Origin of the sequence: Plantibacter flavus, from assembly GCF_900177615.1 — a bacterium.
Classification (GTDB): Bacteria; Actinomycetota; Actinomycetes; order Actinomycetales; family Microbacteriaceae; genus Plantibacter; species Plantibacter flavus.
On the sequence record NZ_FXAP01000008.1, the window covers coordinates 57672 to 112515 of the forward strand.

Consider the following 54844-nt stretch of genomic DNA (forward strand, 5'->3'; position numbering starts at 1 on the left):
TCCACCCGACGATCCGAGCGGCGACGAACAGCGGCGTGAACGTGGCCGTGTCGAACCCGATCAGGTTGTACGCCGGGCCCGAGGGGTAGTCGAGGTTCGGCTTGATGTCCTTCCGCGCGACCATGTCCGCTTCGAGCGTCGTGTACAGCTCGAGGATCTCAGGCTTGCCGTAGTGCTCGGCGAGCCGCTCCAACGCCTTGAGCATCGTCGGCACGCGCGAGTCGCCGTTCTTGTAGACCCGATGTCCGAAGCCCATGATCTTGCGCTTCTCGGCGAGCGCCGCGTCGAGCCACGCGCTGGCCTGGTCAGCCGTCCCGATCTCGTCGAAGACGTGCATGACGGCCTCGTTCGCCCCACCGTGCAAGGCACCCTTGAGCGCGCCGATCGCGCCGGTGACCGCGGAGTAGAGGTCGCTGAGGGTCGAGGTGATGACCCGAGCGGTGAACGTCGACGCGTTGAACGAGTGCTCGGCGTAGAGGATCATCGAGACGTCGAACGCGTCGACGACGACCGGATCCGCCTCCTCGCCGAAGGTCATGAAGAGGAAGTTGGCGCTGTAGCCGAGGTCGTCGCGCGGCGGGACGAGCTCGAGGCCGTGGCGGCGGCGCTGGTCGTAGGCGACGATCGCGGGCAGCTTCGCGTACAGGCTCGCGGCCTTCACCGCGTTGGCCTCGGGGGTGTTCGTCTCGGCGGTCGAGTCGTTCGCGCCGATCACGCTGACGGCCGTCCGGAGGGCGTCCATCGGGTGGCTCGTGGTCGGGAGGAGGTCGATGGCGGCCTTGACGTTGTCGTCGAGCGCGCGCTGACTCCGCTCCGACGCCGTGAACTCCGCGAGTTCGGCGTCCGTGGGCAGTTCACCGTTCCAGAGCAGGTACGCGACCTGCTCGAAGCTGCAGTGCTCGGCGAGTTCCTGGACGGGATATCCGCGGTAGAGCAGCGAGTTCGTCTCCGGGTTCACCTTCGAGACGCTCGTCACGTCGACGACGACGCCGGCGAGACCCTTCTTGATGTCGCTGGTCGCTTCGGTCATGCGTTGCTCCTTTGCGGTGGCTCCGGTCACTGAGCCTGTCGAAGTGTCTTGGTCGAGCCTGGCACCCGCGACACCCCTCGACAAGCTCGGGGAGCGGAGACCCAGGTGGTGTTCACCGGTGCGGGGACGCCTACCGGTCGATGGTGAAGTTGAAGACCGAGGTGTCGAAGCGGTTGTAGCCCTCGTAGTCGATCAGTTCGTAGAGGTCGGCACGGTGCTGCATCTCACCGAGCTTGCGCGTGAGCGAGCCCTCGTCGTTCAGCGTGTCGAGCGCGCGACCCGCGGCGCCCATCGCGATACGGAGGAGCGACACCGGCCAGATGACGATGTTCACGCCCACATCGGCGAGCTGCTGACTCGTGAACAGCTCGCTCTTGCCGAACTCCGTCATGTTGGCGAGGATCGGCACGTCGACCGCGTCGCGGACGGCGGCGAACTCCTCGAGCGACCGCATCGCCTCGGGGAAGATCGCGTCGGCTCCGGCGTCGACGAGCTGCTTGGCCCGGTCGATCGCGGCGTCGAGCCCGTCGACGGCGGCGATGTCCGTGCGCGCCATGATGAGCAGGTTCGCATCGCGCCGGGCGTCGACGGCTGCACGGATCCGGCCGAGCGCGGTGGAGGTGTCGACGACCTGCTTGCCGTCGAGGTGGCCGCAGCGCTTCGGGTTGACCTGGTCCTCGATGTGGAGGCCGGCGAGCCCGGCGTCCTCGATCTCCTGGACGGTGCGCGCGACGTTCATCGGCTCCCCGAAGCCGGTGTCGGCGTCGACGATCGCGGGCAGCTCGGTCATCCGGGCGATCTGCTTGGCGCGACCGGCGACCTCGGTGAGGGTCGTCAGTCCGATGTCGGGCAGCCCGAGGTCGGCGGAGAGCACCGCGCCGGAGATGTAGACGCCGTCGAAGCCCTTCTGCTCGATGAGCCTCGCCGAGAGCGGGTTGAACGCGCCCGGGAAGCGCAGCAGCTCACCGGTGGCGAGTCGCTCGCGGAACAGCCGGCGCTTCTCGGCCGGCGTGGTCTCGCTGTACAGCATCAGCACAGTCCCTTCGGGAGGTCGGCCGGCATCAGAACAGGCCGGTCGGGTGGGGTGCCGAGGCGAGGACCCCGGAGGCGGCCTGGATGCTCAGCTGCTTGACCTCGTCGACGTCGAGTTCCGGGACGCGTTCGGCGAGCGCGAGGAACCGCTCGATCTCCGCCGCATCCAGGACGTCGGCGGCGAGCGTGCGGAACTTGTGGACGTAGTCGGCGCGCGCGAACGGCCGGGCGCCGAGCGGGTGCGCGTCGGCGACGGCGATCTCGTCGACGATGGTCGACCCGTCCGTGAGCGTGATCTCGATGCGCCCGCCGAACGCCTGTTCGGCCGGGTCCAGCGAGTGGTAGCGGCGCGTCCACTCCGCGTCCTCCGCCGTCGAGATCCGGTGCCACAGCTCGACGGTGTCGGCGCGGGTGGCGCGCTCGGGGCGGTAGGAGTCGACGTGGTGCCACGCGCCGTCCTGCAGCGCCACCGCGACGATGTAGGGGATGGAGTGGTCGAGCGTCTCGCGCGACGCCGTCGGGTCGTACTTCTGCGGGTCGTTCGCGCCGGAGCCGATGACGTAGTGCGTGTGGTGCGAGGTGTGGAGGACGATGCGGTCCACCTGCGGTCCCTGCCCTTCGACAAGCTCAGGATCCGCGTGTCGAAGGGCGAACAGGTCAGGGTGCTCGTGGTGCAGCTTGCGGGCGAGGTCGATCCACGCCTGCGCCTGGTACTCCGCCGAGTGCTCCTTCGTGAAGGAGTCGAGGATCGCGAGCTTCGGCTCACCCGCGCCGGGCAACGGGACGTCGTACGAGGCGTCGGGGCCGTCGAGCAGCCAGGCGACCACGCCGTCCTCGCCCTCGTAGATCGGCGACGGGCTGGTCTCGCCGCGCATCGCCCGGTCGACGGCCTCGACCGCCATCTTGCCGGCGAACGCGGGAGCGTGTGCCTTCCAGGTGGAGATCTCGCCCTTGCGCGACTGGCGGGTGGCCGTCGTGGTGTGGAGCGCCTGGCCGATCGCCTGGTGGATGGTGGCCTGATCGAGGCCGAGCATCGTGCCGATGCCGGCCGCGGCGCTCGGGCCGAGGTGTGCGACGTGGTCGATCTTGTGTCGGTGCAGGCTGATCGCCTTCGCGAGGTCGATCTGGATCTCGTACCCGGTCGCGATCCCGCGGACGAGGTCGGCGCCCGTGCAGCCGACGTGCTGCGCCACCGCGACGATGGGCGGGATGTTGTCGCCCGGGTGCGAGTACTCGGCGGCGAGGAAGGTGTCGTGGAAGTCGAGCTCGCGCACGGCGACGCCGTTGGCCCAGGCCGCCCATTCCGGGGAGACGCGGCGGGCGAGGTCGGGCCCGAACACCGTGGCACCGTCGCCGCCGGTGCTGACGGGGTGGCTGAGCGCCTGGGCGCGAGCCGAGGAGACGGGCCGGCGCGTGAGCGAGGCGGCTGCGACGGCGGCGTTGTCGATCACCCGGTTGATGATCACGTCGACGACCTCGGGCGTCACCTCCACCGGATCGGTCGCGACGCGGGCGAGCTGCCAGGCGAGCTGTCCTTCGCGGGCGAGGTTCTCGTCGCTGCGGTGGACGCGCAGGTGGTGCTGGATCACGGGTGTTCCTTTCGGGTGCGGCCCGTCCGAGTGTGCTGCGGGGCGTCGCATCCTCCAGCCTACGCCCGCGGGTCCGTCGCGCCGCAGCAGGAGAACCGCCCGGGAACAGGACATTTCGCGTGGAACGGTCCTGCTGTCGCGCCGTTCTCCTGGCGCCGTGGCATACCAGTCTCGTTCTCCGCATCCACCCAGCCCGCGTACAGCGCGCATACGGCGGCCATGGCCAGAGTGACACCCGTACCGAGGAACCGAAGGAGACGACCGTGCCGATGCACACCCCTGGGGCGCCACAGACCCTGCACCTGTTCGGCGACGTGGTCCGAGCCGAGGCGCTCCACTACACCGAACTGTTCGCGGAGAAGCCGTTCGTGCCGGCCCTGCTGCTGTACTGCTCGAACGGCGCGTACCGCATCCTGTCGCCGGGCGAGGACCACCCCGGCAGTTACGTCGCCGAGGGGCCGCTGTCCGCGGAGCGCCTACGCGTGAACTTCATCTCATGGCCGTCCGACGACTGGAACCGGAACGTCGCCTTCCACGTACTCGACTTCGACCGGACGACCGGAGGGTTCACCCAGCGGCTGCGGCTCCCGGGCGATCCCGAGCCGAAGCACCAGACCGGCCGCCACGCCGAGGTCACCGACCTCGGCGACTGGGACGCGGACACGACGTGGCAGACGGCCAAGCCGCTCCTCCACGAGACCTTCGAGGCACTCGCCCGCGGCTGACGGAGCGAGCGGTGGGCCGAGCGAGCGGTGGACCGAGCGAGCGGCTGGCCGTCACCGGACGGGACGAAGCACCGTGTCCGGACGACCGCCGACGGTCGGGGTCAGGCGGCGAGCAGCTGCGGGTCGGCCGTCGGGCGCAGCGGGGTGATCGTCGCGTCGGCGAGCGCGTCCTCGGCCAGCGGCAGCTCGACGACGATCCGAGCCGCCGCGGTCTCGAAGCGGTCCGCGATGTCGAACATCAGCGCGTCGAGGCGGGTGCGGAGCGCGTCGGCGATGGTCACCACCACTTCGGAGGAGGCGTCCTTCCGGCCGCGTTCGATCTCCGACAGGTAGGGCGTCGAGACGGCTGCAGCGGTCGCGACGTCCTGCAGGGTGCGCCCCTGTTCGAGTCGACGCGTGCGCAGGGCCGCGCCGAGGGCTTCGCGGTACAACATGGCGACTCCTTCCGGCTGCGGACGCGGGCTCCATGACCGCGTGCTCTCACTGTAGGTGCGGCTCGGCCAGGCTCGGGGAGCACACGTTCTGCCGTCAGCGGACAGCGCGGGCCCGCCGCTACAGGAAGATGTCGGGGTAGAGCTCCGACTCGTCGACGCCCGGTGAGTACTTCGCGAGGTCGGTGACCCCGGCCTCCGCGAGGACGTCCTCCACGATGAGCGACCGACCCGTGAACTCACGCGCCGACGCCGTCAGGACCTCGTAGGCCGCGTCGGCGTAGATCTCCGGGGTGCGACTCTTCGCCAGGAGGGCCTCGCCGCCGAGGATGTTGCCGACCGCCGCCGTCTTGATCGTCGTCTTCGGCCAGAGCGTGTTCGCGGCGATGCCGTCGCGTCCGAACTCGGCCGCGAGACCGAGCGTCACCATCGACATGCCGTACTTCGCGAGCGTGTAGCCGGTGTGCGCGCCGAGCCACTTCGGGTCGAGGTTGAGCGGCGGGGACAGCGACAGGATGTGCGGGTTCTCCGCGTCCTTCAGCATGGGGATGGCCGCCCGCGACAGCATGAACGTGCCACGCACGTTCACGTCCTGCATGAGGTCGTACCGTTTCGCGTCGAGGTCGAGGGTGCGCGCGAGGCTGATGACGCTCGCGTTGTTGACGACGATGTCGATGCCGCCGAACTCACCGGCGGTCTCGAACACGGCCCGCGTGATGTCGTCGTCGTTCCGGACGTCGCCGAGGATCGGGAGCGCCTGCCCACCGGCTTCGCGAATCGCGTCAGCTGCGGTGTGGATCGTCCCCTCGAGGCGGGGATCGGGGGTGTCGGTCTTGGCGAGGATCGCGACGTTCGCGCCGTCGCGGGCCGCACGCAGGGCGATCGCGAGGCCGATGCCGCGGCTCCCGCCCGACATGAGGATGGTCTTGCCGGCGAGGGTGGTCATGCGGTGGGCTCCTTCGGGGTGGTGGTGGTCGACGCGGCGGCGCGCTTCGCCGACGCGGCGGCGAACGCTGCGACGCGCGCGACCGACTCGGGCGTCTCGATCGCCGCGCCGATCGTGCGGGCTTCGTCGTCGAGGGCGTCCTGATAGCCGCGGCCGACGCTCTCGCGCAGCAGCCGCCGCGCCTGGCCGAACGCGGCCGTGGCTCCGGCCAACCAGAACGCGGCCACCTCGCGGGCGCGGGTGTCGAGCTGCTCGGCGGGGACCACCTCGGTCACGAGCCCCCAGTCGAGCGCCTCCTCGGCGCTCAGCATCCGCGGGCCGAGGGTGAGCTCGAGCGCCCGACGCATGCCGACCGCCTCGGGCAGCAGCGTGCTCACGCCGCAGTCCGGCGTGAGGCCGATGTCGGCGTACTTGCTCACGAACTTCGCCCGGTCGGACGCGATGATCACGTCGGCGACGAGCATGAACCCCAGTCCGCCGCCGGCGACGGCGCCCTGGACGGCGGCGACGATCGGCTTCGCGACCGACTGCAGCGTCCGGTGGCCCTCGTGGATGATGTCGGCGAGTTCGGTGACGAAGGCGCCCGTCGATCCCGCGCTGCCGTCACCCATCCGCGACATCGCGAGGACGTCGCCGCCCGCGCAGAACGCGGGACCGTTGGCGTCGAACAGGACCGCCCGGACGTCGTCGCGCTCCGCGATCTCGAGGGCGAGGTCGCGCCAGCGTCTGGCCGCGCGGTCGTCGATCGCGTTGAGGCTCGTGGGCCGGTTGAGCGTGAGGTGCGCGAGGCCGTCGCTCACCTCGAAGAGGATGGTGTCGTCGCTGGTCACGGAGTGGCTCCCTGGTCGGTGGTGGTTCGGCGCGGGCACGTGCCCGCTCTCGTGGCACTGCTTGCAAGGCGTGGCCGGCGCGCCGGCACGTGCCGCAGCCGCCCGGTTCCGGTCATTTCGGCGCCATCCGGATCGCCCCGTCGAGGCGGATCGTCTCACCGTTGAGGTAGCCGTTCTCGACGATGTGCAGGGCGAGCGCGGCGTACTCGTCGGGACGGCCCAGGCGGGCCGGGTACGGCACCTGGTGCCCGAGCGACTCCTGCGCCGCCTCGGGCAGCCCGGCGAGCATGGGCGTCTCCATGATGCCGGGCGCGATCGTCACGACCCGGATCCCGAAACGCGCCAACTCGCGGGCGATCGGCAGCGTCATCGAGTGCACCGCGCCCTTGGATGCGGCGTAGGCGGGCTGGCCGATCTGTCCGTCGAAGGCGGCGACGGACGCGGTGTTGATGATGACGCCGCGGTCCCCGGCGCCGTCGACGGGATCACCGTCCGGATCGTTGTGCTGCATCGCGTCGGCGGTCAGCCGGATGACGTTGAAGGTGCCGAGGACGTTGACGCGCAGGACGCGTTCGAAGGCGCCGAGGTCCGCCGGACCGTCGCGGCCGAGCACCTTCGCCGGTGGCGCGATACCGGCGCAGTTCAGGACGACCCGCAGCGGGCCACGCGACACCGCCGCTTCGACCGCCGCCTGCACCTGCTCGCCGTCGGTGACGTCGGCGGGCACGAAGGTGGCGAACCCGCCGAGCTCCTCGGCCCGCTCCGCCCCGGGTGAACCGGGGAGGTCGACGAGCACGACGCGCGCGCCGGCGCCGGCCAGCCGCGTCGCGGTCGCGAATCCGAGTCCCGAGGCGCCGCCGGTGACGATCGCCGAACTCCCGGTCACATCCATGTCGTGGTTCCCTTCACCTGGTGGGCGCGCCCATCAGAGGCGCTCGATGATCGTCGCGTTGGCCATACCGCCGCCCTCGCACATCGTCTGCAGACCGTAGCGGCCGCCGGTCGCCTCGAGCTGGCCGAGGAGGGTGGCGAGGAGCTTCGTCCCGGAGGCGCCGAGCGGGTGCCCGAGGGCGATCGCCCCGCCACGCGGGTTGAGCCGGTCGTCGTCCACCCCGAACTCGCGTTGCCACGCGAGCGGAACGGACGCGAACGCCTCGTTGACCTCGAACGCGTCGATGTCGTCGACACGGAGCCCGCTGCGCTCGAGGATGCGGCGGGTGGCGGGGAGGATGCCGGTGAGCATCTCGATCGGGTCGCTCCCGACCGCGGCGAAGGAGACGAAGCGCGCACGCGGCGTCAGGCCCAGCTCGAGCGCCCGGACCTCGCTCATGATGAGCGCAGCGGAGGCGCCGTCGGTGAGCGGTGAGGCGTTCCCCGGGGTGATCCGCCAGGCGATCTCGGGGAACCGGGCCGCGAGCCGGTCGTCGCGGAAGACGGCGGGTAGTCCGGCGAGCGCCTCGGGGGTCGTCCCGGCACGGACCGTCTCATCGGTCGTGACGACGGAGCCGTCGGGGAGGGTGACGGCGACGACCTCGCCGTCGAACCCGCCGGACGCCCAGGTCGCGGCGGCGCGCTCGTGGGAGCGGGCGGCGAAGGCGTCGAGCTCGTCGCGGCTGAGGTTCCAGCGGGCGGCGATGAGTTCGGCGGAGACACCCTGGCCGACGAGGCCATCGGGGAAGCGGGCTCGGAGGGCGGAGCCGAAGGGGTCCGCCCCCTGCACGTTGGACCCCATCGGCGCTCGACTCATCGACTCGACACCGCAGGCGATGACGACGTCGTTGCCGGCCGACATGACGCTCTGCGCGGCGAAGGTGGTGGCCTGCTGGCTGGAGCCGCACTGCCGGTCGATGGTGGTGCCGGGCGTCTCCTGCGGGAGGCCTGCGGCGAGCGCCGCATTCCGCGCGATGTTCTGCCCCTGCTCTCCGGACTGGGTGACGCAGCCGGCGTAGACGTCCTCGACGACCGCGGGATCGATGCCGGTCCGCTCCACGAGCGCACGGATCGTGCCGGCCAGTAGGTCGGTCGGGTGCACGGCGTTCAGCGCACCGCCCGGTTTGCCCCGGCCGGACGGAGTCCGGATCGCGTCGACGATCACTGCAGTACGCATAGCCATCTCCTTCGAGGTCTGCGTCCACCCTAGGCCTGGCGCCTGCGCGGACGGCGGCGGTTGTGGCCCTTCGACAAGCGAGGGACCGGAACGTCCGTGTCCGCTGGACCGGCCCGACGATCCGCGGTCGGCGCCACGTACGATTGAGCGGTGGCCGACCCGAAGATCCTCCTGTACTACGCGTTCGCTCCCCTGGCGGACCCGGAGGCGATCCGGCTGTGGCAGCGCGACCTCTGCGAGTCACTCGGTCTCCGTGGTCGCATCCTCATCTCGAAGGACGGCATCAACGGCACCGTCGGTGGCGAGCTCGACGCCTGCAAGCTCTACGTCCGGAAGACGAAGGAGCACCCCGCGTTCCGCGACCTCGACGTGAAGTGGAGCGACGGCTCGGGCTTCGACGAGGACGACCCCGTGCGAACGGCCAGGCACCGACCCGCGCCCTGGCGTCGGAGCAGCGACTTCCCGAAGCTCAGCGTGAAGGTGCGCGAGGAGATCGTGTCCTTCGGCGCCCCCGGTGAGCTCGTGGTCGACGAACGCGGCGTCACCGGCGGCGGGGTGCACCTGCAGCCGACGGAACTGCACGAGCTCGTCGCGGAGCGTGGCGACGACGTCGTGTTCTTCGACGGTCGGAACGCGTTCGAGGCCGAGATCGGGCGGTTCGCCGGCGCGGTCGTCCCCGACGTCGCGACCACCCGGGACTTCGTCGCCGAACTCGACAGCGGCAAGTACGATCACCTCAAGGACAAGCCGGTCGTCACCTACTGCACGGGCGGCATCCGCTGTGAGGTGCTCTCGGGACTCATGCGATCGCGAGGGTTCGGCGAGGTGTACCAGCTCGACGGCGGCATCGTCCGGTACGGCGAGCAGTTCGGCGACGACGGCCTGTGGGAGGGGTCCCTGTACGTGTTCGACAAGCGGGGCTCGCTCGAGTTCAGTGATCACGCGTCCGTCATCGGGCACTGCGTCGTCTGCGACGCGTCGACGAAGCACCTGCAGAACTGCGCCGACCCCTCCTGCAAGACGCAGCTGGTCGTGTGCGAGGCGCACGCGGACGGGCCAGACGGCGGCCCGCGATGCGCCGTGCACACCGGGGCCGACGCCTCCACCGATGCTCGCACCGGCCAGCCCGCCTGAGTCGCCACCGTCATGACCGCCCACTTCCGCCTCCGCACCGAGCTCGCCGGGACGATGCAGCAGGCCTTCGACCTCTCGCGGTCGATCGACGCCCACCTCGGTTCGATGGCGGACACCGGTGAACGGGCGGTCGGCGGCGTGACCTCCGGCCTCATCGGCCTCGGTGAGACCGTCACCTGGCGGGCGAGGCACTTCGGTGTGCCGTGGACGATGACGAGTCGGATCACCGCGTTCGAGGAACCCCACCGGTTCACCGACGAGCAGGTGTCCGGTCCGTTCCGGGCGTTCCGCCACGTCCACCTCTTCGAACCGCTCGAGCGCCCGATGGGGACGGCGCGGACCATCATGCTCGACGACGTCACGTTCTCGGCGCCGTTCGGTCCGCTCGGCGTCGTGGCCGAACACGTCGCGCTCACCCGGCACCTGCGACGGCTCATCGAGTCGCGGAACCGGTGGTTGGCTGTGGCACTTCGACAGGCTCAGTGACCGACGCACCCATCCGGTCCCTGAGCCTGTCGAAGGGCGGCGGTCCGGTCCCTGAGCCTGTCGAAGGGCGGATACCTCGACATCGAGACAACCCGACACTCGTCGTGCCGTGCCCTGACCGCGCACATCCGCCCCTGCCAAGATGGAGCCATGGGTGCTCGCACGAAGTCGAAACTGGCCATCATCGGGGCGGGGAGCGTCGGTTCGTCCCTCGCCTACGCCTCGCTCATCCGCGGCAGCGCCCGGAGGGTGGCGCTCTACGACATCGACGGCAAGCGGGCCTCGGCCGAGGTCCTCGACCTCGCTCACGGGACGCAGTTCACCGGGTCCAGCAGCATCACGGGCGGTGACGACATCTCGGTCGTCGCCGATGCGGACGTCGTCGTGATCACGGCCGGCGCGAAGCAGGAGCCCGGCCAGACCCGACTCGACCTCGCGGGCACGAACATCCGCATCCTCGAGCAGCTGCTCCCGAAACTCGTCGAGCAGGCGCCGGACGCCGTCTACATGCTCGTCACGAACCCGTGCGACGTCCTCACCGTCGCCGCCCAGCAGATCACGGGGCTGCCGCGCGAACGCGTCTTCTCCTCCGGCACCGTCCTCGACACCTCCCGGCTGCGCTGGTTGCTGGCTGAGCGTGCCGGTGTCGCGACCTCGGCGGTGCACGCGCTCATCGTCGGCGAGCACGGTGACAGCGAACTGCCGCTGTGGTCGCAGGCGACCATCGGCCCCGTCCCGATCCTCGACTGGGAACTGCCCGACGGCTCGCGGTTCACGGAGCAGCAGCTCGACGAGATCGCGACCGACGTCCGGACGGCCGCCTATCGCGTCATCGAGGGCAAGGGCGCGACGAACTACGCGATCGGGCTCTCCGGTGCACGCATCGTCGAGGCCATCCTCGGCGACGAGCACGCGATCCTGCCGGTGAGCACCGTGCTCGACGGATACCACGGCGTCAGCGGGGTCGCCCTGTCGGTGCCGAGCATCGTCGACCGTTCGGGCGTCCGCTCGGTCGTCGAGGTCGCGATGTCGCCGCGTGAGGAGCAGCAGTTCGCCGACTCGGCCGCCGCCGTCCGGGCGTCGCTCGACTCGCTCGGGCTGTAGCGCAGGCCCTCCCCGACCCGTTCCCTCTCCTGCTTCCCCAACTCAGGAGCGCCCCGGCGTGTCGGAGTAACCGCCCGGCGTGTCACCGCGACACGCCATGCGCACTCCTGAGTTGGGTCGGTTCGGTACCGATGTCCGGAGTTGCCGGGATCTCCCCCGAGCGGCCGGTGCGCAACCGGTGTCGGCCCCGATAGCGTTGCAGGACGAGGCGCGGATCCGGCCGCGCCCCTGGGGAGGCACCGGATGACCGCTGGCGTGACGATCGAGTTCGACGGACTCTCGAAATCCTTCGGGGCGGTGCAGGCGGTCGACGACCTGACGTTCCACGTGGAACCGGGCAAGGTCACCGGCTTCCTCGGCCCGAACGGCGCCGGGAAGACGACGACCCTGCGCATGCTGCTCGGCCTCGTGCAACCGACGTCGGGGAGGGCGACCTTCGGCGGTGTCCCGTACTCCAAGCTGCCGGTCCCAGCAGCGACCGTCGGCGCGGCTCTCGAGGCGGCGAGCTTCGTCCCCGGCCGCACCGCCCGCAACCACCTGCGCGTGCACGCCTCGGCAGCGCGTCTGCCGGCGAGCCGGGTGGACGTCGTGCTCGCGCAGGTCGGGCTGCTCGAGGTCGCGGACCGACGCGTCGCCGGGTACTCGCTCGGCATGCGACAACGGCTCGGCCTCGCGACCGCGCTCCTCGGCGACCCCGGTGTGCTCGTCCTCGACGAACCGATCAACGGGCTCGACCCCGAGGGGATCAAGTGGATCCGCGGCTTCCTCACCGCGCTCGCGGCCGAGGGTCGGACCGTCCTCATCAGCTCGCACCTCCTCAGTGAGGTGCAGCAGTCCGTCGACGAGGTCGTGATCATCGCGAAGGGGCGGCTCGCCCACGTGGGCACGCTCGCGAGCCTCGACGCCGCCGACACCCTCCGCGTCGTCGTGAACTCCCCGGAGCACGAGCGGCTCGCCACGGCGCTGACCGCCGCGGGGTACACCTTCGACCAGGCCCGCGCCGGGCTCGTCGTGCACGATGTGGAGGCGATCGACATCGGCCGGGTCGCGCTCGCCGCCGGCATTCCGCTCAGCGCGTTGTCGCGGCATCGATCAGGGCTCGAGGATTCGTTCCTCGCGCTCGTCAGTGGTGGGGAGGACCGCGCATGACCTCACTTCTGGCAGCCATCCGCTCCGAGTTCCTCAAGGTGTTCACCACCCGCGTGTGGTGGGGACTCGCGCTCATCCTGTTCGTGTACGTCGGTTTCGCCGCCGCCGGGGCGGCGCTCCTCTTCGCCAACATCCCGGGCGCGGCCGAGTCCAGCGGGGCCGGGGCGCAGGCGACGAGCGAGATGCTCACCCAACCCGGTCTCATCTACGGCTTCGCGACGAGCATCGGGTACGTCTTCCCCGTCCTGCTCGGTGCCCTCGCCACGACCGGCGAGTTCCGGCATCAGAGCCTCACGCCGACGTTCCTCGCGAACCCGAACCGCGGCCACGTCCTCGTCGGCAAGGTCCTGGCGCTGACCGGGGTCGGCGCGCTGTACGGCGTGATCGCACTGGCGGCGTCCGTCGGTCTCGGCGGCGGCGCCCTGGCGATCAGCGGCATCGATCCGATGCTGGCCGACCCCGACACCTGGGCGCTCATCGGCCGGGCGGTGCTCGCGATGGCCCTGTGGGGTGCGATCGGCGTCGGTCTCGGGGCGGTGCTGCCGAGCCAGGTGGGCGCGATCATCGTCGTGCTGGCCTTCACGCAGTTCGTCGAGCCGCTGCTGCGCCTCGCCTCCTCGTTCTCGGAGGTCACCGCGTCCATCGGCCGATTCCTGCCGGGTGCTGCGACGGACGCCCTCGTCGGGCCGAGCTTCTACTCGTTGATGTCGGCCCAGCAGGACGCGCTGACCTGGTGGCAGGGCGGACTCGTCCTCCTCTGCATCGGGGTCGTCGTCGCGCTCATCGGCTACGCCACGACCTGGCGCCGCGACGTCACCTAGGCACGCTGCGCGCGATGGCTCAAGCCAGGCAGCCCCTCGGCGGGGAGGCGTAGGCTCGTCCGACAGCCACCGACCGGTCACCGCACCGGAGACAGGAGCACCATGGGCCGCGCATACCTCGTCGAGCAGGTCGAGCACGAGGGTGGCAAGCCCACCCGGACGGTCGACCTCCGCGACCTCCCCGACGCCTCGCTGCCCGACGCCGCCGTCATCGTCGACGTCGAGTACTCGAGCATCAACTACAAGGACGCCCTCGTCCTCACCGGGAAGCCGGGTGTCGTGCGGTCGTTCCCGATGATCGCGGGCATCGACCTCGTGGGCGTCGTCGCAGCGTCGAGTGATCCCGCGTGGACGGCCGGCGACCGCGTGGCCCTGTTCGGCGACGGCCTGAGCGAGACCCGGTACGGCGGGCTGTCCGAGCGTGCGAAGGTGCGGTCCGACGCGCTCGTCCGCGTCCCCGACCACGTCTCGAGCGCACAGGCCGCCGCGATCGGCACCGCCGGGTACACCGCGGCCCTCGCCGTGCTCGCGCTCGAGCACGGCAGCGCCACCTCCGGCGCAGTCCGCGTCGGCGGGCTCCCCGTGCTCGTCACGGGCGCCGGCGGAGGGGTCGGAAGCATCGCGATCGCACTGCTGGCCGCCGCCGGCTTCGAGGTCGCCGCCTCGACCGGGCGGGTCGACGGGCTGGGTGACGCCCTGCGGCGGCTCGGCGCGACGTCGATCGTCGACCGCGCCGAGTTCGCCGAGGCCGGGCGCCCACTCGGCAGCCAGCGCTGGGCGGGAGCCGTCGACTCCGTCGGCGGTCAGACGCTCGCGACGGTCCTGTCGCAGGTCGAGTACGGCGGGACGGTCGCCGCCTGTGGTCTCGCCGGCGGGTCCGATCTTCCGACGTCGGTCATGCCGTTCATCCTCCGCGGGGTCACGCTCGCGGGCGTGAACTCCGTCGAGGCACCGCTCCCCCTGCGGCAGGCCGCCTGGGAGCGCGTGACCACCGCGCTCGACCTCAGCGTCCTCGACACCCTGACCGAGACGGTCCCCCTCGCCGAGGCGACGGATGCGGCGGAACGGGTCCTCGCAGGCTCGGTCCACGGGCGCGTCGTCGTCGACGTCCGGGCCTGACGTCGCGTTTACAACTCAGGACGGACCCGGCGAGTCGCGCCACTGGTGACACCGCTCGCGGCCCACGCACTGGAACGCTCCTGAATTGCGAACGGCCGGACGTGAGTCGTCCCCATGTTCACAACTCAGGACGCACCCGGCATGTCGCGCCACTGGTCACACCGCTCGATGCCGACACATCGGCACGCTCCTGAGTTGTGAACGCAGGAACGCGACAGCGGCCGGTGCCCGAAGGCGACCGGCCGCTGCCGACGGGACTGCTGGGACTCAGTAGCCGGCGGTCGACATGACCGAGCCGAGCGCGACGGCGTAGAAGATGCCGCCGATGATGCCGAGCACGACGAGGATGATGCCGATGATGACACCGATCTTGGCGAGCTGGTTCGGGTAGCCGGCGTCCTTCGACTGCTTCTGCGCGACGAGGCTGATGATCAGGCCGACGAGCGGCACGACGATCGCGAGGATGAGGCCGACGAGGCCGAGCGTCTTGCCCGGGTAGTCGGCGGGCAGGGCGCCGCCCGGCTGCTGCGGAGCGTTGTACTGGGGTGCGTTGGTCATGATGGTTCCTCTCGAGGATGGTAGATGCGCCACGGGCGCGAGCCAACAGTAGTGGGTTAGGTACCCGACAGGCGATGGGGACAACTCCCCAATCGCCCGGATGTCGCGGTCTTACGGGCAGGTGATCGTGGTCGTGCCGTCGGTGTGGACACCGCTTCCGAGGGAGGCGCACGCCTCGTTGAACGCCGCAGCACCGATCGCGATACCCGCGATGATCGCGATGATCGCGATGACGATGAAGACGATCGACAGGATGAGGCCGACCTTCGCCAGCGTGTTCTTGACACCCGCGTTCTTCGACTGCACCAGCGCGACGATGCTGAGGATGAGGCCGATCGGCGGGGCGAGGAACGCGAGGATCAGGCCGACGATGCCGAGCGTCTTGCCGGCGGTCGCGTCGCCGGAGGGAGCTGCGCCGCCGGAGTACGCGGGAGCCGCGCCGTACTGGTCCTTCGGGGGCTGCGGCGCCTGGGGAGCCTGCGGCGGCTGGCCGGGGTATTCACCGGGAGGAGGAGTCGACATGGCTGTGGTCCTTTCGAACAGGCGGATCTACGGAGGTTCGAGCGGGCCCAGAATACCGGTCAGACGTCGTTTTGTGCCCTGTTCGAGGCAAATGATTGCGCACGGCCCTGATCAGCGCCAGGATGCCCGGCGCACCGCGTCCTCGCCCACGATCCTGATCCGGCCGAGACCACCGTGCGTCCGGCAGCTCGTCCTAGTGCAGGTCGAGGGCGGCGATGAGCTCGGCGCTGCGACGGGTCGTGATGATGAGCCGCGAGTACTCCGCGTCTTCGAGGTCGATGACGACCGACGGTTTGGTGCCCTTGATGACCAGGAAGTCCATGCCACCGTGGAACTTCCACTGGCCGATGGCGAGCGTCAACGGGATGGCAGTGCCGGGCGCACGGATGCCCCGGACCCAGATCCACGGGTCGTCGGTGATGGTGGCGGAACGGATGCTCGACCGTGGCACGACGACGTTGCTCCGACGCAGCGAGAGCGCCTTGTCGTACGCGGACAGCTCGATCTCCAGTCGGTCGGGGTGCAGACGCAAGGAGGCCATGCCTCTAGTCTGCCAACCCCCACCGACGTTCGCGTTGCCGGAAGTTCACAAAGCGGTAACGCATGCCCTGTGCAGCGTCCGACGTCGACTGCGGAGCGACCGTCCGACTCAGCGGATGGCCGCCGCAGCCGCACGGGCCGCCGCGGGCAGGGCGTCGATGATGCGCCCGATCGCCTCGTCGTCGTGCGCCGCGGAGACGAACCAGGCCTCGTACACGCTCGGTGGGAGCGACACCCCCGCGTCGAGCATGCGGTGGAAGAAGGCCGGGTAGCGGAAGGCGTCCTGCTGCAGGACCGCGGCGTAGTCGGTCGGTGCCGTCTCGCTGAAGGCGAAGGAGAACAGGTTCCCGGCACGTTGCACGGTGTGCGCGACCCCGGCCTCCGTGAGCGCGTTCGAGGTCGCCTCCGACACGATCGCGGCCGCAGCGTCGACCCGACGGTAGACGTCCTGGTCGGCGAGGCGCAGCGTCTCGATGCCGGCCACGAGAGCCACCGGGTTCCCCGAGAGCGTCCCGGCCTGGTAGACCGGGCCGGTCGGTGCGAGCAGGTCCATGAGCTCGGCGCGCCCACCCAGCGCGGCGAGGGGCATGCCACCGCCGATGACCTTGCCGAAGGTGAAGAGGTCGGGCTGGTACACGCCGACGGGGATGCTGATGGCGCCGGTCGAGTTCGCGACGGCGTGGTTGCCGGCCTCCCAGGCCTCTGCGCCCGGGACGGGCTCGGTGCCGGGTGCGACGGCGGCCAGTCCGCGGTTGTCGAGCCCCCACCAGCCGGCGGAGGAGACGCGGAACCCGGTGAGCACCTCGTCGATGATGACCAGCGCGCCGTACTCGTGCGCGAGCTTCACGACGCTCGCGTTGAACCCGGGAGCGGGCGGCACGACGCCCATGTTGGCGGAGGCCGCCTCCATGATGATCGCGGCGATGTCCTGGCCACGCTCGGCGAAGACCTCGCGGAGCGCCGCGCGGTCGTTGTAGGGGACGACGATCGTCTGGGCGGCCGTCTCGGCGGTGACCCCGGCGGACCCCGGCAGGGCGAGGGTCGCGACGCCGGATCCCGCTTCGGCGAGCAGGCCGTCGGAGTGACCGTGGTAGTGCCCGGCGAACTTCACGATGAGGCTGCGACCCGTGGCACCACGGGCGAGACGGATCGCCGTCATGGTCGCCTCGGTGCCGGTGGAGACCATGCGCAGCTTCTCGATCGGCGCGACACCGGACGCCTGGACGCGCTCCTTGACGAGCTCCGCGAGCTCGGTCTCGGCCGGGGTGGACGCGCCGAAGGAGAGGCCGCGGGCCGCAGCGGCCTGCACGGCCTCGACGACCTGCGGGTGCGCGTGTCCGAGGAGCGCGGGGCCCCACGCGCTCACGAGGTCGACGTACTGCACGCCCTCGGAGTCGGTGATGTAGGGGCCGGTCGCGGACACCATGAACCGCGGCGTGCCGCCGACGGAGCGGAAGGCACGGACGGGCGAGTTCACCCCTCCGGGGATGGACCGCTGGGCTCGGGCGAATGCTGCATCGTTCATCGGGTTCCTCCTGCACGCAGACCGCGCGCCTCATCCAACCAACCGGCGAGTTCGACGGCCCAGTAGCTCAGGACGACCTCGGCTCCGGCGCGCTTGATGGACAGCACCGACTCCTCGATCGCGCGTCGGCGGTCGATCCAGCCCTGCCGGGCGGCGGCCTCGATCATCGCGTACTCGCCGGACACCTGGTAGGCCCAGACCGGGATCGACACCGTGTCCGCCACGTCGGCCAGGACGTCGAGGAAGCTCCCTGCGGGCTTCACCATGACGATGTCGGCGCCCTCCGCCTCGTCGATGAGCGCCTCGCGCAGACCCTCACGACGGTTGGCGGGGTCGAGCTGGTAGGTGCGGCGATCGCCCTGCAGCTGCGAGTCGACGGCCTCGCGGAACGGCCCGTAGAGCGCGGAGGCGAACTTCGCCGAGTAGGCGAGGATGATCGTGTCGTCGAACCCGGCGGCGTCGAGCGTCTCGCGCACGGCGGCGACCTCGCCGTCCATCATGCCTGAGAGGCCGAGGAGGGCCGAGCCCGACTCGGCCTGGGCCAGCGCCATGTCGCGGTAGCGGTCGAGCGTGCGGTCGTTGTCGACGCGCCCGCGGTCGTCGAGGACACCGCAGTGTCCGTGATCGGTGAACTCGTCGAGGCAGAGGTCGGTCTGCACGACCAGGGCGTCGCCCACCTCGGCGACGAGCGCGCGGGTCGCGACGTTGAGGATGCCGTCGGGGTCGGTCGCGCCGGAACCCACGGCGTCGCGCTCGGCCGGGACACCGAAGAGCATGACCCCACCGATGCCGGCCGCTGCCGCCTCAGCCGCGGCCCGCTTGGCGCTGTCGACGGTGTGCTGCCGGACACCCGGCATCGAGGAGATCTCGACCGGCTCCGAGACACCCTCCCGCACGAACATGGGGAGCACCAGCTCCGCCGGGTCGAGTCGCGTCTCGCTGACGAGGCGACGGATGGCCGGCTGCTGCCGGAGACGACGGGGGCGGGTCTCGGGAATGCTCACCCGTCCAGCCTACGCGCCGCTGCCGACGCGCCCTCCCGGTTCGCGCAGGGCGTGAAGCCGGTCAGCGGATCCCGTCGCCGGCGTCCTCGTCGAGGTGCTGACTGAGCGCCACGGACACGATCGCCTCGATCAGCGACTCGACCGTCTGCTGCTCCGCCACGACGTCGACCCGGAGCCCGTAGCCTCGGGCGTCACGAGCCGTGCGGGGTCCGATCGCGGCGATGACGGTGCTCTCGGGGATCTCGGGGAACTGCGAGCGGACCTGCTCCGCCACGCTGCCCGAGGTGACGAGGATGGCACGCACCCGGCCGCTGGCGACGTCGGCGACGATCTTCTCGGCCACCGGGACACCGACCGTGCGGTAGGCCACGACGGACTGGACGTCGTGTCCGGCGGCGATCAGGCCCTCCGTGAGGAGCGGCTTGGCGATGGCCGAGCGGAGCGTGAGGATGCGCTTGGGGTGCGGTTCGAGGGCCGTGAGCTCCTGCACCATGCCCTTGGCGGAGTTGTCCTTCGCCGGCACGAGGTCGACGCTGTAGCCGACGGCGGTGAGCGCGGCAGCGGTCGTCTCGCCGACGGCGGCGACCCTCGTCGTCTCGGGGATCCGGATCCGCTGCGATGACAGCACGTCGACCGTGGTCGCGCTCGTCACGGTCAGCCAGTCGAACTCGCCCGCCTCGAGCGCCGCGAGGGCGGCCCCAAGGGTCTCCGGGTCGTCGGTGCTGGCGAAGTTGATCATCGGGGCGACGACGGGCGACCCGCCCTTGCCACGGACCGTCCCGGCGACCGAGTCGCCCCACGGACCGCCGCGCGGCACGAGGACGCGCCACCCGCCGAGCGGCTTGGTGGCGGTGGGAACGGTGTTCGACTTCGTCCAGTCCTTCACGCAGCGCCTCCCAGCGGGGCGAGGTCGGCCGCGCCGGCCTCGATGAGCTCGTCCGCGAGCGAGACACCGAGTGCGTCGGCCGCCTGGAGCAGCTCGCGCCCGTGTCCGTCGCCGGAGAAGCCCTCCGCGCGGCTCTCCAGATGGATCATCTCGGTGCCGTCGAGCGAGTAGACGGCGGCCTGCAGCACGAGGTCCTCGTCGTCGAGCCACGCTGCGGCGCCGACCGGGGCCGAGCAACCGGCCTCGAGCCGACGGAGCACGGCCCGTTCCGCCGTGGCCTGCCAGCGGCTCGGAGCGTGGTCGAGCAACGCGATGGAACCGGCGATGGACGACTCGTCGTCGTCGAGGCACTCGATCGCGAGCGCCCCCTGCCCCGGCGCGGTCGGCCAGGTGTCGAGGTCGAAGAGCCCGGTGACGGCGTCGAGCCGTCCGAGGCGCGTGAGACCGGCGGCCGCGAGGACGACGGCGTCGAGGTCGTCGTCGATGCGGCGCAGGCGGGTGTCGATGTTGCCGCGGATGTCGACGACCTCGAGGTCGGGCCGGATGCGCTTCAGCTGGGCGATCCGACGCGGTGAGCCGGTGCCGATCCTGGCACCCTGCGGCAGGTCGTCGAGCGAGCGGTCGTCCGAGGCGCACAGGGCGTCGCGGGGGTCCTCACGCATCGGCATGGCGGCGATCGTGAAGCCCTCTGCCGGAGCCGTCGGCAGGTCCTTCAAGGAGTGCACGACGAGATCGCACGCGCCGTCGAGCAGGGCGTCGCGGAGCGCGTTGACGAACACACCCGTCCCGCCGATGGTCGAGAGCGACTCGCGACTCGTGTCGCCCTGCGTCGTGACGGTGACGATCTCGACGTCCTCACCGGTGGCCGCCGTGAGGGCGTCGGCCACATGACCGGTCTGCGCCAGCGCCAGGGCGCTGCCGCGGGTTCCGATGCGAAGGGTCATGGGGCGATCCCCGAGAACGCCGGTTTGAAGCCCAGCCGGGCGTTCTCACAGCACCCGGGGCGGCAGACGTCGTACCAGGGGCCGAGGTCGGTCATGTGTGGTCGTTCCTCGACGGGCGTGCCGTCGCGGCGCTCGAGGACGAGGTCGACGAGTCCCTTGACGTAGGCGGCGGCGGTACCCGGCGTCGGGACGCGGACGGCGGCCAGGCCGTGCTCGCCGGCCGTCTCGATCGCCTCGTTGTCGAGGTCCCACATGACCTCCATGTGGTCGCTCACGAAGCCGAGCGGCACGATGACGATCGCCTTGCGGCCGGCGGCGGGCAGCGCGGCGATCGCGTCGTTGATGTCGGGCTCGAGCCACGGCATGCTGGGCGGGCCCGAACGGGACTGGTAGACGAGCTGCCACGGCACCGAGACACCGCTGCCGACCGCGCCACCGAGGACACCGGCCTCACGGAGCTGGTCGATGGCGTTCGCCATGACGACCTCGGCCACCGCGAGGTGCTGGGCCTCGTACGCGCCGTGGTCGCCGAAGCCGCGGAAGTCGGGGCCGGAGCGCGCGGCGTCGCCGGTGGGGATCGAGTGCGTCGCGAAGAGCACCTCGATCTCCGTCTCGGCGGAGAGCTCGGGCTGCTCGCGCAGGTACTCGGCGATCGCCTCGCGGACGCCGTCGATGAACGGGGTCACGAAGCCGGGATGGTCGAAGAACTGACGCACCTTGTCGATCTGGATCTCGCCCTGGAGGTTCGTCTCGTCGACGGCGATCGCGAAGTCCTCGCGGTACTGCCGACAGCTCGAGTACGAGGAGTAGGCGCTCGTGGCGATCGCGATGAGCTTCGTGAAGCCGCGCTCGTGCGCCTCGGTCAGCGCGTCGCGCAGGTAGGGGTCCCAGTTGCGGTTGCCCCAGAGGACCGGGAGGTCGATGCCGCGGGAGGCGAGCTCGAGCTCCAGGGCCGCCTTGAGCGCACGGTTCTGGTCGTTGATGGGGCTGACGCCGCCGAAGTGGCGGTAGTGGTGGGCCACCTCTTCGAGACGCTCCTCGGGGATCCCGCGCCCGCGCGTGACGTTGCGGAGGAACGGGATGACGTCGTCCTGGCCCTCTGGCCCGCCGAAGCCGGCGAGGAGGATGGCGTCGTAGTCCGTCGGCTCGGAGACGTGCTCAGGACCAGCGGCTGCGGCGTCGGTCGCGCCACGGACGATGCGCTCGGGGGCCTCGGCTCCGGTGCTCCCCAGGTTCATGGCTGCCATCAGCGCACCACCTCCAATGCCTCGGCGGGCGTGATACGGCGGCCCGTGAAGAACGGCACCTCTTCGCGCACGTGGCGGCGCGCTTCGGTGTTGCGCAGGTCGCGCATGAGGTCGACGAGTTCGACGACGTCGTCCGCCTCGAGCGGCAGCAGCCACTCGTAATCGCCGAGGGCGAAGGAGGCGACGGTGTTGGCGAGCACACCCGTGAACGCTGCACCCTGACGACCGTGCTCGGCGAGCATCTTGCGACGCTCCTCCTCCGGCAGGAGGTACCACTCGTAGCTGCGCACGAAGGGGTACAGGCAGAGCCAGCCCTTCGGCTCGATGCCGCGGAGGAACCCGGGGACGTGCTGCCGGTTGAACTCGGCGTCGCGGTGGACGCCCATGGCGTTCCAGGTGGGTGCCAGCGAAGCGAGGATGGCGGTGCGGCGCAGCTCGCGGAGGCCGGCCTGCAGGCCCTCGGCGGTGTCGCCGTGGAGCCACAGCATGAGGTCGGCGTCGGCGCGGAGGCCGGAGACGTCGTAGATGCCGCGCAGGGTCACGCCCTGGGCTTCGACGAGCGCGATGGATGCTTCGAGTTCGGAGACATGCTCTTCGCCGAGCGGCAGCGCACTCGCCGGCTCGCGGCGCAGGACAGCCCAGAGGGTGAATCCTGAGGGGCCAGTCGGGGTGGCTGAGTCGGTCGGGTGGTGCGATGCCTCGGCAGAGGCCGGGTGAGTCATAGACCTATCCTCACCCAGTTCGGTCGATTGGGCAAAAGGGGCAGGTCACGATTGACACCGAGCCTGCCCTCACACTCGATACAGTCGGGTGATGACCAGCGAGCTGCCTCCCGTCGAGTACCACGTCGCCAGAGCGGCCGAGATGGATCCGGTGACGCTGTACCGCGTGCTGAAGATCCGCGTCGACGTCTTCGTCGTCGAGCAGACGGCCCTGTTCGCCGATCTCGACGGTCGCGACATCGAGGACGGCACCCTCATCGCCTGGGCCCAGGAGGGCGACGAGGTACTCGCGACGATCCGCATCCTGACCGAGGCCGAGCACTCGGAGATCGGACGCGTGGCCACCGCGTTCACCGCCCGCGGGCGAGGTCTCGCCGCGGAACTGATCCGCCGCGCCGTCGCCGACCACGGGCATCGGGAACTCCGCATGGGCGCGCAGAAGCGGCTCGCCGACTGGTACGGCCGGTTCGGCTTCGAGATCAGCGGCCCCGACTACGTGGAGGACGACATCGTGCACGTCCCGATGACGCGCGTCGCCACCCCGAGTGGTTCCTGAGCCATGCTCCGGTCCCTGAGCCGCGCTCCGGTCCCTGAGCCCCGCTCCGGTCCCTGAGCCGCGCTCCGGTCCCTGAGCTTGTCGAAGGGCGCACTTCGACAAGCTCAGTGACCGATGGTGGTCTCAGTGACCGATGGTGGTCTCAGCGACCGATAGGGGTTTCAGTGACCGACGGCGGGACGGGTCAGCGCGCGATGGCGCGGACGATGCCCCACACGGCCAGCCCGGCCGCACCGGCGAGGCCCGCGACGCCGGCGTAGAAGACCGCCGGGCGTTCGACCTTGACGGTCGCGATCTGCACGATGGCACGACGCTTGGCGCGGTGCACCTGCTTCGGGACGTTGAGCTTGTCCTCGATCGCGTTCAGCGTGGCGACGAGCTCGGCGCGAGCCTGCTCGGGCGAGGGCGTCGCCCCCGGGAACTGGTCAACGGTCATACTCGCCGAGTCCCTTCACTGCCTTGATGTCTTCCTTCACGTTGTCCATCGGGCTCGGGTCCTCGTTGATCTTCTTGAAGTACCGCAGCGCGATGAGCACGAGGATCGCCGCGACGAGGACGAAGAGCACGAAGACGCAGAGTGCCGCCAGCCACGAAGGCATGACGAGCGCGAGCGCGAGGATCAGCACGGCGACGAGTACGCCGACCGCGAAGAAGAGGAACACCGCGGCACCGGCGACGAACGCCGCTCCGATGCCCGCGTACTTGCCCTTGTGGGCGAGCTGCGTCTTGAGGTTGGCGATCTCGGCCTTGACCAGGTTCGAGACGACCCCGGGCAGCTGGCCGACGAGGGTCAGCAGGGATTCGTCGCGCTTGTCGTAGCGCGGCTCCGAGCGGTTGCGGTCACTCATGAACGGCATCGTCGGTGCTACTCGCCGCTCTTGGGCTTCGGAGCCGTCGTCTTGGGCGCGGCAGGCTTGCGCACTGCGGGCTTCGAGGCCGACGACGTCGAGGTGCCGGAGGCCGTGCGTGCGTCCTTGACCGTCTCGGACACGTCCTGGACGGTGTCTTCGGTCTTCGATATGGCCTTATCGAGCTTCTGACCGGGCGTCGAGCCCTGCTGGCTGACGACCTTCGCGACGGCGCTGACGCCGCTCCACAGGGCAGCGGGAACCTCGCTGATGCGTGCCTTGGCGAAGTCCTCGACCTTGCCGCGCTGCGCGCGCACCGGCTTCGCGTTCCACAGCTTGACCCACTGCGTCTTGATCTGCTCGTAGCGTTCGCGTCCGGCGCGGGTACCGAGCACGTAGCCCGTGAGCCCACCGACGACGAACATGACCTTGCCCTTCATGGCGCCTCCGTCTGTTCGAGTGGTGCTGTGATGCTGCATCCAACGGGACCAGCGTAGTCGGGTGTCACTCCGACGCCACCATCCGGTCGGGGGTTGACAGGAAAAGATGCCGGGTCGGGCATATGGGCGCGTCTAGCGCTGCAGCGCCTGATGGCGGAGTCGTGCAGCCGCCTCGTGGGCGTCGGGGACCACCGAGGCGAGTCCCGTGCCCGACAACCAGGCACCCGTGACCGCGAGGTCGGGCACCTCGGCCACTGCTTCCCGGATGGCCGTCGAGCGTTCACGCTGGCCGCGCGCGGCGGTCGGCTGCGTCCCCGTCCAGGAGATGCGGTGGAAGCCGCGGACACTGCCCGGGTCGAGCTGGACGCCGAGCATCGCGGACGCGTCGTGCAACGCCGTCGAGAGCAGCTCATCGTCGGTCAACGCGCTCGTCGCGTCGGCTTCGCCCTGACGGCCGAAGGACAGGCGGACGACGTGGCGGTGCTCGCCCTGCTCCTTCGCGCGGTCGGCGAGCCAGGCCCACTTCGCCGTCGCATGGGTGAGGGCCTTGGCGTGGAGCGTCGAGCCGGGTGCGACGAGCAGCCCGGAACCACGCGGTGCGGCGTCGAGTGCCGGTTCGTCGAGCACGATCGTCACGAGCTCGATCGGCGCGGGCAGGACCGGGTCGCCCGCGTCGTCGCCGGCGGCGGGGAGGTCGCGGAGCGCCGGCCCGACGTCGGCCAGCAGGTTGCGGGCCGGCTGCTCGGGCGTCGCGATGAGGACGAGATCGGCCTCGAGCACCCGGCCGTCGGTCAGAGCGACGTACCAGGGGGCCTTCGACGCGCCTGCAGCCGCGGGACGCTCGCTCATCCGCGGGAGGCCGGCGTCGCCGACGCCGACACCCGGTCCGTCCAGGTCGATGTCGAACGGGTTCCGGGAGATCGCCGTGACGGCGACGCCGGTGATGAGCGTCGACCCCCATCGCTCGAGCTCCGCGGTCAAGCCGTCGACGAGGACGGTCATGCCACCGTCGAGGCCACCGACCGCGGCACCCGCCGGCGCGTTCTCCCGGAGGGCGGCGACGGCGAGGGACAGCGCCCCGGTGCGGGTCAGCGCGGCGTTCAGCCCGGGAGCCGCACGGTCGACGTCGAGGTCGTCCGGAACGGCCGAGTAGACGCCCGAGGTGACCGGAGCGACGAGGAGGTCGTGGACGGCCGCGCCCATGCGCTTCCGGACGAGCGCACCGAGGTTGTGCTCGGTGCCGATCGTGAGCGGCGGGCGGATGCGGTCGAGGTAGGCGCGCAGGGCACCCTTCCAGCCGATGACCCGACGGACGTCGTCGGCGAGGGGGTTCGTCGGGATGCCCAGGAGTCCTGCCTTGGGGAGCGGGACACTCCGCTGCGGCTGTCCGGGCTTGGCGACGTGCAGCCAGGCCCCGGCCCGGTTGGGGCGCACGACGCGGTCGGTCAGGCCCAGCTGCTCGATGAGTTCGGCGACCGAGCCACCGCGCGTCGCGAAACTCTCCGCACCGACGTCGACGCGGAGACCCGCGACCTCGGCGGCCGCGAGCGCGCCACCGAACGACTCCTGCGCGTCGACGACCGTCACCGAGATGCCGACCTTGGCGCAGTCGACCGCGCCGACGAGTCCGGCCACACCACCGCCGATGACGACGAGACGTTTCGGCTCCAGACTCATGCGGGCTGCCAATCATGGGCGAGGGCGACGATGCGGGTCAGGACGTCCGGGTCGGTCTCGGGCGGGACCCCGTGGCCGAGGTTGAGGACGTGCGACGGCGCCGCCGTCCCCCGTTGGAGGATGTCGAGGACGTGCGCCTCGAGGACCGGCCATGGGGCTGCGAGCAGCGCCGGGTCGATGTTGCCCTGCACGGGGACGCCGCCGCCGAGACGTCGGATGCCCTCGTCGAGTGCCAGCCGGTAGTCGATCCCGACCACGTCGGCGCCGACCCGGTGCATCGCACCGAGCAGCTCGCCCGTCCCGACGCCGAAGTGCACCTTCGGGACGGGGAGGTCGGCGACGTGCGCGAGCGCGGCCCGGGAGGCCGGGGCGACGTGACGCTCGTAGTCCTCGAGGGAGAGTGCGCCCGCCCAGGAGTCGAAGAGCTGCGCGGCCGACGCACCGGCGAGCACCTGGGCGCGGAGGAAGCGACCGGTGATGTCCGCGCACCAGGCCATGAGCTTCGCCCACGACGCCGGGTCGGCGTGCATGAGGGTGCGGGCGGCGAGGTGGTCCTTCGATGGTCCGCCCTCGACGAGATAGGCGGCGAGCGTGAACGGCGCACCCGCGAAGCCGATGAGCGGCGTGCGGCCGTCGCCGATCCCCGCGAGCCCCGCGACGGTGAGCGCGACGCCCTCGCGGATGGGCACCAACGTGTCGTCGAGGACGGCCGGGTCGAGCGCGACGAGCGCGTCGACCTCGGCGGCCGTCCGCACCGCGGAACCCATGACGGGACCGCGGCCCGGCACGATCTCGACCGCCACCCCGGCCTGCTTCAGTGGCACCACGATGTCGCTGAAGAAGATGGCCGCGTCCGTCCCGTGCCGACGGATGGGCTGGAGGGTGATCTCGCTCGCCATCGCCGGGTCGAGGCAGGCGTCGAGCATGGCCGTCCCGATCCGCAACTCGCGGTACTCGGGCAGCGACCGACCGGCCTGACGCATGAACCAGACGGGCGTCCGCTCGGGACGGGTGCCGCGGTACGCGGTGATGAGCGGCGACGACTGGGTCACGCCGGTGACGAGCGGGTGTTCGGGTGGGAGACTCACGCCTCCATCCTCCCATCTCCGCCCTGAGAGGGAGGGGGACGCGTGCGACCGGGTGAGGGTGACCTGGGTGGCTTCCCGGAGAGGCCGACGTGCCCGCTCGGGTAGACTCATCGGGTGCTCATGTGTGTGACGGCGAGCCATAAGAACGCCACCTTCGACCTCCTCGAACGACTCTCAGTCGGTGCCGAGGGCGTTGCTGCGCGCCTGGTCGAGCACCACGAGTGCGTCTCGGGTGCCGTCGTCGTGGCCACCTGCAACCGGTTCGAGGCGTACATCGACCTCGACGAGCCCGTCACCGCCGCCGCATCCGTCGCCTTCGAGGCCGCTGCGGAGGCCGTCAGCGAGACCACGGGCATCCCCGCCGAGCAGCTGCGGGAGGTGTTCGACCTCAGCGTCGGCACTGCGGCAGCTGAACACCTCTTCGCCGTGTCGGCCGGACTCGAGTCCGTCGTCGTCGGTGAGGGCGAGATCGCCGGCCAGGTGCGGCGCTCCCTCGAGGCCGCTCGCGCCGGTGGCACCACCAGTTCCGAGCTCGAGCGCCTGTTCCAGCGCGCGTCCCAGACCTCTCGCGGCATCAAGAACCGCACGCCGCTCGGGCGCGCGGGTCGCTCCATCGTGCGTCTCGCCCTCGACCTCGCGGAGAGCCGTATCGACGACTGGGCCACGCAGCGCGTGTTGCTCGTCGGCACCGGTGCGTACGCCGGCGCGAGCCTCGCCGCCCTCCGCGACCGCGGCGTCACCGACGTCCTCGTGTACTCGCCGTCCGGCCGCGCCGAGAAGTTCGCGCGCTCACACGAGATCGGCTGGATCGGACACGACGACCTCGCCCGCACCACCGGCGAGGTCGACATCATCGTCACCTGCACCACCGCCGAGGGCCACGTCGTCGACGCCGAACTGCTCCGCGCGGGTCGCACGGCCGTCGCCGCCGACCACCGTGCGCGAGCCGCGGCAGTCACGGACGCACCGACGCTCTCGCTGGTCACCGCGGCCGACGTACCCGCCGAAGCCGAACCCACCGGGGTCTCCGCGCTCGTCCACGACGTCATCACCGAAGCAGCCGCCGAGTGCCCGGTGCCGCACGCCTCGGCCCAGCTCGTCATCGACCTCGGCCTGCCGCGCAACGTCGACCCCGACGTCTCCACGGTCTCCGGTGTCGTCCTGCTCGACCTCGAGACCATCCGCATCCACGCGCCGCTCGAGGAGCTGCAGGCCACCGAGGTCGCGCGCTCCATCGTCAGCCGCGCCGCACAGAAGTTCGCAGCGGTCGGCGAGGAGCGCAGCCTCGAGCCCGCCGTCGTCGCACTCCGCAGCCACGTGCACGCACTCGTCGAGGCCGAGGTCGCCCGTGCGACCGCTCGCGGCGACGACGACGGTTCGACCGCCCGTGCACTGCGTCACCTCGCCGGAGTGCTGCTGCACGAACCGACGGTGCGCGCGCGGAACCTCGCCCGCAACGGCGAGCAGGCCGCGTACACGACGGCGCTGCAGACGCTCTTCGGCATCGAGGTCCCGCAGACACCGGCGGTCGTCGCGCCGGTCGCCGACACCGACTCGGCCGCTTCCGCCTCCTAGGCTTCCTGGCGGCACCGGGGCTCTCGCGTCGGGTGGCTCCGCTCACCGAGCCGACCTCCGGTCACCGAGCCGACCTCCGGTCACCGAGCTGAACCCCGGTCACCGAGCTGAACCCCGGTCACCGAGCTGAACCCCGGTCACCGAGCCTGTCGAGGTGCGCGCGAACACGCGACCCGACCACGGACGTTCCCCCGTGGGCCCTTCGACACTTCGACAGGCTCAGTGCGGCGCAGCTCACGGACCGGAGAGGGGTGCTGCTCAGGGACCGGAGAGGGGTACCGCCCTTCGACAAGCTCAGGGACCGGAGAGGGGTACTGCTCAGGGACCGGAACGGGAAGGGCGCTGGAACGACGAACGGGCACCGGCGCGATGCCGATGCCCGTCGTGATCCGCCTGCTGAGCAGGCCGTGGATCAGTAGTCGTAGTTGTAGTCGTACGAGCTCGCGCCGGCGATCGCGCCGGCGATGATCAGGAAGTAGAAGATGATCACGACGATGCCGGCGAGGACCGACACGCCGCTCACGATGGTGCCGGCGAGGGCCAGGCCGCGGCCCTGCTCACCGGTGCGCTTGATCTGACCGAGCGCGATGATGCCGAGCACGAGGCCGACGACGCCGAACCCGACGAACGGGGCGATGAGCGAGATGATCGCCATGACGTTCGTCTTCGGGCCGGTCGGCTGCGCGTAGCCGTACGGCGCCTGAGGCTGTCCGTACGGAGCGGCGGGCTGACCGTAGGGGTTCTGCTGCTGCCCGTAGGGCGCCTGCGGCTGGCCGTAGGGGTTCTGCTGCTCGCCGTAGGGAGCCTGCGGCTGACCGTACTTCGGCTGCTCGCCGTACTGCGGAGCCTGCTGGCCCGACTGCTCACCGTAGGGCGAGGGCTGGCCGTACTGCGGAGCCTGTTCCCCGTACTGCGGAGCCGGCGGAACCTGCGATTCGCCGTAGGCCGGCTGCTGGGGGTTCTGGCTCTGACCGTATGGGTCGTTCGGCTGGCCGGAGTTCGGATCAGTCATGAAGGTGCACCTCGCGCATAGGGGTTCGACGAACGGACTCATGCTTGCAGCGTGCCGTCGCCTTGTCAACACAGGGTACCCCGCGATCCCTGATGTTCACTGGGCTCGCGCGGCGCGCACCGGGGGCGGTGGCAGGATGGACGAGGGGGTGCGGATGGACGAGGAGTCGGTGGCGGAAGCCGAGGACGTCACGCTCGCCGACGCCCCGCCGGTCGCCGAGCGGCCTGGCGCGCTGACCATCGCCGGGATCGTCGCCGTCGACTGGGTCCACTCCGTCGTCTGGCACACGCGGGCCTTCTTCAGCGGTCGAATCCCGAGGGAGTACGCCCGCGGCGACGCGAGTCGACCCGTCGTCGTCCTCATCCCCGGCGTGTACGAGACGTGGGCGTTCCTGAAGCCGGTCGCCGACCGCCTGAACGCCGACGGCTACCGGATCCGCATCGCCCGCGGCCTCGGGTACAACCGCAAGCCCATCCGCGACACGGCGGCCCGCTTCGCCCGCGCGCTCGGACGGCTGCCGAAGCCCGCCGCCGGGTGCGTCATCGTCGCGCACAGTAAGGGAGGACTCGTCGGGAAGGAGTTGCTCCTCACCGAACGCGAGCGGCTGGGCCTGCTCGGGGTCGTCGCGATCTGCTCGCCGTTCTCCGGATCGGTGCTCGCGAAGTACGTCGTCGACCCGAGCCTCCGCGCGTTCCTCCCGACGGACGAGACCATCGTCGCGCTCGGCGCCCCGCACGACGTCAACGCCGACGTCGTCTCGATCTACAGCACCTTCGACCCGCACGTGCCGTCCAGCAGCGTGCTGCCCGGAGCGACGAACGTGCTCCTCCCGGTGCCTGGTCACTTCGTGATCCTCAGCACGGACGAGCTCAAGGACGCCGTGGAACTCGCCGTCGACGGGTTCGCCGATCGGGTGCGGCCCGCACCCGACACCGAGCACCCGGCCGACCGGTGAGCCGCGCACCAGAGGGCTCGGGCAGCCCGCTCCCCGACATCCTCGTGTCCGCGGTCGCGATCGTCCGCGCACGGCGGGTCCTCATGGTGACGGCTCGCGGTCGCGACGTCCTGTACATGCCCGGCGGGAAGATCGACGCGGGTGAGACGCCCGCCGAGGCCGCCGTCCGGGAGGCACGCGAGGAGGTCGCGGTCGAGATCGATCCGGCACGGGTGTCGCCGTTGTTCACGGTGGTCACGCAGGCGCACGGCGAGCCCGACGGCCGGCTCGTGCGCATGCACGTCTTCGCGGCCGAGACGGACGAGACACCGACGCCCTCCGCCGAGGTGAGCGCGGTCCACTGGGTGGGCACGGAGTCACTCGACCGCTGCCCACCCGCGGGGCGCGAGGTGCTCGAGCGCCTCGCGGCGGCGGGGCTCATCGACTGAGCGGCGTTCCTTCGGCAGGCGGATCCTGCCCTTCGACAAGCTCAGGGACCGATGGGGGTGAGCCCTTCGACACGCTCAGGGACCGGCGCCCCGCTCAGTGGACGTACTCGAGGAGGTCCTGGCCGAGGATCCGGACGGCGTCGACCACCCCGAGGCGGGTGCCGAGTTCCGTGTCGTCGTAGCTCGTGCACACGGCGTAGCTCACGGCGCCGTTCGGGCCGCGGAGGATACCCGCCTCGGCTCGCACGCCGACCCCGGAGCCGGTCTTGTTGAAGAGCTGGATGCCGTGGTCGGGCTCACGGTGGGCCAGCGGGTCGAGCCCGAAGCCCGAGGCGACGAGCGAGAGGTCGGTGTTGAGCGACAACCAGGCCAGGACCCGACGGCTCGTGGTGGCGTCGACGATCTCGCCCGTCGCGAGCGCCTGGAACAGCCAGGCGAGTTCGCGGGCGGAACCGACGGAGAGCTGCGGTGCGTTGTCGGGGCCGCGGTGGTCGCGGACGATGTCGAGGAGGGCCGTGCGCTTCAGCCCGATCTCCTCGGCACGGTGGCGGACGGCGTCGAGACCGATGTGGCGGAGCAGGACGTTCGTGGCGAGGTTGTCGCTCGTCGCGCCGACGAGGGCCGCGAGGTCGGCGACCGGGAGCGACGGCGCCTGCAGGTGCTGCCAGATCCCGGAGTCGGCGACGGCGTCGAGCGGCTCGCGGTCGAGGATGGTGAGGCCGCTGAAGTCGGCGTCGCCGAGGCGGGCCGCGACCTCGATGAGGAGGAGGACCTTACCGATCGAGGCGGTGGGCACGACGACGTGGTCGTCGGCCGACATGAGCATCTCGCCGGTGGTGATGTCGTTGATCCGGAGGCTGACCTGCGCGCCTGACGCGGCCAGCTCACCGAGGGCGCTGAACCCGCGGGTGAAGGGTTCGATCTGGGCGGAGGCACGGTGGCGCCCTCGACGCGCATCGCGCGAACGGCGACGTTCCGACTCGTGCACTCGTGAAGCCACGGCTGACCGAACTCCTCTGCTCCAGATGGTGATCCGACGATCCTGCGGGTGTGGACCTGCCCCGGTCAGCCCACTCGACGGCCGTCCGACGACCGCGCTGCGGGCCTCCGGATGTGCCGTCCACGGTATCGTAAGCGCCCTTCGCGCTGGCTGCGAATCTGGGCCTGGGAACGTCGTTCCCGGGCGCGTCGGTCCGACATCCGTCGCTTCCATCGCCGACGAATCCGGTCGGTCCACCGCCCGGGTCCTGCACGGTTCAGAGCCTGATCAGCCGCGAGCGCGGGCTGGGAACTGGGTCGCGAACTTGCCGCCGCTGACGTCGATCAGCGCACCGGTGACGTAGCCTGCCTGGTCGCTCGCCAGGAACCGGACGACGTTCGCGACGTCCTCCGGTTCCTCCCAACGGCGCACCGAGAGTGTGTCGAGGAGTTCGTCCTGCTGCGCCGTCGGGAGCTCGGCGAAACCGTTCATCGCCGTCGGCACCATGCCGGGTGCGTAGGCGTTCACCGTGATGCCCCACGGCCCCAGTTCGCTCGCGAGGACCCTGGTCAGCTGGACCACCGCGGACTTCGACGCCGCGTAGGCCGCGCTGCCGACGCTCGGGATGACCGCCGCGAAGCTCGCGGCATTGATGATGCGGCCGGAGCGCTGTTCCTTCAGATACGGGATGACCGCCTTCGACACCCGGAAGACGCCGCCGACGTTGACGTCGAAGCACCTCGTCCACGCGGCGTCGCTCGTCTCCTCGAGCAGTGACTGCACGTTGATGCCGGCGTTGTTCACGAGGACGTCGATCCCTCCGAGCCCGGTGGCGGCCGCCGCGACCGCACTCGACACCGAGTCCTCGGACCGCACGTCGCACGCGATGGCGACGAGGTCGCCGTGGTGGGACGCCACGAGCGGGTCGAGGGAGGAGACGTCGAGGTCGAGCACCGCTACGCGGGACCCCTCGGCGAGGAAGGACTCGACGAGGGCGAGCCCGATTCCGCGAGCACCTCCGGTCACGATCACCCGTCGGTCCGTCAGGTCCAGCAGCATCGGTGTCTCCCGTCGTCCGAGCGCATCCGTCGACGCGTCGACCCGGTGTCGACGGCCGCGTGCGCACCAGGCGAGTAAAACATACTTATGATCGGCCGGCTCGATACACTGGCGTCATGACGGATCGAGTGCTCTGGGTGACGGGTGGCGGCAGCGGTATGGGGCAGGCCGTGGCGGTGTCTGCTGCTGAGGCGGGATGGCGCGTCGCCGTGACGGGTCGACGACGCGAGGCGCTCCTCGAGACCGTCGAAGCCGTCACCTCCGCCGGTGGTACGGCCGTCGCCGCGGAGGCCGACGCGACGGACCCCGTTTCGCTCACCCGAGCCCACGAACGCATCGTCGCCGAACTCGGCCCGGTCGACGACCTCGTCACTGCGGCGGGGCTGAACGCACCGCGGCGTCGGTGGGACGACCAGTCGATGACGGAGTTCGCCGCGATCGTCGACACCAACCTCACCTCGATCGCCCGGACGATCGACCTCGCGCTGCCCACCATCAGGGACGCGCAGGGACGGATCGTCGTGATCTCCTCCTTCGCCGGCTGGCGCTTCTCGACGAAGGGTGGCGTCGCCTACAGCGCGAGCAAGACCGCACTCGCCTCGCTCTGCGCGACCCTCAACGAGGAGGAGGGACTCCACGGCGTCGGCGCCACCCACCTCTGCCCGGGCGACGTCGACACCCCGTTCCTCTCGATGCGGCCGCAGGTGCCGGACGCTGCGGCGCGCGAGACGATGCTGACACCCGAGGACATCGGCCGTGCCGTGCGGTTCATCCTCGACGGCCCGCCGCACGTGCGGATCGACGAACTCGTGATCTCCCCCACCCGTCCGTCAGCACGGGTGTGAGCCGCGCACCGGGGACATCGGCCTTCGAACGGACGCTCGACCGGATCGGCACCGACATCGTCGACGGCGGACTGCCCGCGGGCACGGTGTGCACGGTGGACGAGCTGGTCGCCAGGGCCGGACATTCCCGCTCGGTCGTCCGCGAGGCCACCCGCGTGCTCGCCGGCATGGGACTCCTCGCCAGCAAGGCGCACGTCGGCCACACCGTGCAACCGTCGTCGAGCTGGGACTGGCTGCAGCCTCGGTTACTCCGCTGGGCGCTGGCGAGCGGGCGACGGGAGCCCACCCTCCTCGCGATCCGCGAACTCCGCACCGCGACCGAGCCGGAGTCGGCACGGCTCGCGGCCGAGCGACGCAGCGACGACGACGCCCGTGAGCTCCGCGTGACGAGCGACGCACTCCGCGCGGCGGCGGCTCGCCAGGACCCGATCGCGTTCCTCGAGGCCGACCTCCTGCTGCATCGCCTCATCCGGCGCGCGGCGGCGAACCCGATCCTCGACCGGGTCGGCGACGCCGTCGACGAGGCCCTCCGGGATCGTGTGGACCAGCTCCCCGGTGACGGCATCGACCACCACGACGCGGTGTTGCACACGGACCTCGCGTCGGCGATCGAGGCGCAGGACGGCGAGCGGGCCGCCGCCACGATGTGCGTGATCATCCTCCGCACGGCCTGACGACCCCGGCGCCCGACCACCGTCCTCACACACGGTTCTCGCAGCTTCGTGAAACACGTCCGTCACGCAGGTAACGACCGTGTTGCAGTGCTGGAAAATATTTGCAAGCTTCCTGTACTTATTGAATACTGTTTCCACACCCACTGAAAACAGCAGGGATCGACCGCGGTTTCCCGGTCATCACGGATCCCGGGCCAACGACGGCTCGGACTCCCGATCCCAGAATCGAGGAGCAGCACCATGCGCAAGCGCACCCTTCCGCTGGCCGTCCTCGCCACCGCGGCACTCGGCCTCACCGCCTGTGCCGGTGGCGGTTCCGGCTCAGGCGACGTCTCGGCAGACGGCCAGACGCTCACCGTCTGGATCATGCAGGGCACCAACCCCGACTCCGAGGCCTTCTTCAAGGAGGTCGGCTCGGCCTTCAAGAAGGAGACCGGCGCCACCCTCAAGGTCGAGTACGTGCAGTGGGCCGACGCCCACGACCGCTTCGTGACGTCGATCGCCGGGAACACCACCCCCGACGTCGCCGAGACGGGCACCACCTGGACGGCCGAGTTCGCCGATGCCGGCGCCCTCGCCCCCATCGGCGACTACGTCGACAAGGCCGGCCTGAAGGACGACCTCGTCCAGGGCCTCGCCGACTCCGGCACGTACGACGGAGAGCTCTACGGCATGCCGTGGTACGCCGGCGTCCGCTCGATCGTCTACCGTACCGACGTCTTCGAAGAGCTCGGCCTCAAGGCGCCGACCACCTGGCAGGAGATCATCGACGCCGGCACCGCGATCAAGGCCGCCAAGCCCGACATGATCCCGTTCCCCGTCCCCGGCGACGCCGAGTTCACGGCGTACCCCTGGGTCTGGGGCGCCGGCGGCGAGGTCTCCGAGCTCGACGGCGACACCTGGAAGTCGGGTCTCGCGAGCGACGACTCGCGCAAGGGCATCCAGTTCTGGACCGACCTGGCCACCAAGTACGACCTCTCCTCCTCGGGTGCCACCACCTGGAAGGAGACCGACGTCCTCGACAACTTCGTGCAGGACAAGGTCGCCATGGCGATCATGGGCTCCTGGACCCCGGCGACGATCGTCCAGAAGAACCCGGAGCTCGAGGGCAAGTTCGCCGCGATCCCGATCCCGGGTGAAGACGGCGGCATGTCGCCCTCCGTGCTCGGCGGTTCGCACCTCAGCATGTTCAACACCTCGAAGAACAAGGACCTCGCCTTCCAGTTCATCGAGATGATGACGACCGGCAAGTTCGCCTCCGAGTGGGCCGAGCAGACCGGCTACTTCCCCGGCCAGACCTCGCTCCTCAGCGACTCGACCGAGAGCGACGACCCGCTGGTGAAGCCCTTCGCCGAGCAGTTCGTCGACGGCGGCGCCTCCCTCCCCGTGACCCCGAAGTTCGGTGCGGTGCAGGCGAAGAAGACCACCAACGCGATGATCCAGGCCATCCTCTCCGGAAGCAAGTCGGTCGACCAGGCGACGACCGATGCCGCCAAGGAGATGGACGACATCATGAACGGCAAGTAGCCGATCGTGTCGACCCTCACCCCGCCCACGGTCACCCGCGAAGCCCCCGCTTCGCGGGTGGCCGGGGGCCCCTCCCCCAAGCGGCTGCGCCTCCTGATGCGCACCCGCCCCTGGCTGCTGCTCGCGCCGGCGCTCCTCATCCTCGCCGTGCTCCTCCTCTGGCCGCTCATCCGCGTCGTCCTGTTCTCCCTGCAGGACTACGGCCTGCGCGAGATCGTCAGCGGCGACACCAACTTCAACGGCGGCGCGAACTACGCCGAGGTCTTCGCCGACCCGACCCTCTGGACCGTCGTCCTCCCGAACACCGTCTTCTTCGCCGCGGCCGCCGTCATCGGCACGGTCGTCCTCGGCACGCTCGTCGCCCTGCTCATGGCGAACCTCGGCTCCTTCTGGCGCACCATCGTCGGCAGCGCCATCATGGTCGCCTGGGCGATGCCCGCCGTCACCGGCACCTACGTCTGGGTCTGGATCTTCGACGCCGACCGCGGCATCGTCAACCAGACGCTCATGGGGCTCGGGCTCATGGACGAGCCCTTCAACTGGTTCACGAACCAGTTCACGTTCTACGGCATCGCGCTGCTGAACGTGATCCACCACGGCTTCCCGTTCGTGGCCATCACCGTCCTCGCCGGCCTGCTCGGCGTGTCCAAGGAGATGCTGGAAGCCGCCGAGATGGACGGGGCGGGCGCGTTCCGTCGCTTCTTCCAGATCACCTTCCCGTCGCTGCGTCAGGTGTTCTCGGTCGTGATCATCCTGTCGACCATCTGGGACTTCAAGGTGTTCGCGCAGATCTACCTCATGCCGGGTGGTTCCGGCTCGAACCGCGAGGTGTTGAACCTCGGCGTGTGGTCGTACGTGGAGTCCTTCGGGCAGAACCGCTACGGCTTCGGCTCCGCGATCGCGGTGCTGTTGACGCTCGTCCTCCTCGGCATCACGATCGTCTACATCCGCGCCCTCATGAAGGAGGACGAACTGTGACCACCCACGCTCCCGCCCCCACCGCCGCCCGTCGACAGGCTGAGGGACCGGGCACCGACCGGTCCGCCAAGCCGCAGGTCCCGATGCACCGGAAGGCGAGCGGTCGGAAGATCCGCTCGAACACCGTCAAGGCGATCCTCGTCACCCTCCTGCTCGTGTTCACGCTGTTCCCGGCGTACTGGATGCTGTCCAGCGCCTTCGACGCGCAGGCGTCGAGCGGCGGCCAGTCCTTCTTCCCGAAGGAGCTGTCGCTCACGAACTTCCAGTCGGTCCTCACCGACGGTGGGTTCGGCGTCTTCCTTCGCAACTCGGCCATCGTCGCCGGTGCGACGGTGCTCATCTCCGCCGCCGTCGCGCTCCTGGCGTCGGTCGCGGTCGCCCGCTTCCGGTTCAAGTTCCGCACCGCGGTGCTGCTCATGATCCTCGTCGTACAGATGGTCCCGCTCGAGGCGCTCGTGATCCCGCTGTTCGTGCAGATCCGCGACTTGCAGCTGCTCAACACGCTGCTCGGGCTCATCATCGTGTACATCGCCCTTGCCCTGCCGTTCGGCATCTGGATGCTCCGCGGCTTCGTCGCGGCGGTGCCGGTGGAGCTCGAAGAGGCGGCGTTCCTCGACGGCGCCAGCTGGTGGCGCATGTTCCGTTCGATCATGCTCCCGCTCGTGGCCCCCGGCCTCGTCGCGACGAGCGTGTTCAGCTTCATCACGGCCTGGAACGAGTTCATCTTCGCGATGACCCTGCTCGGCGGCTCGACGGAGAACTACACGGTGGCCATCGGCCTCAAGCAGTTCTTCGGCCTGAACTCCAACGACTGGGGCTCGGTGATGGCGGCGTCGACCATCATCACGATCCCGGTCATGATCTTCTTCATCCTCGTGCAGCGCCGCCTCTCCGGCGGACTGGTGTCCGGAGCGGTGAAGGGATGATCGACCCTGACGTCGCGCGGCTCGTCCGGGGCGTCCTCTGGCCGGGGTTCCTCGGCCGGACCGCCCCGGACTGGTTGCTGCGCGAGCTGGACGGCGGCCTCGCGGGCGTCGTGTACTTCGGGCAGAACCTCTCCTCCGAGCCCTCGGAGGTCGCGGCGCTGTCGGCCGAACTCCGCGACCATCGGCCCGAGATCCTCATCGGTGTCGACGAGGAAGGCGGCAACGTCTCCCGCCTCGAGGCGCAGACGGGCTCCACGCTGCCCGGGCACGCGCAGCTCGGCGCCCTCGACGACGTCGAGACGACGCGCGCGGTGGGGGCGGCACTCGCCGAGCGGCTCCGTGCAGCCGGAGCGAACGTGGACCTCGGACCGGTCGCCGACGTGAACACCAACCCCGCGAACCCCGTCATCGGGGTGCGCTCGTTCGGCCCCACCGCCGACCTCGTCTCCCGCCACGTCGCCGCGATGGTCGATGGATTGCAGGCCGGTGGAGTCGCCGCGTGCGTGAAGCACTACCCCGGCCACGGCGACACGGCGAGCGACTCGCACCTGGACCTGCCCCGCATCGACCTGGACCTGGCGGAGCTCGAAGCCGAGCACCTGCCACCGTTCGACGCGGCGATCACCGCCGGCGTCGCGAGTGTCATGACCGCCCACATCGTCGTCCCGGCGTTCGGCGACGCCCCGGCGACGCTCAACCCGATCCCCCTCCGCCGGCTGCGCGAGAGCGGCTTCGACGGCGTGATCATCTCCGACGCACTCGACATGGCCGCCATCCGGTCCACCGCCGGCTCCGGACCCGGGGCGGTCCTCGCCCTCGAGGCCGGGGTCGACCTGCTCTGCATCGGCAATCCGTCCAACCTCGGGCCGAAGCAGGGCGCGACGACCGACGAGGACGACTACCTCGAGGTGTTCGAGGCGGTCTGCACCGCCGTCGCCGACGGTGAGCTCGATCGAGCGATCGTCGAGCGTGCGGCCGCCCGCGTGGCGTGGCTCGCGCAGACCGTCCGCCCGTCCCCGGTCCCTGAGCGTGTCGAAGGGCGCTTCTCCGACGCCATCCGCCGGGTCGTGCGCGTCCGGGGCGACGTCGCCATCGCAGCCTCGGCGATCACCCTCGTCGACCTCCGCGACCGACCGACGTTCGCCGTCGCCTCGGCCCACGATCCGTTCGCCGAGGCCCTCGCCGAACGGTTCGACGTCACCCGGCTGGCTGCCGGCCCGAGCCTGCGGACCCCGGACCCACACGCCGAGGCACCCGCCTCCGACGAGCTGACCCTCCTACTCGAGACGATCCCCGCCGACGACGGGGTCGTCCTCCTCGCGGACCGCCTGGGCGACGACACCCCGCAGCGACTAGCGGTGGACCGCGTCGCGCTGGTCCGCCCGGACGCCGTCGTCGTGAGCGTCGGACTGCCGCTCGCCGAGGACGCCGTCCTCCCCCTGCCGGTGATCGACACGCTCGCGGCATCCCGGGCGTCCGCCGACCGGGTCACCGAACTCCTCGCCGCGGCCTCCACCGCGGCAGCGACGCACCACCTGCACGACCAGCACCACCGGAACGGATCATGAACCACCTCGCAGCACCCGTCCTCGCCATCGATCTCGGGAAGACCTCCTGCCGCGCCCGCATCACGAGCGGATCTGGCGACGATCCGACCGTCCTCGCGGAGGCCCGCGGCCACGGGGCACCGGGCCTCGCCGACCACGAGGGTGCGGAGCTGTCCGCCCGCGCAGTCCTCGAGACGGTCACGCACCTTCCGGCGGACCTCCTCGCCGAGGTGCAGCACGTCGGGATCGGCGCCGCCGGGGTGGAGGCGGCACCGCACGAGGTCGCCGCGTTCACCGCCGAGCTTCGCCTGGCGCTCGGAGCGACGATCGCCGTCGTGAACGACGCCCTGGCAGCCCACGCCGGCGCGTTCGCCGGTGGTCCCGGCACGGTGCTCATCGCCGGCACCGGATCCGTCGTGTTCGACGTCGACGCCACCGGTGCCGTGAAGCAGATCGACGGGTGGGGTCCCTGGCTCGGAGACGAGGGCAGTGGTCGGTGGATCGGGCAAGAGGGCCTCCAGGCGTGCATGCGCGCCTTCGACGGCCGCGGCCCCGCCACCACCCTGCTCGTCGACGCCGAGGCACTCATCGGGTCCATCCCCGCGCTCCCCCGCTGGGTCTCGAGCACCGGAGCCCCGGCCCGTCAACTCGGCACCTTCGCGCCCACGGTCATCACCCGAGCCGAGGAGGGTGACGCCGTCGCCGCGCACATCGTCGACGCCGCCTGCGCCCATCTCGCCGTGAGCGCAGCCGCCGCCGGCACGGGCGCCGTGTGCGTCGTCGGCGGGATCGCCTCCCACCCCTACGTCGCCGCACATCTCGCGACGGCCATGCACGAGGTCGGCGTCGACCCCGTCGCACCCCGCGGTGACGCGCTCGACGGAGCCAGGCTCGTCGCACTCGACACCGCGATCTCCTACGACGGAAGGGTCGTGCGCGACGATGTCCACGCATTCTGAGGGCGCATCCTCCGCCCGCCGACCACCGGTCCCTGAGTCTGCCAACCCTTCGACAGGCTCAGGGACCGATGAACGTGACAGCATCCGCGCGGAGCTCGCCACCCTCTCGACGGAGCAGGTGAACGAGCGACACCCCGACCTCGACGCCCTCTCCACGAGGGAACTCGTCGCCGCGATGAACGAGGACAACCGTTCCGTCCCCGACGCCGTCGCGGCCGTCGAACCCGAGATCGCCCGGGCCGTCGAAGCGATCGTCGAGCGCCTCCGCCGGGGCGGACGACTCGTCTACCTGGGCGCGGGGACCGCCGGACGGATGGGCATCCTCGACGCGAGTGAGGCCCCACCCACGTTCGGGACCGACCCGGGCCTCATCGTCGGACTCATCGCGGGTGGCCCGGGCGCCATCCAGCAGGCGGTGGAGAACGCCGAGGACCGCGACGACCTCGGTCGGGCGGATCTGGAATCGCTGTCGATCACCGCGGACGACGCCGTCGTGGGGGTGTCCGCGTCCGGTCGCACGCCCTACGTGTTGGGCGCCCTCGAGTACGCGCGCTCGATCGGTGCGATCACCATCGGGCTGTCGTGCAACGCCGGCTCCCCGCTCGCCCGGGACGCGGACATCGGCATCGAGGCGGTCGTCGGTCCGGAGCTCCTCACGGGATCGACCCGACTGAAGGCGGGGACGGCGCAGAAGCTCGTGCTCAACATGCTGTCGACGATCACGATGGTGCGGCTCGGGAAGACGTACCGGAACCTCATGGTCGACCTCCGCACCACGAACGAGAAGCTGCGGGCGCGGGCGGAACGCACGGTCATGCTGGCGACCGACGTCGACGCCGCCACGGCCGCGAAGACGCTCGCATCCGTGGACGGCTGGGTGAAGGCCGCTATCCTCGTCCTCGTGACCGGCATCGCCGCAGATGAAGCAGTCGCCCGCCTCCGCGGCGGCGACGGCTCCCTCAGCGCGGCCATCGCAGCGCACGCCGTCGAAGACCCGACGGAGGCCGCACCGGATGTCCACTGACGCGCTGCTCGTGCTCCGCCAGGCGATCCCTCGCCTGAGCGCCGCCGAGACGCGCGTCGCCGAGACCATCATCGGCACCCCCTCGCTCGTGGTCGAGTTGACCATCACCGAACTCGCGAAGGCCTGCGGCACCTCGCAGGCGACCGTCGCGCGGTTCTGCCAGACCATCGGGTACACCGGCTACCGGGAGTTCCGGGTGGCCGTCGCGACCTCCACGAGTCGCGAGCAGGCGGAGCGTGACCGGTTCGAGGTCGACGACGCCGACATCGACCCGGACGACTCGGTCGAGACGGTCGTCGCGAAGGTCGCGTACCAGGAGGTGCAGGCGATCGAGCTCACCGCCCGCTCGCTCGACCGCGACGCCCTGGACGCGGTCGTCGACGCCCTCCTCGTCGCCCCACGGATCGACATCATCGGTTTCGGGTCCTCGAACCTCACGGCGCAGGACCTCCACCAGAAGCTCTACCGGATCGGCATGCCGGCGAACACCTTCGTCGACGCCCACCTCGCGCTGCCGTCGGCCGCCCTCCTCGGGCCCGGTGGGGTCGCCATCGGCATCTCGCACTCCGGGCTCACGGTCGAGACCGAGCAGGCGATGCAGCTCGCGCGGGCCGCCGGCGCGACGACCGTGTGCATCACCAACTTCCCCGACTCCCCCATCGCCAGCCGCTGCGACCTCGTCCTCGCGACGCAGGCGAGGGAGAGCCGATACCGCTCGGGTGCGATGTCGTCGCGCATCGCCCAGCTCGCGCTCGTCGACCTGCTCTTCATCCGTGTCGCCCAGCGTCGCTACGACGCCGCGGCGGAGTCGCTCCGCGTCACCTACGAGTCGATCCAGGATCACCGCATCGACACCTGATCGCGCTCCGCGAGAGCGCAGAAGATGCACTCAAATCCGCCCCTTGAGCGCGTCTACTGCGCTCTCAGGAGAGCGGCACGCCCGTGTGTTCGGCGAGGGCGAGCATGGTGCCAGTAGCCGGAGGTGTCGGCGCCACGCCCTTCGGCGAGCGCCACCTGGGTCCGGTGCCCGAGTTCCAGGTCGTCGGGCGCGTTCGGCCCGCCCATCCGTGTCGGCACCCAACCGGGGTCGACCGCGTTGCTGAACACCCCGGGACGCACCCGCGCGATAGCCGCCGCGAGGACGGTCACGAGCAGTTTGCTGTCCGAGTAGCTCGCCGTCCTCGTGGAACCCGTCCAGTCGAGACCGTCGAGCGTGGCGGTACCGCCGCGGTGCATGCCGCTGCTGAGGAACACGAGTCGCCGCGCGGGGACGAGGGCGCTCAGCAGGTAGGGCGCGACCACGTTGACCGGCAGGACGGCCGTTCCGCCGAGGACGCCGGCGTTGTGGATGATCGTGTCCACGGGACCGGCGGCTGCGACCTGCTCCGCGAGCTCCTGGACGCCGTCGAGGGTGGCGAGGTCACCGGTGACGAGGTGCGCGGAGGGCTCGTCGAGCAGCCGGACCTCGTCGGCTCGGGCGAGGCTCCGGGCATGGACGAGCACCTCGTGCGCGTGCTCGACCAGCTCGGTCGCTGCACCGAGCCCCAGGCCGACGGCGGCACCGGTCACGAGGATGCGCGCCATCAGCGACCCCCTGCCCGTCCGGCCTCGCTGGTGTCGGGCTCGTTCGTGACCGCCGCAGCGCCACGCTGCTCCGCCTCCCGCTGGGACGCCGCCCAGTTCGCGAGCAACTGCAGACGCTCGGCGGACGGTGAGCCGGGCTCCGCCGTGTAGACGAGGACCACGTGACCGGGGTCGGCCGTGATCGCGAGCTCCTCGTAGGCGAAGGTCATCTCGCCGACGATCGGATGGTTGAACCGCTTCGTGCCGGTACCGTGCGTGCGCACGTTGTGCGCTCCCCAGAGCGTGCGGAAGGCGTCGCTCCGGGTCGACAGCTCACCGACGAGGTCGTGCAGGCCCTTGTCGTGCGGGTCCCGGCCGGCCTCGGCGCGCATGACCGAGACGCACATCTCGGCGAAGACGTCCCAGTCGGGGTAGAAGTCCCGGGATGCCGGGTCGAGGAACTGGAACCGCGCGAGGTTCGGGGTGCGCCCGCCGTCGCCGATGACCGGTGAGTAGAACGCGCGCCCGAGCTCGTTGGTCGCGAGGAGGTCCTGGTGGGTGTTGCGGACGAAGGCGATCCCGTCGGTGATCGCGTCGAGCATCCAGTGCAGACTCGGCCTGGTCGCGGGGTTCTTGGCCGCTCGGCGACGCGGACGACCGGAGAGCGGGACACCGTCGGCCGCGCGGGCGAGGTCGAACAAGTGGGTGCGTTCCGCCTCGTCGAGCTGGAGCGCCCGGGCGATGGCGTCGAGGACGGTCGACGACGCTCCGGCGATCGCCCCACGCTCCAGCTTCGCGTAGTACTCGACACTGACCCCGGCGAGCGCCGCCACCTCGGAACGCCGCAGCCCGGCAACCCGTCGGTTGGGGCCCGCGGTCAAGCCGGCGAGTTCCGGAGTCAGCCGTGCCCGACGCGTCATGAGGAACTCGCGTACGTCTGCTCGATCGTCCATGCCTCCGACGATACGTCCTCGAGGCGAGCCGACAGGTGCCCTCTCGGTACACCTCTCAGGCGGGACTCCCTCCCGCGTCGCACGGGGCGTTGACTGGTCGCCTGCACCACCCGACAAAAGGAGCACACATGCGCGCAGTCGTCATGCATTCGCCCGGCGACGTCCGGGTCGAGGACCGACCGGACCCCACCATCGTCGACCCGACCGACGCCGTCATCCGGCTCACGGCGACCTGCATCTGCGGGTCGGACCTGTGGCCGTACCGCGGGGTCGAGCCCGTCGACCACACGAACATGGGGCACGAATACGTCGGTGTCGTCGAGCAGGTCGGCGAGGACGTGCGGACGGTCGCCGTCGGCGACTTCGTCGTGGGCTCCTTCGTGACCTCGGACAACACCTGTGAGATCTGTCAGGCGGGGTACCAGTCGAAGTGCGTGCACGCCGAGTTCGTGTCGGTCGCCTCGGGCACGCAGGCGCAGCTCGCACGCATCCCCCACGCCGACGGCACACTCGTGGCGACGCCCGGGCAGCCGGACGCGGACCTCATCCCCTCGTTGCTCGCCGCTTCCGACGTGCTCGGGACGGGCTGGTTCGCCGCGGTCGCCGCCGAGGTGGGGCCGGGGAAGACGGTCGTGGTCGTCGGTGACGGGGCCGTCGGACTCATGGGCGTCCTCGCGGCCCGGGAGCTCGGGGCGGAACGCATCATCGCGATGTCGCGTCACGCCGACCGGCAGGCGCTCGCCCGTGAGTTCGGCGCGACCGACATCGTCGAGGAGCGCGGTGCGGCGGGTGTCGCACGGATCACGGAGCTGACGGGCGGTCTCGGCGCGCACAGCGTCATCGAGGCGGTCGGCACCGAGGAGTCCATGCTGCAGGCGATCCGCTCCACTCGCGGTGGCGGCCACGTCGGCTTCGTCGGCGTCGCCCACGAGGGTGTCTCGCTGCCGCTCGACGAGCTCTTCTTCGCCGAGGTGCACCTCCACGGTGGGCCGGCGCCGGTGCGACGGTTCCTCCCCGAGCTCATCCGGATGATCTGGGAGCGGAGGATCGACCCGGGGAAGGTCTTCGACCTCACGCTGCCGCTCGAGGACGCCGCCGAGGGCTACCGGGCCATGGACGAGCGCCGTGCGATCAAGGTGCTGTTGACGCTGTGAGCCCCGCGGCACCGATCACCTCGACGCCGGACGCGCCGGTCGGGGCGTCGACCCTCCCCACAGCCGGGACGCCCACCCGGATGCCCTGGTTCGCACTGGCGGCCCTCGCCGCGATGGGGTTCGTCCTCGTGGCCGCCGAGACGATGCCGGCCGGGCTCCTCCCGGTCATCGCCCGGGATCTCGACACGAGCGAGGGCCTGATCGGTCAGTTCATCAGTGTGTGGGCGCTCGGGACCGTGATCGTGACGATCCCGGCGCTCGCCCTCACCCGCGGCATGCGTCGCAAGCCACTCCTGCTCGGCGCGATCGTCGGGCTCATCCTTGCGAACACCGCGACCGCGGTCTCAGGGGACGTCGTCGTCGCGCTGGTGTCTCGGTTCGTCGCCGGTGCGTTCTGCGGGGTGATCTGGGGCATGCTCGCCGCCTACGGGCGTCGCATCAGCCCGCCCGACCGTGGAGGCCTCGCACTGTCGATCGTGTCCGTCGGAGCGCCCGCCGGGCTGGCGCTCGGGACGCCGCTCGGCGCCTGGCTCGGCACCGCGTTCGACTGGCGCTGGGCGTTCGGCGGACTCGCGGCGCTCGCGCTCGTCGTGTTCGTGTCCATCGTGGTGGTCGTGCCCGACGCGCCCGGGCAGCCTCGCTCGGCACGGCTCCCGCTTCGACGGGTGCTCGTCCTGCCCGGTGTCGCGATCGTCCTCGCGGTGATCGTCGTCTGGATGCTGGCTCACAACACCGTCTACACCTACATCTCGCCGTTCCTTCGGGCCTCAGGGACGGGACTCGGGGCCGATCTGGCACTGCTCGTCTACGGCGTCGCGTCCATCGCGGGCATCGGTCTCACGGCGGCGCTCATCGACCGGGCCCCGCGCACGCTGCTCCACGCGAGCGTCGCGGTGTTCGTCCTGGCGGGCGCGCTACTCCTGCTCGGCCACGCCTCGATCGTCGCCGTCCTCGTCGCGACGGTCCTGTGGGGGCTGGCGTTCGGTGGTTCCTCCGCCCAGCTGCAGTCGGCGCTCACCCGATCGGGACGCGAGCACTCGGACGTCGCGAACTCCTTCCTGCCCGTCGCGTTCAACCTCGCGATCTTCGCCGGCGGCGTCCTCGGGGCGCTCCTCCTCGGCACCTTCGACGGCCTGATCCTCCCGGTCGTCATGATCGCCCTCGGACTCGCTGCGCTGCTGCTCACGATCGTGGGACGCCGTTCGGCCTTCGCCGCGGAGTGACGACGAGGCCGAGCCGGTGACCGCGCTCGCGTGAGACCATCGGGCATGGCTTCCATGGATGATGCACCACGGATCGGCGACCTCGAGGTCGACGGCGACGCACTCACCGGCGACGGCGCGACACTCTCCGAGCTGGCGGACGAACTGGCCTGCGGCGTCGACGAGACCACGACCGCTGAGGCCCCGTCGGATGGTTGGCGGGTGCTCCGCCGACTGGAGAGCGGTGCGGTGTATCTCGGTTCGCCGGTCGACGCGGACCACCGGACCTGGCGCGTGGCACAGGTACATCCGGGAGAGCAGCCTCCGGTGGTGCGCGTGCACCCGGACACGTTGGTCGTGCGCCCGAGCCGAGCAGAACGCCGACAGGGCTTGGTGCTCCGCTGGCCGCCGTTCGTGGAGGAGCAGCACGATCCGAGCGAGCTGGCGATCGACATCGTCAACGCGGGCACCACCAGATGGACGCCCGAGAACGAAGGATTCCGTGCCGTCGGGGCGCTCACCGCGCCAGGCGGAACCGAGTTCTCCTTCGGCTGGGTCAGTTCCGCAGCGGATCGTGCCGTCCCGCTCGACCCCGGGGAGTACGCCCGAGTCCCGGTGCAGTTGCAGTTGCTGTCGGAACCGACGTCGCTGCAGCCCGGCCACTACGACCTCCACGTCGTGGTCGTCGAACTCGGGCTCCGTCTCGCCGAGCCGCTCCGGGTCGAGCTGACCGCTGAGCTGGTCGCGCGTCAGGTAGCCAAGCAGAACCGCCACCGGGCCGACCCCGCGAGCGAGCGCCGAGCCTTCGATCGACAGATCGAAGCAGAGCAGCTGCGAGTCGGCGCCCGCCGGTCCTGGCCCGAGATCGCCGAGGTGGTCGGGAGCGCGGTGTCGGACGACGAGGCGTTGGAGCGCATCGCGGCAGTGCTCGGGACCACGACGGAGCACGCGGCATCGGTCTACGACGCATCGCTCCGCGCGATGGTCATGGCGGACGCCGACCGCCGTGACGAGCAACTGCAGGAACTCATCCGACAGCGCGACACCCTCGGGTGACGCTTCACCCACCGAGAGCGCAGAAGATGTCCACTCAGTCCGCGTTTGAGAGCGTTTTGTGCGCTCTCGGTGAGCGCATCAGCGCTCGCGCTCGCTCAGCCCGGCCGGATACGCTGGCGGGCGGGGCGAGACGACCGCTCGACCCACGAGGGGATGCCGGATGCTGACTGACGCACTCACCATCGTGCTGGCGGTCGTGTCGGCGCTGCTCCTCGGATTCGCTGCCAGGCGCGTGCTCGACGCCCCGGTCGGATGGCCGCGCAGCATCCTCGTCGGGCTCGTCGTGTTCGTCACCGGCCCACCGTTCGTGAACTGGCTGCTGCAACAGACCGGCCTGGTCCAGCCGGGTGAGGCCGGAGACGCCCGGGCGGCCTTCGCAGCGATCGCCGTCGCGCTCCTCGCGATCGGTTGGATCTTCGCGCTCGGCCTCGGCGTCCTCGTCGCCATCGAGGTCATCGTCCCGACCCGGCCGCTGATGAACCCGATCGACGTCGTCCGCTCGGCGATCAAACGACGGCGACGGACGAGGCGATACCTGCAGATCCTCACCATCGCGTCGCGGCACGGTGCCGGCTGGCTCGTACACGGCCGATCACGCGTCCAGCTCGAACTCACCACGAGTGAGCAGCGCGCCAACGCGATCATCGCCACGATCAACGACTCCGGCGTCACCTTCGTGAAGCTCGGACAGGTGCTCTCGACGAGACGCGACCTGGTGCCCGAGCCGTACCTCAGCGCCCTCGCGTCGCTGCAGTCCGAAGCGACGACGCTGCCCTGGCATGAGGTCGAGGTCGTCATCGAGACCGAACTCGGCGCGCCGATCGACACCGTGTTCGCCTCGATCGACTCCGAACCGCTCGCCGCGGCGTCCGTCGCCCAGGTGCACACCGCCGAGCTCCTCGACGGCACACCCGTGGTCGTGAAGGTCCAGCGGCCCGCCGCGCGCGTGCAGGTCGAGGCCGACGCCGACATCGTCGTCCGCCTCGCCGAGCGCGCTGAGACGCACACCAAGTTCGGGCAGGACCTCCGCCTCGCCTCCGTCGCGCGGGCCTTCACCTCGACGCTGCTCGAGGAGCTCGACTACCGGATCGAAGCCCGCAACGTGGAGATGATCCGCAGCACCCTGAAGCGCCGCGAGGAGCGCGACGAGGGCGTCCGGATCACGGTGCCACGCGTCTACCCGGCGGCCTCGGGCGCCCGCCTGCTCACCATGGACCTCGTCGACGGGTTGCCGCTCAGTCGAGCGCGGGACCGCATCGCGACCATCCCCAAGGAGGAACGCGAGACCCTCGCGACCGGCCTCATGGAGGTCGTGCTCGAACAGATCCTCGTGCACGGCGTCTTCCACGCCGACCTCCACCCGGGCAACGTCATCCTCCGCGAGGACGGATCGCTCGGGCTGATCGACTTCGGGGCCGTCGGCGTCATCGAGCGCAGTCAGCGGCAGCGACTCACCGCGGTGATGCTCGCCACCGTCAGCGAGGACGACATCGCGGCGACCGACGCCCTCCTCCTCATCGTCGACCTGCCGGAGGACGCCGACCTCGACGCCCTCCGCCACGACGTGGGCATCGTCATCACGGCCGAGCGCCACCGACCGGGTGGCGACGGCTCGATCTTCAGCCGACTCCTCGACGTCATCCGGCAGCACCACATCGCACTCCCCGGCGACCTCGCCGCCGCGTTCCGCAGCTTCGCGACCCTCGAAGGGTGCCTCAAGGCGCTCGACCCCGACTTCGACATGTTCGAACAGGCGCTCCCGATGGTGCCGCGCCTCCTCCGCCGCTCGCAGTCCGTCCGGCAGACGGCGGTCACCCTGCAGGCGCAGGCCGCCGTCACCGCCGCATTGGCCCGCAACCTCCCGCGTCGACTCGACTCGCTGCTGTCCGGACTCGAGGACGGGACCGTCGGCGTGACGCTGAAGGGCTTCGCCGATGAACCGGCGAAGGGGCTCGTGGAGGGCGTGACCGCTGAGATCGTCGGAACCCTGATCTCGATCGCCGCCCTGGTGATCGCCGTGGTCCTGGTCGTCACCGGTGCCGGCCCGGTCCTCCCCGGCGGCCTGCGGGTGTTCGATCTCATCGCGGCGTTCATCGGGTTCCTCGGCTTCCTCGGGCTGCTGCGCGTCCTGCGGCAGACCGTCGTCCGCCGGGGTCGGTGACCGGAGCACCCCGCTGTTCACCTGACGGCACTACCGTGATCGGGTGAGTGACCCCCGACTGCAGCGACGCTTGGGCACGAGCGCCGCGGTGTTCATCGGCCTGGGCTCGATGATGGGCGCCGGCGTCTTCGCGGTGTTCCAGCCGGCCGCGCAGGTCGCCGGTGCGGGACTCCTCATCGGGCTCGTGATCGCCGCGGTCGTCGCCTGCTGCAACGCGATGTCCTCCGCGCAGCTCGCCGCACAGCTCCCCTCGGCCGGCGGCACCTACCTCTACGGCCGCGAACTCATCGGGCCGTGGTGGGGCTTCGCCGCCGGATGGAGCTTCGTGGTGGGCAAGACCGCGAGCGCCGCAGCCATGGCGGTCGCCTTCGCGGCGTATGCGGTGCCGGCCGAGTGGAGTCGTCCGGTCGCCGCGCTCGCGGTCGCCCTGGTGGTCGTGACCAACTGCCTCGGGGTCACCCGCACCGCGACGGCGACCCGGGTGATCGTGGTGGCCGTCCTCGTGGTGCTCGCCGTGGTCGTCGGCTCAGGCGTCGTCGGGCCGCAGGCCGGTTCGACGGGGGTCGCGTCGCTCGGGTTCGACGCCAGCCCGCTCGCCGTGCTGCAGTCCGCGGGGCTGCTGTTCTTCGCCTTCGCCGGGTACGCGCGGATCGCGACCCTGGGCGAGGAGGTCCGCGACCCGGCCAAGACGATCCCCCGCGCCATCGGGATCGCGTTCGCCGTCGCCGTCGTCGTCTACACGGCCGTCGCCGTCGTGTCGCTGCTCACGCTCGGCGCGGACGGTCTCGCGTCCAGTGCGCGACCCCTGGCCGCCGTGGTGGAGACGAACGGGTGGCCGTGGGCGGCGGCCCTGGTGCGGCTCGGGGCGGCCGCGGCCTGTCTGGGAGCACTGCTCGCGGTGTTCGCCGGCATCGGCCGGACCGCCTTCGCGATGGCGAGGACCGGCGACCTGCCGCACGCACTCGACGCGGTGCACCCGCGCTTCGCGACCCCCTACCGCGCGGAACTGCTCGTCGGTGCGGTCGTCGTCGTCCTGGTCCTGCTCGTCGACCTCCGGAGCGCGATCGGGTTCTCCTCGTTCGGCGTGCTGCTCTACTACGTGGTCGCCAACGTCTCGGCGTACCGCCAGACGCGCGAGCACCGACGGTACCCACGCGCGGTGAGTGTGTTCGGCGCCGTCGGCTGCGTCGTGCTGATGTTCACGCTGCCGCCGACGTCGGTCATCGTGGGCACGGTGGTCGCGCTCCTCGGGTTCGCCGGGCGTGCGGTGGCACTTCGACAGGCTCAGTGACCGGGGTTCGGCTCAGTGACCGGGGTTCGGCTCAGTGAGCGGGGTTCGGCTCAGTGACCGAGGTTCGACTCAGTGGCCGGGACCCGGTCCCTGAGCCTGTCGAAGGGTCCATACGGAGCCCGGCGTCCCAGGCCCTGCCCTTCGACACGCTCAGGATCCGCGTGCCGAATGGCCGACCGGCTACAGCTGCGTCGAGAGGCGGAAGATGTTCTCGACGGCAAGTTCGGCGGCGATCGCGTCGCCGGCCTCGACCGCATCCCGGAGCGCCGGGTATCCCTGTTCCTTGGCAGCCCAGTCGGTGTTCTCCTCGGTGCGCGTCGCGGAGGACCGGTAGGTGAGGCCGTCGATGATGTCCTTGGTCGCCGCGACGAGCGTGGCGTTCGGGCAGGCGGCGATGAACGCGTCGAAGAGCTCCCAGCTGAGTCGCCCGTGCTCGGCCATGTCGCGCTGCTCGACGACCACGATCACCTGGTTGATCGCGCGGACGAGTGCCTTCTTCTGCGTCGCGCCAAGGCCGGGGACGGTGACGCGGACGACCCCGCCGAGCATGGCGCCGAGCGTCTGCATGACCTCGGTTCGCTGTGCCGGGTCGGGCAGGGCGACGCGGGTGTACCGCTGTGCGGCCATCTCGATGAGGCCGACGCGGGCGAGGTCGTTGAGCGCCTCACGGATCGGTGTGCGGGAGATCCCGAGCCAGGACTGCAGTTCGCCGTCGTTGAGGTGCTCGCCGGGCTCGAGGGTGCCGTCGAAGATGGCCGTGCGGATGCGCTCGACGGCGACCTCGCGGAGGGAACGACGCTCGACGGGCGGGTTGGCTGATGGCACGGGCATGCGGGATCTCCTTCGTCGGCGAATGCTATGCCATCAGCGTACCGAATATCAGCGGATCCGCCCGGGGTTGACGCGCGGTTCAACAACACCTGACGGGCGGAGTGAACGCGCGGACATGACGATGTCGCCGCTCCGTCAGTTCGCATCCATACACCCCTTCTGACGCAGATATCACATTTACCTGTTTGGCGTGTTCACAACTGATATACTTGCCCTTCGCTGCGAGCTGAGCTCTGCTCGCCGGATGTCCATCCACTCCGTGGCGCGTGGCACGGACATCGACCAGCTCCCCCATCGAAGGAATCTCATGACGTCTCCCTCACTCGTTCGACCCGACCCGGGCGTCGGCGCCGCTCCACGGCGGCGGCTGACGCTCCTGCTCCGCTCCATCGGCGCCGTCGCGATCGGCGCCGTCGCGGTGGGCGTCACCGCCACGCCAGCGCATGCCGCAGATGCGCAGTTCGCCGACGCCAACCTCAACTCCTGCGTGCAACAAGCGCTCGGACTCCCCTCGGAGACGCCCGTCTCTGAGGAACAGGCGGCCACGTTGACCACGCTCCGCTGCGGCACCACCGTCGACTCGCTCGACGGTATCGAGTCACTCACCAACCTCGAGTCGCTCGCACTCAGCCGCGCACCGCTCTCCGCGGGCGTCGAGCCACTCGCGTCCCTCACCTCGATCACGAGCCTGTCGCTCACCGGCACGTCGAATCTCGACATGTCGATCATCGGCGGGATGACCCAGCTGACCTCGCTCAACATCGGGTCCGCACCACTCACCGACCTGTCCGCCCTGGCGACGTTGGTCAACCTCACGACCCTCGGACTCAACGCCGTCGGAGCGACCGACCTGAGTCCGCTCAGCGGCCTTTCCGGCCTGGAGGCCTTGTCCGTCAAGGGAAACCGCCTGACCACGGTGGCGCCGCTGTCGACGCTCACGAGGCTGCACTCGCTCGAGGTGGCGACGAACCAGATCGCCGACATCACACCGCTGGCGAGCCTGACGCGACTCCAGAACCTGAACCTGCTCTCCAACCAGATCGAGGACCTCACGCCGCTCCGGGGCCTCACCGGCCTCCGCACGTTGAACGCGCAGCTCAACCAGGTGTCCGATGCCGGCCCGTTGAGCACCCTGACCAGGTTGACCTCCCTGGCCCTCGATGACAACCGCATCACGGACCTCACACCGTTCATCCCGCTCACGGCACTCGAGATCCTCACGATCAACGACAACCTGATCGAGGACGTCACGCCGCTCCGCGATCTGGTGTTCATCGAGACCCTGGAGATGTCGGGCAACCGCATCTCTTCCATCGCCCCGCTCGCCGGCCTGGTCGCGACGAACTACGTGCGGTTCGACCGCCAGGTGATCACACTCCCCGAGATCGCCGTCGGCGCACCCCAGGAGAACCCGATCCGATCCATCGACGGGAGCGCGGCGCCCGTCACCTCGACCACCGCGCAGTATGACGCCGCGAGCAACACCTGGACGTTCGCTGCGGCCGGCAACAACTCCCTCACCTGGATGATCCGAGACATCGGTATCGGCTCGTGGTCCCCCTTCTCCGGGCGGATCACGCAGCGCTCGGTCGCCACGGCCGGGTCGCTGGAGCTCGCGCAGTCCATGGCGCTCGGGGAGACCGGCACCCACCCCGCCCCCGGCGACACGGTGACGCACACGTACACCCTCCGGAGCGCCGGCACGGCGACGGTCTCCGACATCTCGATCACCGACACCACGCCCAACCTCTCAGGGTTCAGCTTCGACTGGCCCGCAGCTGAGGGCGTCCTCACGCCGGGGCAGGTCGCAACGGCGACGGCGACGAGCACTCTGACGCAGATCGACATCGACGCCATGCGTCTCGACAGCTCCGCCACCGCTACTGGAGCCGCGGCATCCTCGCCCGTGGTCTCGAACACAGCACCCGCGAGCCTCCCGATCGACGGACTGAACGGGATCAGCGTGGCCATCACGGCGGACATCGCGTCCGTCGGCGAGCCGGCGGCGGTCGGCGACTCCATCGGCTACGCCATCATCGCGACCAACACCGGCACACGCACCCTCACCGAGACCTCGGTCGTCGCATCGCTCCCGGAGCTGTCCGCGCTCCTCATCGAGTGGCCAGGTGCAGCAGGCGTCCTCGCTCCGGGTGAGCAGGTCCTCATCACGACCGAGTACGCCATCACTGCGGCGGACATCGAGGTCGGATCGGTCACGAACGAGGCGACTGCGAGCGGAACCGGGCCTGACGGCGCCGATGTCGACAGCAGCGCCTCCGTGGCCGTCGAACTGCGTAGCGCGATCGTCACGCCGGGTCCGGGTCCGGACCCGTCGCCGGAGCCCACGCCGACGCCGGAGCCCACCCGGTCGCCCGCACCGGGAACGGTCGAGCCCGCACCCGGCACGTCCTCGGGCGACCTCGCGAAGACCGGTGTCGACGGCAGCACGCTCACCGGGCTCACGCTTGGTGCGATGCTCCTGTTCGGTATCGGCGCCGCAGTCCTCGCCGAAACGCGCCGGCGGTCCCGCGTCACGCAGGGCGCTGATCGCAACGAGTAGACGCATCACCTGATGCAGCGGAGGGCGGGTTGCCGACAACCCGCCCTCCGTGGCGTTCCGGCACCGATTCGACGCGTCGACACGATCTTTGATCGACCGCCCGGGTCCCGGTCTCGGCTAGTCCTGCGGAATGAGCGGGATGACATCGCGACTCGGTGGAACGACCTCGCCGCTCTTGCTCCCGCCGATGACTTTGCCCTCGGGGCGGTCGTAAACGAGGTCGAACTCGGTCTCGTCGGTGCGCACCCAGGCGCCGATCCAGCCGGTCGCCGTCTCACCGGCGGGTGTCGCCTGCAGGAGCGAGTAGCCGGCAGACGCCATCGGGGTCTTGAGCGCCTCGGGCGTGCCGAGGCCGAGCGTCACGTAGTCGAGGTTGACGGCACGGGTGGTGACGGAGACGCGATGGGGGAAGACGCTGCCGCCGTATTCGTCGCCGGCTTCGAGTCGGACCTGGACGAGCATCGGACGCAGGCCGTCGGTGGTGCCTGCAGGCGCCGGGAAGTCGTCGACGATCGCGAGGGCGGT

55 protein-coding genes (2 of these 55 only partly in view) are annotated in these 54844 nt (G+C 70.6%); 26 read left to right on the forward strand and 29 right to left on the reverse strand.

Going from position 1 to position 54844, the window contains the following annotated elements:
• From B9Y95_RS19320 to B9Y95_RS19330, 3 genes are all read right to left on the reverse strand, one after another.
• A protein-coding gene (locus B9Y95_RS19320; RefSeq protein ID WP_085514283.1) for a bifunctional 2-methylcitrate synthase/citrate synthase crosses the window boundary here: on the reverse strand, window positions 1-1030 show its 5' portion. Its footprint begins 95 nt before the window's first position; the window shows 1030 of its 1125 coding nt (coding positions 1-1030); its start codon is at window positions 1028-1030; its stop codon lies off the left edge, out of view.
• 130 nt (window positions 1031-1160) lie between these two features.
• On the reverse strand, window positions 1161-2060 hold the full coding sequence (prpB, locus tag B9Y95_RS19325) for a methylisocitrate lyase (protein WP_085514355.1): 900 nt from the start codon (window positions 2058-2060) through the stop codon (window positions 1161-1163).
• 31 nt (window positions 2061-2091) lie between these two features.
• Window positions 2092-3651: an MmgE/PrpD family protein gene (locus B9Y95_RS19330; RefSeq protein WP_234994180.1), complete on the reverse strand. Its 1560-nt coding sequence runs from the start codon at window positions 3649-3651 to the stop codon at window positions 2092-2094.
• Window positions 3652-3914: 263 nt separating this feature from the next.
• Here B9Y95_RS19330 and B9Y95_RS19335 point away from each other — a divergent pair, with 263 nt between their 5' ends.
• Entirely contained in the window at window positions 3915-4376 is a 462-nt protein-coding gene (locus B9Y95_RS19335) for a hypothetical protein (protein ID WP_123539665.1), read from the forward strand.
• 101 nt (window positions 4377-4477) lie between these two features.
• Here B9Y95_RS19335 and B9Y95_RS19340 read toward each other — a convergent pair whose 3' ends face one another.
• The 5 genes from B9Y95_RS19340 to B9Y95_RS19360 form a co-directional block, all read right to left on the reverse strand.
• Window positions 4478-4810: a helix-turn-helix domain-containing protein gene (locus tag B9Y95_RS19340; RefSeq protein ID WP_085514286.1), complete on the reverse strand. Its 333-nt coding sequence runs from the start codon at window positions 4808-4810 to the stop codon at window positions 4478-4480.
• Window positions 4811-4928: 118 nt separating this feature from the next.
• Window positions 4929-5753 (reverse strand): SDR family oxidoreductase, encoded by an 825-nt coding sequence (locus B9Y95_RS19345; RefSeq protein ID WP_085514287.1) that lies wholly within the window; start codon window positions 5751-5753, stop codon window positions 4929-4931.
• Complete coding sequence (locus B9Y95_RS19350) at window positions 5750-6583, reverse strand: enoyl-CoA hydratase/isomerase family protein (RefSeq protein ID WP_085514288.1); 834 nt, start codon at window positions 6581-6583, stop codon at window positions 5750-5752. The genes B9Y95_RS19345 and B9Y95_RS19350 overlap by 4 nt, the downstream gene beginning before the upstream one ends.
• Before the next feature lie 112 nt (window positions 6584-6695).
• Window positions 6696-7475: a 3-hydroxyacyl-CoA dehydrogenase gene (locus B9Y95_RS19355; RefSeq protein WP_085514289.1), complete on the reverse strand. Its 780-nt coding sequence runs from the start codon at window positions 7473-7475 to the stop codon at window positions 6696-6698.
• A 33-nt stretch (window positions 7476-7508) separates the two neighbouring features.
• Window positions 7509-8690 carry a thiolase family protein gene (locus B9Y95_RS19360; RefSeq protein WP_200811449.1) on the reverse strand — a complete coding sequence of 394 codons (1182 nt, stop codon included), beginning with the start codon at window positions 8688-8690 and terminating at the stop codon, window positions 7509-7511.
• Window positions 8691-8840: 150 nt separating this feature from the next.
• On the opposite strand from B9Y95_RS19360, the gene trhO reads away from it, so the two are divergent.
• The 6 genes from trhO (at window position 8841) to B9Y95_RS19390 (ending at window position 14503) form a co-directional block, all read left to right on the forward strand.
• A complete protein-coding gene (gene trhO / locus B9Y95_RS19365) occupies window positions 8841-9824 on the forward strand; it encodes an oxygen-dependent tRNA uridine(34) hydroxylase TrhO (RefSeq protein ID WP_085514291.1) in 984 nt (327 codons plus the stop codon).
• A gap of 12 nt (window positions 9825-9836) precedes the next feature.
• On the forward strand, window positions 9837-10310 hold the full coding sequence (locus B9Y95_RS19370) for an SRPBCC family protein (RefSeq protein ID WP_085514292.1): 474 nt from the start codon (window positions 9837-9839) through the stop codon (window positions 10308-10310).
• 150 nt (window positions 10311-10460) lie between these two features.
• Window positions 10461-11414 carry an L-lactate dehydrogenase gene (locus B9Y95_RS19375; protein ID WP_085514293.1) on the forward strand — a complete coding sequence of 318 codons (954 nt, stop codon included), beginning with the start codon at window positions 10461-10463 and terminating at the stop codon, window positions 11412-11414.
• Between the two features lie 243 nt (window positions 11415-11657).
• Window positions 11658-12563, forward strand: a complete 906-nt coding sequence (locus tag B9Y95_RS19380) for an ATP-binding cassette domain-containing protein (RefSeq protein WP_085514294.1) — start codon at window positions 11658-11660, stop codon at window positions 12561-12563.
• Window positions 12560-13384 (forward strand): ABC transporter permease subunit, encoded by an 825-nt coding sequence (locus B9Y95_RS19385; protein WP_085514295.1) that lies wholly within the window; start codon window positions 12560-12562, stop codon window positions 13382-13384. Before B9Y95_RS19380 ends, B9Y95_RS19385 begins: the two co-directional genes overlap by 4 nt.
• A 102-nt stretch (window positions 13385-13486) precedes the next feature.
• Complete coding sequence (locus tag B9Y95_RS19390) at window positions 13487-14503, forward strand: MDR family oxidoreductase (protein ID WP_085514296.1); 1017 nt, start codon at window positions 13487-13489, stop codon at window positions 14501-14503.
• Between the two features lie 267 nt (window positions 14504-14770).
• Here the strand turns inward: B9Y95_RS19390 and B9Y95_RS19395 are convergent, their stop codons facing one another.
• The 9 genes from B9Y95_RS19395 to hemQ form a co-directional block, all read right to left on the reverse strand.
• Window positions 14771-15061, reverse strand: a complete 291-nt coding sequence (locus tag B9Y95_RS19395) for a hypothetical protein (protein ID WP_064294905.1) — start codon at window positions 15059-15061, stop codon at window positions 14771-14773.
• Window positions 15062-15172: 111 nt separating this feature from the next.
• Window positions 15173-15583, reverse strand: a complete 411-nt coding sequence (locus B9Y95_RS19400) for a DUF4190 domain-containing protein (protein ID WP_085514297.1) — start codon at window positions 15581-15583, stop codon at window positions 15173-15175.
• 193 nt (window positions 15584-15776) lie between these two features.
• Complete coding sequence (locus B9Y95_RS19405; protein WP_064294907.1) at window positions 15777-16124, reverse strand: hypothetical protein; 348 nt, start codon at window positions 16122-16124, stop codon at window positions 15777-15779.
• 108 nt (window positions 16125-16232) lie between these two features.
• Window positions 16233-17648, reverse strand: a complete 1416-nt coding sequence (gene hemL / locus B9Y95_RS19410; RefSeq protein WP_085514298.1) for a glutamate-1-semialdehyde 2,1-aminomutase — start codon at window positions 17646-17648, stop codon at window positions 16233-16235.
• On the reverse strand, window positions 17645-18652 hold the full coding sequence (gene hemB, locus B9Y95_RS19415) for a porphobilinogen synthase (protein WP_085514299.1): 1008 nt from the start codon (window positions 18650-18652) through the stop codon (window positions 17645-17647). The genes hemL and hemB overlap by 4 nt, the downstream gene beginning before the upstream one ends.
• Before the next feature lie 61 nt (window positions 18653-18713).
• Window positions 18714-19538 (reverse strand): uroporphyrinogen-III synthase, encoded by an 825-nt coding sequence (locus B9Y95_RS19420; RefSeq protein ID WP_085514300.1) that lies wholly within the window; start codon window positions 19536-19538, stop codon window positions 18714-18716.
• A complete protein-coding gene (gene hemC, locus B9Y95_RS19425; protein ID WP_085514301.1) occupies window positions 19535-20482 on the reverse strand; it encodes a hydroxymethylbilane synthase in 948 nt (315 codons plus the stop codon). Before hemC ends, B9Y95_RS19420 begins: the two co-directional genes overlap by 4 nt.
• Window positions 20479-21729, reverse strand: coding sequence for a ferrochelatase (locus B9Y95_RS19430; RefSeq protein ID WP_085514302.1), 1251 nt, complete (start codon window positions 21727-21729; stop codon window positions 20479-20481). The genes hemC and B9Y95_RS19430 overlap by 4 nt, the downstream gene beginning before the upstream one ends.
• Window positions 21729-22451, reverse strand: a complete 723-nt coding sequence (gene hemQ / locus B9Y95_RS19435; protein WP_085514303.1) for a hydrogen peroxide-dependent heme synthase — start codon at window positions 22449-22451, stop codon at window positions 21729-21731. Before hemQ ends, B9Y95_RS19430 begins: the two co-directional genes overlap by 1 nt.
• Window positions 22452-22542: 91 nt before the next feature.
• On the opposite strand from hemQ, the gene B9Y95_RS19440 reads away from it, so the two are divergent.
• Window positions 22543-23007: a GNAT family N-acetyltransferase gene (locus tag B9Y95_RS19440; RefSeq protein ID WP_085514304.1), complete on the forward strand. Its 465-nt coding sequence runs from the start codon at window positions 22543-22545 to the stop codon at window positions 23005-23007.
• 184 nt (window positions 23008-23191) lie between these two features.
• Here the strand turns inward: B9Y95_RS19440 and B9Y95_RS19445 are convergent, their stop codons facing one another.
• From B9Y95_RS19445 to hemE, 5 genes are all read right to left on the reverse strand, one after another.
• Window positions 23192-23443 carry a DUF3618 domain-containing protein gene (locus tag B9Y95_RS19445; protein ID WP_079003603.1) on the reverse strand — a complete coding sequence of 84 codons (252 nt, stop codon included), beginning with the start codon at window positions 23441-23443 and terminating at the stop codon, window positions 23192-23194.
• The gene (locus B9Y95_RS19450; RefSeq protein ID WP_159453470.1) at window positions 23433-23855 is read right to left on the reverse strand and encodes a phage holin family protein; all 423 of its coding nucleotides are present in this window, start codon (window positions 23853-23855) and stop codon (window positions 23433-23435) included. Before B9Y95_RS19450 ends, B9Y95_RS19445 begins: the two co-directional genes overlap by 11 nt.
• 17 nt (window positions 23856-23872) lie before the next feature.
• Entirely contained in the window at window positions 23873-24334 is a 462-nt protein-coding gene (locus B9Y95_RS19455) for a hypothetical protein (protein ID WP_228501918.1), read from the reverse strand.
• A 93-nt stretch (window positions 24335-24427) separates the two neighbouring features.
• On the reverse strand, window positions 24428-25972 hold the full coding sequence (locus B9Y95_RS19460) for a protoporphyrinogen/coproporphyrinogen oxidase (protein WP_085514306.1): 1545 nt from the start codon (window positions 25970-25972) through the stop codon (window positions 24428-24430).
• Window positions 25969-27060 carry a uroporphyrinogen decarboxylase gene (hemE, locus tag B9Y95_RS19465; protein WP_234994181.1) on the reverse strand — a complete coding sequence of 364 codons (1092 nt, stop codon included), beginning with the start codon at window positions 27058-27060 and terminating at the stop codon, window positions 25969-25971. Before hemE ends, B9Y95_RS19460 begins: the two co-directional genes overlap by 4 nt.
• A 120-nt stretch (window positions 27061-27180) precedes the next feature.
• On the opposite strand from hemE, the gene B9Y95_RS19470 reads away from it, so the two are divergent.
• Window positions 27181-28635, forward strand: coding sequence for a glutamyl-tRNA reductase (locus B9Y95_RS19470; protein WP_234994187.1), 1455 nt, complete (start codon window positions 27181-27183; stop codon window positions 28633-28635).
• A 412-nt stretch (window positions 28636-29047) separates the two neighbouring features.
• On the opposite strand, the gene B9Y95_RS19475 is transcribed toward B9Y95_RS19470, so the two are convergent.
• Entirely contained in the window at window positions 29048-29647 is a 600-nt protein-coding gene (locus B9Y95_RS19475; RefSeq protein ID WP_123539663.1) for a DUF4190 domain-containing protein, read from the reverse strand.
• Window positions 29648-29801: 154 nt separating this feature from the next.
• Here B9Y95_RS19475 and B9Y95_RS19480 point away from each other — a divergent pair, with 154 nt between their 5' ends.
• Entirely contained in the window at window positions 29802-30602 is an 801-nt protein-coding gene (locus B9Y95_RS19480) for an esterase/lipase family protein (protein ID WP_123539662.1), read from the forward strand.
• On the forward strand, window positions 30599-31030 hold the full coding sequence (locus B9Y95_RS19485; protein ID WP_234994182.1) for an NUDIX hydrolase: 432 nt from the start codon (window positions 30599-30601) through the stop codon (window positions 31028-31030). Before B9Y95_RS19480 ends, B9Y95_RS19485 begins: the two co-directional genes overlap by 4 nt.
• Window positions 31031-31124: 94 nt before the next feature.
• Here B9Y95_RS19485 and B9Y95_RS19490 read toward each other — a convergent pair whose 3' ends face one another.
• Window positions 31125-32030, reverse strand: a complete 906-nt coding sequence (locus tag B9Y95_RS19490) for a serine hydrolase (RefSeq protein ID WP_064294922.1) — start codon at window positions 32028-32030, stop codon at window positions 31125-31127.
• Between the two features lie 267 nt (window positions 32031-32297).
• Window positions 32298-33068, reverse strand: coding sequence for an SDR family NAD(P)-dependent oxidoreductase (locus tag B9Y95_RS19495; protein WP_085514310.1), 771 nt, complete (start codon window positions 33066-33068; stop codon window positions 32298-32300).
• A gap of 116 nt (window positions 33069-33184) precedes the next feature.
• Between B9Y95_RS19495 and B9Y95_RS19500 the strand changes: the two genes are divergently transcribed.
• The 9 genes from B9Y95_RS19500 to B9Y95_RS19540 all read left to right on the forward strand — a co-directional run bounded on the left by B9Y95_RS19500 (window position 33185) and on the right by B9Y95_RS19540 (window position 42407).
• Complete coding sequence (locus tag B9Y95_RS19500; RefSeq protein WP_085514311.1) at window positions 33185-33913, forward strand: SDR family oxidoreductase; 729 nt, start codon at window positions 33185-33187, stop codon at window positions 33911-33913.
• Window positions 33910-34587, forward strand: coding sequence for a FadR/GntR family transcriptional regulator (locus B9Y95_RS19505; RefSeq protein ID WP_085514312.1), 678 nt, complete (start codon window positions 33910-33912; stop codon window positions 34585-34587). Before B9Y95_RS19500 ends, B9Y95_RS19505 begins: the two co-directional genes overlap by 4 nt.
• Window positions 34588-34827: 240 nt before the next feature.
• Window positions 34828-36114: a sugar ABC transporter substrate-binding protein gene (locus B9Y95_RS19510; protein ID WP_085514313.1), complete on the forward strand. Its 1287-nt coding sequence runs from the start codon at window positions 34828-34830 to the stop codon at window positions 36112-36114.
• 6 nt (window positions 36115-36120) lie between these two features.
• Window positions 36121-37092: a carbohydrate ABC transporter permease gene (locus B9Y95_RS19515; protein ID WP_370282131.1), complete on the forward strand. Its 972-nt coding sequence runs from the start codon at window positions 36121-36123 to the stop codon at window positions 37090-37092.
• 83 nt (window positions 37093-37175) lie between these two features.
• A complete protein-coding gene (locus B9Y95_RS19520) occupies window positions 37176-38018 on the forward strand; it encodes a carbohydrate ABC transporter permease (RefSeq protein WP_085514358.1) in 843 nt (280 codons plus the stop codon).
• The gene (locus B9Y95_RS21055; protein ID WP_085514314.1) at window positions 38015-39586 is read left to right on the forward strand and encodes a glycoside hydrolase family 3 protein; all 1572 of its coding nucleotides are present in this window, start codon (window positions 38015-38017) and stop codon (window positions 39584-39586) included. The genes B9Y95_RS19520 and B9Y95_RS21055 overlap by 4 nt, the downstream gene beginning before the upstream one ends.
• The gene (locus tag B9Y95_RS19530) at window positions 39583-40524 is read left to right on the forward strand and encodes an N-acetylglucosamine kinase (RefSeq protein ID WP_085514315.1); all 942 of its coding nucleotides are present in this window, start codon (window positions 39583-39585) and stop codon (window positions 40522-40524) included. The genes B9Y95_RS21055 and B9Y95_RS19530 overlap by 4 nt, the downstream gene beginning before the upstream one ends.
• Window positions 40508-41548: an N-acetylmuramic acid 6-phosphate etherase gene (gene murQ, locus B9Y95_RS19535; RefSeq protein WP_085514316.1), complete on the forward strand. Its 1041-nt coding sequence runs from the start codon at window positions 40508-40510 to the stop codon at window positions 41546-41548. Before B9Y95_RS19530 ends, murQ begins: the two co-directional genes overlap by 17 nt.
• Entirely contained in the window at window positions 41538-42407 is an 870-nt protein-coding gene (locus B9Y95_RS19540; RefSeq protein ID WP_085514317.1) for a MurR/RpiR family transcriptional regulator, read from the forward strand. The genes murQ and B9Y95_RS19540 overlap by 11 nt, the downstream gene beginning before the upstream one ends.
• A 53-nt stretch (window positions 42408-42460) precedes the next feature.
• Here the strand turns inward: B9Y95_RS19540 and B9Y95_RS19545 are convergent, their stop codons facing one another.
• A complete protein-coding gene (locus B9Y95_RS19545) occupies window positions 42461-43132 on the reverse strand; it encodes an SDR family NAD(P)-dependent oxidoreductase (protein ID WP_085514318.1) in 672 nt (223 codons plus the stop codon).
• Window positions 43132-44064: a helix-turn-helix domain-containing protein gene (locus B9Y95_RS19550; RefSeq protein ID WP_085514319.1), complete on the reverse strand. Its 933-nt coding sequence runs from the start codon at window positions 44062-44064 to the stop codon at window positions 43132-43134. Before B9Y95_RS19550 ends, B9Y95_RS19545 begins: the two co-directional genes overlap by 1 nt.
• A 128-nt stretch (window positions 44065-44192) precedes the next feature.
• Here B9Y95_RS19550 and B9Y95_RS19555 point away from each other — a divergent pair, with 128 nt between their 5' ends.
• From B9Y95_RS19555 to B9Y95_RS19575, 5 genes are all read left to right on the forward strand, one after another.
• Entirely contained in the window at window positions 44193-45218 is a 1026-nt protein-coding gene (locus tag B9Y95_RS19555) for a zinc-dependent alcohol dehydrogenase family protein (RefSeq protein WP_085514320.1), read from the forward strand.
• Window positions 45215-46441: an MFS transporter gene (locus B9Y95_RS19560; protein ID WP_234994184.1), complete on the forward strand. Its 1227-nt coding sequence runs from the start codon at window positions 45215-45217 to the stop codon at window positions 46439-46441. The genes B9Y95_RS19555 and B9Y95_RS19560 overlap by 4 nt, the downstream gene beginning before the upstream one ends.
• A 54-nt stretch (window positions 46442-46495) precedes the next feature.
• The gene (locus B9Y95_RS19565) at window positions 46496-47476 is read left to right on the forward strand and encodes a hypothetical protein (RefSeq protein WP_143736599.1); all 981 of its coding nucleotides are present in this window, start codon (window positions 46496-46498) and stop codon (window positions 47474-47476) included.
• Between the two features lie 160 nt (window positions 47477-47636).
• A complete protein-coding gene (locus B9Y95_RS19570; protein ID WP_085514322.1) occupies window positions 47637-49637 on the forward strand; it encodes an ABC1 kinase family protein in 2001 nt (666 codons plus the stop codon).
• 43 nt (window positions 49638-49680) lie between these two features.
• Window positions 49681-50928, forward strand: coding sequence for an APC family permease (locus tag B9Y95_RS19575; protein ID WP_085514323.1), 1248 nt, complete (start codon window positions 49681-49683; stop codon window positions 50926-50928).
• Window positions 50929-51108: 180 nt separating this feature from the next.
• On the opposite strand, the gene B9Y95_RS19580 is transcribed toward B9Y95_RS19575, so the two are convergent.
• Entirely contained in the window at window positions 51109-51759 is a 651-nt protein-coding gene (locus tag B9Y95_RS19580; RefSeq protein WP_085514324.1) for a GntR family transcriptional regulator, read from the reverse strand.
• Between the two features lie 307 nt (window positions 51760-52066).
• Between B9Y95_RS19580 and B9Y95_RS19585 the strand changes: the two genes are divergently transcribed.
• Window positions 52067-54319, forward strand: a complete 2253-nt coding sequence (locus B9Y95_RS19585) for a leucine-rich repeat domain-containing protein (protein ID WP_085514325.1) — start codon at window positions 52067-52069, stop codon at window positions 54317-54319.
• Between the two features lie 117 nt (window positions 54320-54436).
• On the opposite strand, the gene B9Y95_RS19590 is transcribed toward B9Y95_RS19585, so the two are convergent.
• Window positions 54437-54844: the 3' portion of a hypothetical protein gene (locus tag B9Y95_RS19590; protein ID WP_143736600.1), read on the reverse strand. Its footprint extends 189 nt past the window's final position; only the last 408 of its 597 coding nucleotides appear in the window; its start codon lies off the right edge, out of view; its stop codon occupies window positions 54437-54439.

Excerpts from the sequence above, each read along its gene's own strand:
- prpB (WP_085514355.1), bottom strand. The coding sequence starts at position 2,060 with ATGCTGTACAGCGAGACCACGCCGGCCGAGAAGCGCCGGCTGTTCCGC.
- B9Y95_RS19340 (WP_085514286.1), bottom strand. The coding sequence starts at position 4,810 with ATGTTGTACCGCGAAGCCCTCGGCGCGGCCCTGCGCACGCGTCGACTC.
- B9Y95_RS19345 (WP_085514287.1), bottom strand. The coding sequence starts at position 5,753 with ATGACCACCCTCGCCGGCAAGACCATCCTCATGTCGGGCGGGAGCCGC.
- B9Y95_RS19355 (WP_085514289.1), bottom strand. The coding sequence starts at position 7,475 with ATGGATGTGACCGGGAGTTCGGCGATCGTCACCGGCGGCGCCTCGGGA.
- B9Y95_RS19360 (WP_200811449.1), bottom strand. The coding sequence starts at position 8,690 with ATGCGTACTGCAGTGATCGTCGACGCGATCCGGACTCCGTCCGGCCGG.
- B9Y95_RS19370 (WP_085514292.1), top strand. The coding sequence starts at position 9,837 with ATGACCGCCCACTTCCGCCTCCGCACCGAGCTCGCCGGGACGATGCAG.
- B9Y95_RS19375 (WP_085514293.1), top strand. The coding sequence starts at position 10,461 with ATGGGTGCTCGCACGAAGTCGAAACTGGCCATCATCGGGGCGGGGAGC.
- B9Y95_RS19380 (WP_085514294.1), top strand. The coding sequence starts at position 11,658 with ATGACCGCTGGCGTGACGATCGAGTTCGACGGACTCTCGAAATCCTTC.
- B9Y95_RS19385 (WP_085514295.1), top strand. The coding sequence starts at position 12,560 with ATGACCTCACTTCTGGCAGCCATCCGCTCCGAGTTCCTCAAGGTGTTC.
- B9Y95_RS19390 (WP_085514296.1), top strand. The coding sequence starts at position 13,487 with ATGGGCCGCGCATACCTCGTCGAGCAGGTCGAGCACGAGGGTGGCAAG.
- B9Y95_RS19395 (WP_064294905.1), bottom strand. The coding sequence starts at position 15,061 with ATGACCAACGCACCCCAGTACAACGCTCCGCAGCAGCCGGGCGGCGCC.
- B9Y95_RS19400 (WP_085514297.1), bottom strand. The coding sequence starts at position 15,583 with ATGTCGACTCCTCCTCCCGGTGAATACCCCGGCCAGCCGCCGCAGGCT.
- B9Y95_RS19405 (WP_064294907.1), bottom strand. The coding sequence starts at position 16,124 with ATGGCCTCCTTGCGTCTGCACCCCGACCGACTGGAGATCGAGCTGTCC.
- hemL (WP_085514298.1), bottom strand. The coding sequence starts at position 17,648 with ATGAACGATGCAGCATTCGCCCGAGCCCAGCGGTCCATCCCCGGAGGG.
- hemC (WP_085514301.1), bottom strand. The coding sequence starts at position 20,482 with ATGACCCTTCGCATCGGAACCCGCGGCAGCGCCCTGGCGCTGGCGCAG.
- B9Y95_RS19430 (WP_085514302.1), bottom strand. The coding sequence starts at position 21,729 with ATGGCAGCCATGAACCTGGGGAGCACCGGAGCCGAGGCCCCCGAGCGC.
- hemQ (WP_085514303.1), bottom strand. The coding sequence starts at position 22,451 with ATGACTCACCCGGCCTCTGCCGAGGCATCGCACCACCCGACCGACTCA.
- B9Y95_RS19440 (WP_085514304.1), top strand. The coding sequence starts at position 22,543 with ATGACCAGCGAGCTGCCTCCCGTCGAGTACCACGTCGCCAGAGCGGCC.
- B9Y95_RS19445 (WP_079003603.1), bottom strand. The coding sequence starts at position 23,443 with ATGACCGTTGACCAGTTCCCGGGGGCGACGCCCTCGCCCGAGCAGGCT.
- B9Y95_RS19450 (WP_159453470.1), bottom strand. The coding sequence starts at position 23,855 with ATGAGTGACCGCAACCGCTCGGAGCCGCGCTACGACAAGCGCGACGAA.
- B9Y95_RS19455 (WP_228501918.1), bottom strand. The coding sequence starts at position 24,334 with ATGCAGCATCACAGCACCACTCGAACAGACGGAGGCGCCATGAAGGGC.
- B9Y95_RS19460 (WP_085514306.1), bottom strand. The coding sequence starts at position 25,972 with ATGAGTCTGGAGCCGAAACGTCTCGTCGTCATCGGCGGTGGTGTGGCC.
- B9Y95_RS19470 (WP_234994187.1), top strand. The coding sequence starts at position 27,181 with ATGTGTGTGACGGCGAGCCATAAGAACGCCACCTTCGACCTCCTCGAA.
- B9Y95_RS19475 (WP_123539663.1), bottom strand. The coding sequence starts at position 29,647 with ATGACTGATCCGAACTCCGGCCAGCCGAACGACCCATACGGTCAGAGC.
- B9Y95_RS19480 (WP_123539662.1), top strand. The coding sequence starts at position 29,802 with ATGGACGAGGAGTCGGTGGCGGAAGCCGAGGACGTCACGCTCGCCGAC.
- B9Y95_RS19495 (WP_085514310.1), bottom strand. The coding sequence starts at position 33,068 with ATGCTGCTGGACCTGACGGACCGACGGGTGATCGTGACCGGAGGTGCT.
- B9Y95_RS19500 (WP_085514311.1), top strand. The coding sequence starts at position 33,185 with ATGACGGATCGAGTGCTCTGGGTGACGGGTGGCGGCAGCGGTATGGGG.
- B9Y95_RS19510 (WP_085514313.1), top strand. The coding sequence starts at position 34,828 with ATGCGCAAGCGCACCCTTCCGCTGGCCGTCCTCGCCACCGCGGCACTC.
- B9Y95_RS19520 (WP_085514358.1), top strand. The coding sequence starts at position 37,176 with ATGCACCGGAAGGCGAGCGGTCGGAAGATCCGCTCGAACACCGTCAAG.
- B9Y95_RS21055 (WP_085514314.1), top strand. The coding sequence starts at position 38,015 with ATGATCGACCCTGACGTCGCGCGGCTCGTCCGGGGCGTCCTCTGGCCG.
- B9Y95_RS19530 (WP_085514315.1), top strand. The coding sequence starts at position 39,583 with ATGAACCACCTCGCAGCACCCGTCCTCGCCATCGATCTCGGGAAGACC.
- murQ (WP_085514316.1), top strand. The coding sequence starts at position 40,508 with ATGTCCACGCATTCTGAGGGCGCATCCTCCGCCCGCCGACCACCGGTC.
- B9Y95_RS19540 (WP_085514317.1), top strand. The coding sequence starts at position 41,538 with ATGTCCACTGACGCGCTGCTCGTGCTCCGCCAGGCGATCCCTCGCCTG.
- B9Y95_RS19545 (WP_085514318.1), bottom strand. The coding sequence starts at position 43,132 with ATGGCGCGCATCCTCGTGACCGGTGCCGCCGTCGGCCTGGGGCTCGGT.
- B9Y95_RS19550 (WP_085514319.1), bottom strand. The coding sequence starts at position 44,064 with ATGGACGATCGAGCAGACGTACGCGAGTTCCTCATGACGCGTCGGGCA.
- B9Y95_RS19555 (WP_085514320.1), top strand. The coding sequence starts at position 44,193 with ATGCGCGCAGTCGTCATGCATTCGCCCGGCGACGTCCGGGTCGAGGAC.
- B9Y95_RS19565 (WP_143736599.1), top strand. The coding sequence starts at position 46,496 with ATGGATGATGCACCACGGATCGGCGACCTCGAGGTCGACGGCGACGCA.
- B9Y95_RS19570 (WP_085514322.1), top strand. The coding sequence starts at position 47,637 with ATGCTGACTGACGCACTCACCATCGTGCTGGCGGTCGTGTCGGCGCTG.
- B9Y95_RS19580 (WP_085514324.1), bottom strand. The coding sequence starts at position 51,759 with ATGCCCGTGCCATCAGCCAACCCGCCCGTCGAGCGTCGTTCCCTCCGC.
- B9Y95_RS19585 (WP_085514325.1), top strand. The coding sequence starts at position 52,067 with ATGACGTCTCCCTCACTCGTTCGACCCGACCCGGGCGTCGGCGCCGCT.